This window comes from Bacteroidales bacterium (assembly GCA_016707785.1).
In the GTDB taxonomy this organism is placed as follows: domain Bacteria; phylum Bacteroidota; class Bacteroidia; order Bacteroidales; family UBA4417; genus UBA4417.
In genome coordinates this window covers 1-55,550 of sequence record JADJGZ010000030.1, presented here as the reverse complement: position 1 = coordinate 55,550, position 55,550 = coordinate 1, and the positions used below count along the sequence as shown (strand labels likewise).

General features: G+C 39.8%; 53 protein-coding genes, 1 tRNA gene and 4 pseudogenes. 43 read left to right on the top strand and 15 right to left on the bottom strand.

Annotated elements, in window-relative coordinates; all coding sequences use genetic code 11:
* The 7 genes and pseudogenes from IPH84_15375 to IPH84_15345 all read left to right on the top strand — a co-directional run.
* Positions 1-199: hypothetical protein (locus IPH84_15375; protein ID MBK7174569.1), on the top strand; the 199-nt coding region annotated here is incomplete at its 5' end.
* Between the two features lie 11 nt (positions 200-210).
* Positions 211-756: a hypothetical protein gene (locus IPH84_15370; protein ID MBK7174568.1), complete on the top strand. Its 546-nt coding sequence runs from the start codon at positions 211-213 to the stop codon at positions 754-756.
* A 192-nt stretch (positions 757-948) separates the two neighbouring features.
* Positions 949-1,404, top strand: coding sequence for an SRPBCC family protein (locus tag IPH84_15365; GenBank protein ID MBK7174567.1), 456 nt, complete (start codon positions 949-951; stop codon positions 1,402-1,404).
* Between the two features lie 102 nt (positions 1,405-1,506).
* A complete protein-coding gene (locus IPH84_15360) occupies positions 1,507-2,664 on the top strand; it encodes a homogentisate 1,2-dioxygenase (GenBank protein MBK7174566.1) in 1,158 nt (385 codons plus the stop codon).
* A 300-nt stretch (positions 2,665-2,964) separates the two neighbouring features.
* Positions 2,965-4,061, top strand: a pseudogene (hppD, locus tag IPH84_15355) (4-hydroxyphenylpyruvate dioxygenase).
* A 186-nt stretch (positions 4,062-4,247) separates the two neighbouring features.
* Positions 4,248-5,508: pseudogene (fahA, locus tag IPH84_15350) on the top strand (fumarylacetoacetase).
* A gap of 2 nt (positions 5,509-5,510) precedes the next feature.
* Complete coding sequence (locus IPH84_15345) at positions 5,511-6,335, top strand: flavin reductase family protein (protein ID MBK7174565.1); 825 nt, start codon at positions 5,511-5,513, stop codon at positions 6,333-6,335.
* A gap of 87 nt (positions 6,336-6,422) precedes the next feature.
* Here IPH84_15345 and IPH84_15340 read toward each other — a convergent pair whose 3' ends face one another.
* Positions 6,423-8,204, bottom strand: coding sequence for an aromatic amino acid hydroxylase (locus IPH84_15340; protein MBK7174564.1), 1,782 nt, complete (start codon positions 8,202-8,204; stop codon positions 6,423-6,425).
* A gap of 103 nt (positions 8,205-8,307) precedes the next feature.
* On the opposite strand from IPH84_15340, the gene IPH84_15335 reads away from it, so the two are divergent.
* From IPH84_15335 to IPH84_15315, 5 genes are all read left to right on the top strand, one after another.
* Positions 8,308-9,543 carry a hypothetical protein gene (locus IPH84_15335; protein MBK7174563.1) on the top strand — a complete coding sequence of 412 codons (1,236 nt, stop codon included), beginning with the start codon at positions 8,308-8,310 and terminating at the stop codon, positions 9,541-9,543.
* Positions 9,544-9,715: 172 nt separating this feature from the next.
* Entirely contained in the window at positions 9,716-10,654 is a 939-nt protein-coding gene (miaA, locus tag IPH84_15330; protein MBK7174562.1) for a tRNA (adenosine(37)-N6)-dimethylallyltransferase MiaA, read from the top strand.
* A 77-nt stretch (positions 10,655-10,731) separates the two neighbouring features.
* Positions 10,732-11,445: a hypothetical protein gene (locus IPH84_15325; protein ID MBK7174561.1), complete on the top strand. Its 714-nt coding sequence runs from the start codon at positions 10,732-10,734 to the stop codon at positions 11,443-11,445.
* 201 nt (positions 11,446-11,646) lie between these two features.
* Positions 11,647-14,046 (top strand): TonB-dependent receptor, encoded by a 2,400-nt coding sequence (locus IPH84_15320; GenBank protein MBK7174560.1) that lies wholly within the window; start codon positions 11,647-11,649, stop codon positions 14,044-14,046.
* Between the two features lie 26 nt (positions 14,047-14,072).
* Positions 14,073-14,852 carry a hypothetical protein gene (locus IPH84_15315; GenBank protein ID MBK7174559.1) on the top strand — a complete coding sequence of 260 codons (780 nt, stop codon included), beginning with the start codon at positions 14,073-14,075 and terminating at the stop codon, positions 14,850-14,852.
* Between the two features lie 63 nt (positions 14,853-14,915).
* Here the strand turns inward: IPH84_15315 and IPH84_15310 are convergent, their stop codons facing one another.
* Entirely contained in the window at positions 14,916-15,578 is a 663-nt protein-coding gene (locus IPH84_15310) for a protein-L-isoaspartate(D-aspartate) O-methyltransferase (GenBank protein ID MBK7174558.1), read from the bottom strand.
* Between the two features lie 510 nt (positions 15,579-16,088).
* Between IPH84_15310 and IPH84_15305 the strand changes: the two genes are divergently transcribed.
* Both IPH84_15305 and rho read left to right on the top strand, forming a co-directional pair.
* Complete coding sequence (locus IPH84_15305; GenBank protein ID MBK7174557.1) at positions 16,089-16,541, top strand: Rho termination factor N-terminal domain-containing protein; 453 nt, start codon at positions 16,089-16,091, stop codon at positions 16,539-16,541.
* Positions 16,541-18,115, top strand: a complete 1,575-nt coding sequence (gene rho, locus IPH84_15300) for a transcription termination factor Rho (GenBank protein MBK7174556.1) — start codon at positions 16,541-16,543, stop codon at positions 18,113-18,115. Before IPH84_15305 ends, rho begins: the two co-directional genes overlap by 1 nt.
* Positions 18,116-18,210: 95 nt before the next feature.
* Here rho and IPH84_15295 read toward each other — a convergent pair whose 3' ends face one another.
* The 4 genes from IPH84_15295 to IPH84_15280 form a co-directional block, all read right to left on the bottom strand.
* The gene (locus tag IPH84_15295; protein MBK7174555.1) at positions 18,211-18,807 is read right to left on the bottom strand and encodes a hypothetical protein; all 597 of its coding nucleotides are present in this window, start codon (positions 18,805-18,807) and stop codon (positions 18,211-18,213) included.
* A gap of 11 nt (positions 18,808-18,818) precedes the next feature.
* Positions 18,819-19,331, bottom strand: a complete 513-nt coding sequence (locus IPH84_15290; protein MBK7174554.1) for a hypothetical protein — start codon at positions 19,329-19,331, stop codon at positions 18,819-18,821.
* A 48-nt stretch (positions 19,332-19,379) separates the two neighbouring features.
* Positions 19,380-19,928, bottom strand: coding sequence for a sigma-70 family RNA polymerase sigma factor (locus IPH84_15285; protein MBK7174553.1), 549 nt, complete (start codon positions 19,926-19,928; stop codon positions 19,380-19,382).
* 117 nt (positions 19,929-20,045) lie between these two features.
* On the bottom strand, positions 20,046-21,452 hold the full coding sequence (locus IPH84_15280) for a VWA domain-containing protein (GenBank protein ID MBK7174552.1): 1,407 nt from the start codon (positions 21,450-21,452) through the stop codon (positions 20,046-20,048).
* 344 nt (positions 21,453-21,796) lie between these two features.
* On the opposite strand from IPH84_15280, the gene IPH84_15275 reads away from it, so the two are divergent.
* The 18 genes and pseudogenes from IPH84_15275 (at position 21,797) to IPH84_15190 (ending at position 36,244) form a co-directional block, all read left to right on the top strand.
* Complete coding sequence (locus tag IPH84_15275; GenBank protein ID MBK7174551.1) at positions 21,797-24,760, top strand: serine hydrolase; 2,964 nt, start codon at positions 21,797-21,799, stop codon at positions 24,758-24,760.
* Positions 24,761-24,777: 17 nt separating this feature from the next.
* Positions 24,778-25,278, top strand: a complete 501-nt coding sequence (tpx, locus tag IPH84_15270; protein ID MBK7174550.1) for a thiol peroxidase — start codon at positions 24,778-24,780, stop codon at positions 25,276-25,278.
* A gap of 94 nt (positions 25,279-25,372) precedes the next feature.
* Positions 25,373-25,454 (top strand) — tRNA-Leu (locus IPH84_15265).
* Between the two features lie 571 nt (positions 25,455-26,025).
* Complete coding sequence (locus IPH84_15260) at positions 26,026-27,219, top strand: hypothetical protein (protein ID MBK7174549.1); 1,194 nt, start codon at positions 26,026-26,028, stop codon at positions 27,217-27,219.
* Positions 27,220-27,326: 107 nt separating this feature from the next.
* The gene (locus IPH84_15255) at positions 27,327-27,854 is read left to right on the top strand and encodes a hypothetical protein (GenBank protein ID MBK7174548.1); all 528 of its coding nucleotides are present in this window, start codon (positions 27,327-27,329) and stop codon (positions 27,852-27,854) included.
* Between the two features lie 38 nt (positions 27,855-27,892).
* The gene (locus IPH84_15250) at positions 27,893-28,222 is read left to right on the top strand and encodes a winged helix-turn-helix transcriptional regulator (protein MBK7174547.1); all 330 of its coding nucleotides are present in this window, start codon (positions 27,893-27,895) and stop codon (positions 28,220-28,222) included.
* Positions 28,212-29,251 (top strand): annotated as a pseudogene (locus tag IPH84_15245) (permease). The gene IPH84_15250 and the pseudogene IPH84_15245 overlap by 11 nt, the downstream one beginning before the upstream one ends.
* Before the next feature lie 200 nt (positions 29,252-29,451).
* Positions 29,452-29,685, top strand: coding sequence for a TM0996/MTH895 family glutaredoxin-like protein (locus IPH84_15240; protein ID MBK7174546.1), 234 nt, complete (start codon positions 29,452-29,454; stop codon positions 29,683-29,685).
* An 86-nt stretch (positions 29,686-29,771) separates the two neighbouring features.
* On the top strand, positions 29,772-30,098 hold the full coding sequence (locus IPH84_15235; protein MBK7174545.1) for a hypothetical protein: 327 nt from the start codon (positions 29,772-29,774) through the stop codon (positions 30,096-30,098).
* A gap of 146 nt (positions 30,099-30,244) precedes the next feature.
* On the top strand, positions 30,245-30,598 hold the full coding sequence (locus IPH84_15230; protein MBK7174544.1) for a four helix bundle protein: 354 nt from the start codon (positions 30,245-30,247) through the stop codon (positions 30,596-30,598).
* A gap of 135 nt (positions 30,599-30,733) precedes the next feature.
* A pseudogene (locus tag IPH84_15225) lies at positions 30,734-31,431 on the top strand (sulfite exporter TauE/SafE family protein).
* Between the two features lie 2 nt (positions 31,432-31,433).
* A complete protein-coding gene (locus IPH84_15220; GenBank protein MBK7174543.1) occupies positions 31,434-31,844 on the top strand; it encodes a rhodanese-like domain-containing protein in 411 nt (136 codons plus the stop codon).
* A gap of 129 nt (positions 31,845-31,973) precedes the next feature.
* Positions 31,974-32,750 (top strand): NAD(P)-binding domain-containing protein, encoded by a 777-nt coding sequence (locus IPH84_15215; protein ID MBK7174542.1) that lies wholly within the window; start codon positions 31,974-31,976, stop codon positions 32,748-32,750.
* 148 nt (positions 32,751-32,898) lie between these two features.
* On the top strand, positions 32,899-33,339 hold the full coding sequence (locus IPH84_15210; protein MBK7174541.1) for an arsenate reductase ArsC: 441 nt from the start codon (positions 32,899-32,901) through the stop codon (positions 33,337-33,339).
* A 2-nt stretch (positions 33,340-33,341) separates the two neighbouring features.
* Positions 33,342-33,773 carry an arsenate reductase ArsC gene (locus tag IPH84_15205; GenBank protein ID MBK7174540.1) on the top strand — a complete coding sequence of 144 codons (432 nt, stop codon included), beginning with the start codon at positions 33,342-33,344 and terminating at the stop codon, positions 33,771-33,773.
* A gap of 127 nt (positions 33,774-33,900) precedes the next feature.
* A complete protein-coding gene (locus IPH84_15200) occupies positions 33,901-34,287 on the top strand; it encodes a four helix bundle protein (protein MBK7174539.1) in 387 nt (128 codons plus the stop codon).
* A gap of 230 nt (positions 34,288-34,517) precedes the next feature.
* Positions 34,518-35,534, top strand: coding sequence for an ACR3 family arsenite efflux transporter (arsB, locus tag IPH84_15195; GenBank protein MBK7174538.1), 1,017 nt, complete (start codon positions 34,518-34,520; stop codon positions 35,532-35,534).
* A 221-nt stretch (positions 35,535-35,755) separates the two neighbouring features.
* Positions 35,756-36,244 (top strand): DUF4440 domain-containing protein, encoded by a 489-nt coding sequence (locus IPH84_15190; GenBank protein MBK7174537.1) that lies wholly within the window; start codon positions 35,756-35,758, stop codon positions 36,242-36,244.
* A 514-nt stretch (positions 36,245-36,758) separates the two neighbouring features.
* Here IPH84_15190 and IPH84_15185 read toward each other — a convergent pair.
* From IPH84_15185 to IPH84_15170, 4 genes are all read right to left on the bottom strand, one after another.
* On the bottom strand, positions 36,759-37,598 hold the full coding sequence (locus tag IPH84_15185) for a hypothetical protein (GenBank protein MBK7174536.1): 840 nt from the start codon (positions 37,596-37,598) through the stop codon (positions 36,759-36,761).
* Positions 37,599-37,960: 362 nt separating this feature from the next.
* Entirely contained in the window at positions 37,961-38,269 is a 309-nt protein-coding gene (locus IPH84_15180; protein MBK7174535.1) for a hypothetical protein, read from the bottom strand.
* A gap of 55 nt (positions 38,270-38,324) precedes the next feature.
* The gene (locus IPH84_15175) at positions 38,325-39,458 is read right to left on the bottom strand and encodes a hypothetical protein (GenBank protein MBK7174534.1); all 1,134 of its coding nucleotides are present in this window, start codon (positions 39,456-39,458) and stop codon (positions 38,325-38,327) included.
* Positions 39,455-39,853 (bottom strand): hypothetical protein, encoded by a 399-nt coding sequence (locus tag IPH84_15170; GenBank protein ID MBK7174533.1) that lies wholly within the window; start codon positions 39,851-39,853, stop codon positions 39,455-39,457. The genes IPH84_15175 and IPH84_15170 overlap by 4 nt, the downstream gene beginning before the upstream one ends.
* Positions 39,854-40,021: 168 nt before the next feature.
* Here IPH84_15170 and IPH84_15165 point away from each other — a divergent pair, with 168 nt between their 5' ends.
* The 6 genes from IPH84_15165 to IPH84_15140 all read left to right on the top strand — a co-directional run bounded on the left by IPH84_15165 (position 40,022) and on the right by IPH84_15140 (position 46,668).
* A complete protein-coding gene (locus IPH84_15165) occupies positions 40,022-40,369 on the top strand; it encodes a hypothetical protein (GenBank protein ID MBK7174532.1) in 348 nt (115 codons plus the stop codon).
* An 83-nt stretch (positions 40,370-40,452) separates the two neighbouring features.
* Entirely contained in the window at positions 40,453-41,070 is a 618-nt protein-coding gene (locus IPH84_15160; GenBank protein ID MBK7174531.1) for a hypothetical protein, read from the top strand.
* A complete protein-coding gene (locus IPH84_15155; protein MBK7174530.1) occupies positions 41,067-41,963 on the top strand; it encodes a carboxypeptidase-like regulatory domain-containing protein in 897 nt (298 codons plus the stop codon). Before IPH84_15160 ends, IPH84_15155 begins: the two co-directional genes overlap by 4 nt.
* The gene (locus IPH84_15150; protein ID MBK7174529.1) at positions 41,917-43,839 is read left to right on the top strand and encodes a TonB-dependent receptor plug domain-containing protein; all 1,923 of its coding nucleotides are present in this window, start codon (positions 41,917-41,919) and stop codon (positions 43,837-43,839) included. Before IPH84_15155 ends, IPH84_15150 begins: the two co-directional genes overlap by 47 nt.
* On the top strand, positions 43,826-44,983 hold the full coding sequence (locus IPH84_15145) for a DUF4249 domain-containing protein (protein MBK7174528.1): 1,158 nt from the start codon (positions 43,826-43,828) through the stop codon (positions 44,981-44,983). The genes IPH84_15150 and IPH84_15145 overlap by 14 nt, the downstream gene beginning before the upstream one ends.
* A gap of 68 nt (positions 44,984-45,051) precedes the next feature.
* The gene (locus IPH84_15140; GenBank protein ID MBK7174527.1) at positions 45,052-46,668 is read left to right on the top strand and encodes a hypothetical protein; all 1,617 of its coding nucleotides are present in this window, start codon (positions 45,052-45,054) and stop codon (positions 46,666-46,668) included.
* Between the two features lie 84 nt (positions 46,669-46,752).
* On the opposite strand, the gene msrA is transcribed toward IPH84_15140, so the two are convergent.
* A complete protein-coding gene (gene msrA / locus IPH84_15135; protein MBK7174526.1) occupies positions 46,753-47,400 on the bottom strand; it encodes a peptide-methionine (S)-S-oxide reductase MsrA in 648 nt (215 codons plus the stop codon).
* A gap of 248 nt (positions 47,401-47,648) precedes the next feature.
* On the opposite strand from msrA, the gene tig reads away from it, so the two are divergent.
* The 5 genes from tig to IPH84_15110 all read left to right on the top strand — a co-directional run bounded on the left by tig (position 47,649) and on the right by IPH84_15110 (position 52,796).
* Entirely contained in the window at positions 47,649-49,010 is a 1,362-nt protein-coding gene (tig, locus tag IPH84_15130) for a trigger factor (protein ID MBK7174525.1), read from the top strand.
* 177 nt (positions 49,011-49,187) lie between these two features.
* A complete protein-coding gene (gene clpP / locus IPH84_15125; GenBank protein MBK7174524.1) occupies positions 49,188-49,856 on the top strand; it encodes an ATP-dependent Clp endopeptidase proteolytic subunit ClpP in 669 nt (222 codons plus the stop codon).
* A gap of 143 nt (positions 49,857-49,999) precedes the next feature.
* A complete protein-coding gene (gene clpX / locus IPH84_15120) occupies positions 50,000-51,235 on the top strand; it encodes an ATP-dependent Clp protease ATP-binding subunit ClpX (protein ID MBK7174523.1) in 1,236 nt (411 codons plus the stop codon).
* Between the two features lie 93 nt (positions 51,236-51,328).
* Positions 51,329-51,943 (top strand): DUF4294 domain-containing protein, encoded by a 615-nt coding sequence (locus tag IPH84_15115; GenBank protein ID MBK7174522.1) that lies wholly within the window; start codon positions 51,329-51,331, stop codon positions 51,941-51,943.
* Between the two features lie 157 nt (positions 51,944-52,100).
* Positions 52,101-52,796, top strand: a complete 696-nt coding sequence (locus IPH84_15110; protein ID MBK7174521.1) for an OmpA family protein — start codon at positions 52,101-52,103, stop codon at positions 52,794-52,796.
* Between the two features lie 37 nt (positions 52,797-52,833).
* On the opposite strand, the gene IPH84_15105 is transcribed toward IPH84_15110, so the two are convergent.
* The 4 genes from IPH84_15105 to IPH84_15090 form a co-directional block, all read right to left on the bottom strand.
* Positions 52,834-53,481: a hypothetical protein gene (locus tag IPH84_15105; GenBank protein ID MBK7174520.1), complete on the bottom strand. Its 648-nt coding sequence runs from the start codon at positions 53,479-53,481 to the stop codon at positions 52,834-52,836.
* Positions 53,482-53,650: 169 nt separating this feature from the next.
* Positions 53,651-54,046 (bottom strand): outer membrane beta-barrel protein, encoded by a 396-nt coding sequence (locus tag IPH84_15100; protein MBK7174519.1) that lies wholly within the window; start codon positions 54,044-54,046, stop codon positions 53,651-53,653.
* Between the two features lie 308 nt (positions 54,047-54,354).
* Positions 54,355-55,029 carry a T9SS type A sorting domain-containing protein gene (locus IPH84_15095; GenBank protein MBK7174518.1) on the bottom strand — a complete coding sequence of 225 codons (675 nt, stop codon included), beginning with the start codon at positions 55,027-55,029 and terminating at the stop codon, positions 54,355-54,357.
* Positions 54,935-55,504 (bottom strand): hypothetical protein, encoded by a 570-nt coding sequence (locus tag IPH84_15090; GenBank protein MBK7174517.1) that lies wholly within the window; start codon positions 55,502-55,504, stop codon positions 54,935-54,937. Before IPH84_15090 ends, IPH84_15095 begins: the two co-directional genes overlap by 95 nt.
* Positions 55,505-55,550: the final 46 nt, after the last annotated feature.

Sequence of the window (55,550 nt, the reverse complement as noted above, 5' to 3'; positions counted from 1 at the left end):
AATTGTAAAGAAATCAAGGGAGGATTCCATTCAATTGATCAATTCAGCAGCTGCCCAGGTTTCCCCTGAGTCATCAATTTCGGACCTTGCTCAGCAGATTCTTGTAAAAGACATGGAGTCATCATTAGCCAGCATCGACCAGGCTATCGAATTTTTAAAGAAAGAAGCCAGGGAATCATTTTTCCATTCAACCCACTAATTGATTTTAGTATGAAAACAACCATCAATATATTTCTTGTAATGCTCATTGCTTCAGTGTTGCTTTATGCAGGTTGCAGGGAGCAGGAAGTGATTACCAATAAATGTGAAGAAACGGTATTGTCCAACTCTGAAACAAAAAATATTTACTTAAAACTTAAACTCAATAATACCCAATTAGTAAACAACCAGACCTACCTGTATGATTCCGACAGCCTTAGCATAAATGGTTCAGCCATCCTCATAACATGCGAAGGCGGACATGGGAACACTTATTCATTTGTGCAGGATAATAACTTATCATCTTATACTGCTGATTCAATCAGCAAAGGGTTTTATCTGGAGGAATTCCATGAGTTTACATTCAATAATTCCAGTGATTATATCCTCACAACTATTAAAATGTATGCATCATTTGCAAATGGGAAAACATTTGAATCGGAAGATATTACCTTTAGAATCACCTATACTGAGCTTAAATATGACCCCATTACTACTATAACTTATGCTGAACTGGTGATGCCGCTTTCCACACATTGGTATCAAAGGTCTAAATAACTAAGCCTTTTCCCGCATTTGTAAACTCCCGGTTCAGCTTATTGATTGAACTTTTACCGCGTATTTTTTCTTTTCTTTTTCCGGTTATTTTACAATACTTGCGATAAACTATTTTGATCTTAATATTAGGCTTGAGGTGGTGAACTAAAGCCGATTAGTTTTGTTTAATATTTACTATCTTAACTTTAAACAATGAGGCGACTTGAGTTTATATCTGTGATTCCCGGAAACCTGCTATCGGTCTGGGATTTCTTTTCTTCACCATCAAATTTAAGTAGGATTACCCCGGCTGAAATGAATTTTAGGATTCAAACTCCTCTTCCTGATACCATGTATGAAGGAATGTTTATTGGATACAAGGTTAATCCATTTCCGGGGTTCAGGGTCTCCTGGTTGACAGAAATTACACATATTGAGCAAGGGAAATTTTTTATTGATGAGCAGCGAAGCGGTCCCTACCAGATATGGCACCATGAGCATCATTTCAGGTTAGTTGAAGGCGGGGTTGAAATGAGGGATATCCTGATTTACAAGGTTCCTTTAGGTTTTCTTGGTAACATTCTGGATAAAATGTTCATTTTTGGAAGGGTAAAGGCAATCTTCTCCTACAGGGAACAGATTGTGAAACATATTTTCCCAGGGGCTTAGATTGTTTTTTGTGGTTATTACACTGAACAATTGTTGATTTCATTGCGTTTTTCTTATTTTTAAGGATTCTTTTAAGCTAATGAATGAATAACACACCTCACTATGCCACATTATTATAAGTTAGGCCAGGTTCCCCCTAAAAGACATATTCAATTCCGTAAACCTGACGGAGGTCTTTATTCAGAACAATTACTTTCAACTGAAGGCTTTTCTGATGCCTATTCCCTTACTTATCATGTTCACCCTCCAACACTGGTGCTTTCAGTTGAGGATCCTATAAAATCGGAACCGGAAGTTGTACTGGATAAAAATATGCAACACAGGAGTTTCCAGGGGTTCTCAGTACCACCAAAGGATGATTACCTGGAGAGCAGGGTTCCTTTAATGGTAAATAATGATATCTACATTTCGGTAGCAGCTCCCCGTAAATCGATGGATTCCTATTTTTACCGCAATTCTTCGGCTGATGAACTGATATTTATCCATGAAGGCAGTGGCCTCTTGAAAACCATGTATGGAAGCTTGCGATTTTCATATGGGGATCATCTTGTTATTCCCCGAGGTACCACCTATTCCATTGAATTTGATAATGAATCCAACAGGTTACTGATTCTTGAATCATTCAGTCCTCTCAGGTTCCCAAAGCGATATGAGAACAAGTACGGGCAGCTATTGGAGCATGCCCCATTCTGTGAGAGGGACCTAAGGAAGCCGGAAAACCTTGAAACCCATGATCAGCTTGGAGATTACAAAGTCCTGATCAGGAAAGAAGGACTAATTTATCCCTATCATTTTGCTTCTCATCCTTTTGATGTTATAGGATGGGATGGATTTCACTATCCCTATGCATTTTCAATTCACGACTTTGAACCTATTACCGGCAGAATTCATCAACCACCCCCAGTACATCAGACTTTTGAAGGACATAATTTTGTGCTTTGTGCATTTGTCCCGAGATTATATGATTATCATCCCGGTTCAATTCCTGTGCCTTATAATCATTCCAACGTCGATTCTGACGAGGTACTTTACTACGTGGATGGTGAATTTATGAGCAGGAAACATGTAAAACGCGGACAATTTACCCTTCATCCTATCGGCATAGTTCATGGTCCTCATCCGGGTACCGTTGAGCGTAGCCTTGGGGCAAAAGAGACCAGGGAGCTGGCAGTAATGATCGATACCTTCAAACCTTTGAAAATTACAAAACAGGCTCTTGAAATTGAAGACCGGGAGTATTATAAATCATGGTTGGAATAGATTGGAGAATGGTGAATTAGTGATAGAATTTATCTCTTCTTATTACTGTGAAAGCGAATCATCAACCTATAAAATATCAGGACAAACATCCTATTACAACAACGAACAAAGTTTATGACTTTTAAATCACATTAATTATCTTTACAAGACTGAATTGTAAAGAAGTACTAAGAAGTCAACGATTTATTTGTAGCCCATATCAATAGAAACTGATTCTTTCCGTCATCTGAATAAAACTGTGTATCTATATAAACCACATCAGAATTGATACCATTAACCTAGAAACAAATAATTTACAATATGTCAGAACAGGATTTTCTCCCTATCAACGGAACCGATTATGTTGAGTTCTATGTTGGAAATGCGAAACAGGCCGCTCATTATTATCAAACAGCATTTGGCTTTCAACCCCTTGCTTATTCAGGACTTGAAACCGGGCAGTCGGACCGTACTTCTTATGTTTTACAACAAGGTAAGATTCGCTTTATCCTTACAACAGGATTGAATTCAGAATCCTCTGTAGCAGAACATGTGAAAAAACACGGGGACGGTGTTAAGGTAGTAGCACTCTGGGTAGATGATGCAAGGTCAGCTTTTGAAGAAACAGTGAATAGAGGTGCCAAACCATATATGAATCCGACAGTCCACACCGACCAGCATGGTGAGGTTGTATTATCAGGAATCCATATTTATGGTGATACTGTGCATGTATTTGTAGAAAGGAAAAACTATAGTGGTGTTTTTCTTCCCGGATTTGTGAAATGGGAACCGGAATATCGACCCTCTGAAGTAGGCCTGAAATATGTTGATCATATGGTAGGGAATGTGGATTGGGGACAGATGAATACATGGGTGGATTTTATTCCAATGTAATGGGATTTAAGCAGTTGGTTTCATTTGACGATAAAGATATTTCAACAGAGTACACTGCTCTCATGAGTAAAGTGATGTCGAATAATAATGGCTTCATCAAGTTCCCAATTAATGAACCCGCTTTGGGAAAGAAAAAATCTCAGATAGAGGAATATATCCAGTTCTACCAGGGTTCAGGAGTGCAGCATGTGGCCATGGCTACCGACAATATTATTGAGACTGTAGGTGCTTTGAAAGCAAGAGGTGTCGAATTTCTTACCGTTCCTGATTCCTATTATGATACTGTATTGGAGAGGGTTGGAGGAATAGAAGAAGATCTTAATGAATTGAAAGCAAGAGGTGTTCTGATTGACAGGGATGATGAAGGATATCTTCTGCAACTTTTCTCCAAACCTGTTGAAGACCGACCTACCGTATTCTACGAGATTATTCAGCGGAAAGGTGCAAAATCTTTTGGTAAAGGCAATTTTAAAGCACTGTTTGAAAGTATAGAAAGGGAGCAAGCCAGGAGGAATACCCTCTGATCTGCAGGCGGACAGAATTCAAGAATTCAGAATTCAGAAGTCTTACGCCTGAAGTGGACAAAATATGAATAGTGGGCTGATTGAATGATTAGAAGAAGTGAGTAAATTGTTGGAATCTTATAGTCAATCCAAACTGAGTTCCCAAAAAAGCAAATAACATTAACTTTAAATAGTCTCTAACTTTTTATGATTGATTCCTGGCTTGAAATAAAAAAAGATAGCGATTTCCCGGTTGAAAATATCCCTTTTGGAATAGGAAGGACCCATGGTTTGGGGCCCAGGGTATTTACCCGGATAGGAGACACCCTGATCGATGTTTCAGCACTGTCAAGGCTTGGCTACTTTGACCACCTTGGCAAGAATGAAGCCATCTTTGAAGCCGATTCACTGAATCCTTTTATCGGAATGGGACGCCCTTTTACCTGTAAGGTGAGAAACTGTATTCAGGAAAGCTTTATGAAGGAAAGTCCTTCCCGACATGATGCACCAGTGCTCAAAGAAAAAGCATTTTATTCTGCTGAGCAGGTTGAAATGCTTATGCCGCTGAAAATTGGAGATTACACGGATTTTTATTCGAGTATGGAACACGCCAGGAATGTGGGTATGATGTTCAGGGATCCGGAAAATGCATTATTGCCTAATTGGAAGCATATACCGGTAGGATACCATGGCCGGGCCTCTTCTATTGTTGTGTCAGGTGCCGAAATTCATCGCCCTAACGGGCAAACGAAACCTGCCGATAGCAGCATTCCGCTATTTGGTCCGACAAAACAACTTGATTTTGAGCTTGAAACCGCTTTTGTTATCGGGAAGGAGACATCGTTGGGAGATAGCATCCCCATTGAAAAGGCAGAAGATTACATCTTTGGGTTGTTATTATTTAACGATTTATCCGCAAGGGATATTCAAGCCTGGGAATATGTACCTCTTGGACCATTCCTTTCAAAGAATTATGCTTCCGTTATTTCTCCATGGATTGTAACATTGGATGCTTTGGAGCCCTTCAGGGTGGCAGGTCCTGTGCAGGATCCTTCCGTACTTCCATACCTTCAGGTTGGAGGAGATCATAATTTTGATATTAACCTGAAAGTAATTATTCAACCCGAAGGGAAAGAAGAAAACCTGGTGTGCAGTTCCAATTTCAGACATATGTATTGGAATATGAGTCAGCAATTAGCACACCATACGGTGAATGGATGCAATGTGCGGGTAGGAGACTTATGTGCCAGTGGTACAATTAGCGGACCTGAGCCCGGGAGCTATGGGAGTATGCTTGAATTAACCTGGAAGGGGACAAAGCCCTATCAGGTTAAAAGATGGATCAGAAAGAAAATTCATTGATGATCATGATACAATCATCATTCGCGGATATTGCCAGAATAAGAACCTTCGACTGGGTTTTGGAGAGGTCTGCGTTCGGATATTACCAGCCAGGCCAATTTCATAACCATGAAAACCATAGATCCGTCAGAGATTCTTCACAGTCAGCTGCACAGACTCCTGCTCACAGCAATAGCTCCCCGTCCCATTGCTTTTGCCAGCACTATTGATGCCGAAGGAAATCCCAACCTTTCTCCTTTTAGCTGTTTCAATGCATTTGGGGTGAATCCCAGTACCCTGGTTTTTTCACCATCCCGTTCCGGCAGAACCAATAAAGTTAAAGATACCTTATTAAATATCAGGGAGATCCCTGAAGTGGTGATCAATGTGGTTACTTATTCAATGGTTGAACAGGCCAACCTGGCCAGTACTGAATATGCCAGGGGGGTAGATGAATTTCTTAAATCAGGTTTTACGCCTGTACCTTCAATTCAGGTTAAACCTTTCAGGGTAAAGGAATCACCAGTCCAACTGGAATGTAAAGTAAGGCAGGTCATCGAAACCAGTGATCGGCCGGGTGCTGCAAACCTGGTGATCTGTGAAGTACTACTCATGCATTTTGATGAGAAACTTTTTGATATAAAAGGCCAGTTAGATCCAAGGAAACTGGATCTTGTGGGAAGGATGGGACTCGATTATTATGTCAGGGCTTCAGGGAAAGCTTTATTCACAGTTGAAAAACCCCTGGAAAAGACAGGGATTGGTGTAGATGCTCTGCCTGAGGATGTGAGGATGAGCACAATCCTAACAGGTAATGATCTTGGGAGGCTTGGGAATGTCGAGATGTTGCCTTCGGCACCGGATGTGCTGAAAATTCAGAAAACAGCCACTTTTCGGAAACTGGCCTCTGAGAAACATGAAAATCCTTCAAAATATCTCAAAGGCAGTGCATGAAATGGCCCATGAACTGATTGCGCGAAATGAAATTCAGGAAGCTTTGAAACTTCTATTAGCAGCCAGCAGGCTGGGTTGACCATCCTATCAAATCTGAGCCATCACCTCATTCTGATTCCGGTCGAGTTCTTTCTGTGAACTCATATTCACTGCCAGTCCATCCTGGATTAGTTTTAACAGAGATTTATCTTCAATGGCATTCCGCTTGAGGTGTCTGAGTATTTCTTCACAAAGTTGCTTTTTATCCTCTACATTCTCAATAAGTTCATGGATTTCCAGGGGGAGCAACCAATCCTTTGGGTATTGATCCACCAGCTCTTCAAAAATGCTTTGAACCTGGTTTATATCCCCACCCTGTTCCCTTAGCTGTTGTATGGTATGATAATGCTGATGAAGGCTTTTTGCTTCCTGTGTATGGATCAGTTTGTGCGTTTTCTCAACAGGCACTGGGAACTCAAAATCATAGGATCCGGGATCGGCAACACCTGGATAACAATTTGCAATTCCGGCGCCAACGGTCATGTCATACGGTCCCCAGCCGGGTTCGAATAGTACCTGATCCTCATATCTGACAGTACACTCAACGAATGTAAGCAATATGGTTTTGCCCTTTTGGACTAATTTCGAACGCAAAGTGCCTTCTACGCTAACCCCGCTCTCAAAATCTAAACGGCCTCGCTTTCCTTCACTAATACCCATTCTTTCGAATTCAGTATCCCCGATGAACTCCAGTGGAGTAGCAACTCCTTTAAGAAAACCAACTGGTGAGCCAAATCCATGGGCATGATATTCCTTTCCCTGTCCGGAAATCATCTTGTCAGCATATGACAGCATTGTCGGACCCAAAAACGAAAGGTAAGCTGGCTGATTATCAAATTCAATCACTTTTTCCAGGATGCCTGAAATCTGAATTCCAGAGGTATAATTCACAGTACTGAGATTCCCTGAATTGATGGCTTTCCTTACTCCCGCAAGCCCACCTTTCCTGGCGGACATGGTAGAAGCATAGGTCTCAAGCACCTTATTCAATTCATCGAAATCCGGGGTTACAAAAAGTTGCGGCTGACGGGTGGTGATATCAAAATTTACATCTTTGGCTTCGATACTGTATGGGATTTTTTTAACATTATCCTGCAAGCAACTATAACTTTCACCAATAGAGGATAACAGGCCGGCTCCATATATTTTGGGATTGTTCATCTCCCCAATGAGCCCATATTCCACAGTCCACCAGTGGAGATTTCTCAACAAAGCCATTTCAGAAGGGCCTGAAGATGCCTGACTTAGTATTTCCAATTCTTTCTCTGCCTGCTCAATATTGTCAGAACTTGAATATGGGTCAGCTTTTAGAATGGATAAATGTCGGATAGCCTCATAAATCTGGTCATCATACCTGGATGCAAAAGCTTTGGCACCGGTTTTACCAAATTCCCTGAGGTAAGAAGCATATTGAGAATCAGCAATGATGGGTGCATGACCTGCTGCTTCATGAATGATATCAGGAGCAGGAGTATAGGAAACCTGGTCCACAGGCCTGATATCAGCTGCGATAACAAGTACATTATAGGCCTGGAATTCCATGAATGCTGCCGGAGGGATAAAGCCATCCACTGCAACAGCAGCCCAGCCAATCTCTTTAAGTATGCGATTCATCCCATACATGTGTGGAATGTAATCAATGCTGATGCCTGTCTTTCTCAGTCCATCCAGATAGGATGAATGGGCAACATGAGGCAAATACCTGACATTCTGCCTCATAACATAACGCCATACTGCATGGTCCTGGGCAGTGTAATCATTGTAAGGCTGCTCAATCACCAGGCTCAGCAGATGGCGGGGCAAGCTGTCAAGTACTTCGTTTGATTCCATCCAGAGGGCTTTTCTATATAAACAAATGATTTACTTTTGAAGTTCAATTCACGGACCTAAATCCAAAGATATTTAATTTTTTGCATGTATTTGAAAGTTGTAAATGAAAAAATCCAGACTACATATAGCTTTACCTGTTCTGGATGAGTGGAATACATTGCCTTTATTGATGGATGCCCTTCATAAACAGACTTTTACAGACTACAATCTTTATATATGTGTAAATCAACCGGATGAATGGTGGGACGATTCCGCGCATAGGCGAGTTTGCGAAAGTAACCGGGATACTCTTAATTACTTGTCATCGTTAAATGATCCACGTATTATTTTATTGGATTATTCTTCACCCGGATCTGGTTGGAAAGGCAAAAAACATGGAATAGGCTGGGCGCGGAAGACATTGATGGACCTGATTTCTGGTGAATCAGAACCAGAGGATATCATTCTCAGTATGGATGCAGATACTGTATTTGGATGCAGGTACTTAGAAACTATTCTGACGAATTTTACATTGAATCCAGGCATTAATGCGCTTTCCATTCCCTATTATCACCCCTTAACCGGTGATTCGAAACTGGACAGGGCAATGTTACGATATGAGATTTATATGCGGTCCTATGCCGTGAACCTATGGAGAATAAACAATCCTTATTGCTTTACGGCCCTGGGTTCTGCCATCGCTTTACCGGTATGGGCATACCGAAAAATCGGTGGAATGACACCAAAAATGAGTGGAGAGGATTTTTATTTTCTTCAAAAACTAGTGAAAGCCGGAGCTATTCTGCATTGGAATGAAGAAAAGGTACTACCTGCTGCCAGGTTATCGGAAAGGGTTTATTTTGGAACAGGGCCTGCACTAATCAAAGGGATGAGTGGGGATTGGAGCAGCTATCCAATCTACAATATGAAGTTATTTATGGCGATTGATGAAACATGTAAGCTATTTGCAAGGTTATACGAGAGTGATGTTGAAACCCCTCTTGATGACTTTCTGCTTTTACGTCAAGGTGAATTGCCATGGGATGCCCTTCGGAGAAACTCCAGGACCAGGGAACAGTTTACCAGGGCCTGCCATGAAAAACTGGATGGGCTTCGTATATTGCAGTATCTAAAAGAGCAGGACTCCCATGAACCATTGAACGGAGAGAAATCATTAATTGAATTACTGGAACGCTTAAAGGTTGATACGAAAACGGATGCAGAATTTGAAATCCCATCAGAATTTTCATTTATTGAGTCATCAATCCCAGAAATCAACAGGATCAGGAATTACCTTGCCGATGCTGAAACCTATTACAGAAAGAAACATTGGGATGCATACCCGAAGCTGAAAAAATAGAAACCTGAATTTTGCGTTAGTGAAATATGGCTTTTTGATGTTGAATGAATACTAGAATAGTTGTATAATCGAATTCTTTAAAGCTGGTTTTGCTTTCTTTTTTTCATACAAACTAAAATAACTTACAGCTGTTTTGATTCTTGTGAACGTCTTCTAATAAATGTATTCAACCATGCTTAAACCTAAGAAACCGTTGATCATTCTATTGGGTCCAACTGCGGTAGGTAAAACCCTTCTTGCTGCCAGGCTTGCACATAACCTGGACGGGGAAGTGATCAGTGCCGATTCACGCCAGGTCTTCAGAGGAATGGATATAGGAACAGGAAAAGATTGGTCAGACTATATAGTTAAAGGAAAAAAAATAAAAGCTCACCTGATTGATGTGGCGGATCCGGGAACTGAGTACAGCGTATTCACATTTCTCAGGGAATTTGATTCGGCTTATGAAACCATAGTCCAAAAAAACAAAATTCCTATCGTGTGTGGTGGTACAGGTTTGTACCTGGAAGCACTTATCAAAGGCTATACTTTCTCGGAAGTGCCTATGAATCAAGAATTTCGCAATCGTATGGATGAGCTGTCAGATGCTGAAATCATTGGTTTGCTTTCACAGAAAAGGAAATTGCATAACACAACAGATGTATTGGACCGGGCAAGGATGATCAGGGCCCTTGAAATTGAAACCTATGGCAAATCCGGGCCTGCGGTGAAAAAGTTTGATTTTTCCGATTCCCTGGTATTCGGGCTACGTTTCGACCGAAAGATTATTCGTGAGAGGATTAGTTTGCGGTTGAAAAGCAGGCTTGAAAATGGTATGATTGAAGAAGTCAAAGGACTTCTGGAAAAAGGTGTGGACCCAATGATGCTCAAAAACTACGGTTTGGAGTATAACTATATTACAAGGTTTATCCAGGGTGAACTGGATTTTGAGCAGATGTCAGGCCTGCTTCGTACAGCCATCCACCAGTTTGCCAAACGCCAGATGACATGGTTTCGCAGGATGGAAAAGAATGGTATACAGATCGAATGGCTGGAAGGGGAAGATGGTCAGGATAAAAATCTTATTTATATGTTGAGCGCAATTTCATCAAGGGCAACCATTAAAGATTAATAACAATAAAATTTATCAGATTTAACTCTGCCCTTAGCACTATTTTTAATTACTTTGCATTGCTAATCAGGATACTTATGAAACACTTCCTTAATACTACAATAATAGCCATCGCCAGTCTGGTTTTAATTTCAGTTTTTTCATTTTCTGGTTGTAAAGAGGAGGTGGAAACCATCCCTGTAATTGATTGGGTAAAAGTAACCCCGGATACCATCACTTCAGGAGGTATTGCCCTTGTTGTTACCAATGCTTATGATGAAGATGGTGACGAGTTGGTTTACTCTTTCACAACTACCGGAGGTGTGATAACAGGTTATGGGGATTCAGTTTATTGGCTGGCACCTTTAAATGGTGGAAAATACAACGCTATTGTCAGGGTTACCGATCCTTCAGGAAATCAAACCATTGACAGTGTCAGTATTTTTGTCCTTCCTTCCGGTAAGACAGAAATAACAGGAACTGCCAGTTTCCCTGCAGGGATCAACCAGGACCTCTCAGAAGCCAGGGTTAGGCTGTTTACTTCTCTGGCTAACAGGGCAGCCGGTATATCGTCAGATAGCGTCAATGTTTTTGGTTTCGGATCCATTGTAAGTTTCCGTTTCCCTGCGGTTACCCCCGGTGTATATTACCTTGATGTATGGAAAGATATGGATAACAGTATTACCATCAGTTCCGGTGACTTCTTAGGGTGGTATGGATCCGGTACTTTTGCTGCACCTGATCTTAAACCTGTTGTGGTGCAGGATAGTATTGCTACGCAGGTGCAGGTGCAGATGAATGTTAAACAATAGGTATTCGCTGGCTTTTCTTAAGCTTTTTACTTCCTTATAAGAATAATTCAACAGAATGTACGATCCGGAATTCTCCTGGATGCAATTTGTCTGCTTTTGTTTTTTATTTTGCTTTTTTTTCAAATTTGTAAAACCATTTCTAATTTTTGCTGTTTAACTATTGTATAAGTATTTGACAAAAACATTAAACAAAATTTATTCATGAGAATTACATTTCTTTTGTCGTTTCTACTCATCTTAAGCCTGGTGCAGGGAGTTGCGCAGAATGGGACACTCAAAGGCCGGGTGTTCAATGTCAAGAATAATGAACCTTTACCCTTCACCAATATCATCATTGCCGGTACAACCATTGGTTCGGTGAGTGATATGGATGGTAATTTCCTTTTCACCGGGTTAAATCCAGGGTATATAAAATTGACATCAACAGCAGTTGGATTTGAGAATGTTACTACTGAGGAGATTCTTATCACCAATGCCAAAACGGTCTTCATTGATATTCCGATGCTTGAGAAACCAATACAATTGAGTAAAGTTGAGATCAAGGCATCTGTATTCAAAAGGGTAGAAGAAAGCCCGGTTTCTCTGAAATCGTTGGGAATATCTGAGATTGAAAAGAGCCCGGGAGCTAACCGTGACATTTCTAAAGTAATTCAATCCTTACCTGGTGTTGCATCTTCAGTGTCTTTCCGAAATGATATCATTGTCAGGGGTGGCGGGCCTTCTGAGAATAAATTCCTACTGGATGGGATAGAAATTCCTAATTTGAACCATTTTGCCACACAAGGCGCATCGGGTGGCCCTGTTGGAATCATTAATACAGATTTTCTCAGGGAAGTGGATCTTTATACCGGTGCTTTCCCGGCAAGCAGGGGGAATGCGCTCAGTTCGGTGTTGGATATGAAACTCATCGACGGTAATCCTGATAAGGTTGTTTACCGGGCAACATTAGGTGCCAGTGAGGCTGCCCTGAGTGCCAATGGCCCGCTCACTGAAAAAACAAGCTTTCTTTTATCTGTCAGACGTTCATATCTTCAATTTCTGTTCAGCGCCATAGGATTGCCTTTCCTTCCTACTTTCAATGATTACCAGGTGAAAGTTAAAACAAAGTTCAACCAGAAAAATGAACTGACTATCATCAGTATTGGAGCCCTGGATAAGCTTAAATTGAATATGGGGATCAAGGAACCAACAGAAGATCAGCAATTTATTTTAGATTACCTGCCAGTAAACAATCAGTGGAATTATGCCATTGGAGCGGTGTATCGCCATTACAGGAAAAATTCATATGGCACTTTTGTATTAAGTCGAAATATGCTGAATAATGAAGCTTTCAAATATGAATCCAACGAAGATGACAATCCTGATAAGTTGAATCTTCAATATACTTCCCAGGAAATAGAAAATAAAGCCAGGTATGAGGATATTATTCGGAAGAATGGCTACAAAGTCACAATCGGTGGTGGAATAGAGCAGGCAAAATATAATAATAATACGTTTCAGAGGGTCTTCATTCCAATGGCCTCTGATACCATCACTTCTATCCGTTACAATTCAGAACTGGACTTCTTAAAGTGGAATCTCTTTTCACAAGTTAGCAGGGGTTATTTCGGTGAGCGGCTCAATCTTTCATTAGGTGTGAGATTGGATGCTTCTACCTATTCTGATCAGATGATGAACCCGCTTGATCAGTTTTCACCGCGGTTCTCAGCTTCTTACTCTATTACAGAGAAGTTCAGGATGAATTTCAATGCTGGCCGGTATTTCCAGCTTCCTTCTTATACAATGCTGGGATTTAGGGCATCCGATGGTAAACTTCTGAATAAAGCCAATGGCATCACTTACATTCAGGCTGATCACCTGGTTGCTGGGATTGAATATCAGAGGAATCCTGTTTCAAAACTCACCTTTGAAGGGTTTTATAAATGGTATTCAAACTATCCTTTCTCTGTGAAGGATTCGGTTTCAATAGCAAGTAAACCTGCTGATTTTGGGGTTTATGGAAATGAGGAGGTTACTTCTTCAGTAAAAGGTAAAGCCTATGGACTCGAGGTTTATTATAAAGATAAGATCATGAAAAATGTAGATCTTACCGTTTCATATACCCTGGTGCGCTCTTCCTCAGAAAATAGTAAAGGAGAGTACATTCCGAGTGCCTGGGATAATCGTCACATTATTAACGTTACAGGATTTGCCAATCTTGGTAAAAACTGGGAAATAGGAATGAAGTGGAGGTTCGTTGGCGGAGCCCCTTATACACCATATGATCTCGATCGTTCCTCACTTATTAGTGCCTGGAATGTCCAGGGCCAGGGATACTTTGATTATCAGCAATATAATACTCAAAGGCTTTCAGGATTTCATCAATTGGACCTTCGGGTAGATAAGGAGTTTTTCTTTAAAAAGTGGTCACTTAACATATACCTGGATATTCAGAATCTTTATAACTTTAAATCAGAAGGTGCTCCAAACCTTGTGCAGGTGCGTGATGCCAGTGGAATCCCCCTGACAGATCCTGAAGACCCATCCAGGTATCAGTTGAAATACCTTCAGAATGAATCAGGTACTGTTTTACCTGCAATAGGAATAATTGTTGAAATATAACAATCAGAAATCCAAAGCATAAGGAAATGATAACATCCACTTATAAATCCATAAGTTTAGCATTATTGCTGATTTCACTTATCCCTGCATTTAATGCCTGTACTTCATCAGGTGAAGGAAAAAATAGTCGGAAATCAGCCACTGATGTTCCTGAAAAAATTACCAGCAACATTGCTGGTACAGGGCAGAAAATTGAGATTGAAGTTTTCAGGGGGAAATCCCATAACCATCCGACTTTTGCTATCTGGCTTGAAGATACTGATGGAAAATATGTTCAAACCCTTTTTGTCACCCGGGCAATAGGCCAGGGTGTTTTTACCTATGGAGATAAATCAGAGGGTACCTGGAAACCGGGAGAGGTCAGGCGCCCGGCTGCATTACCCTATTGGTCTCATAAAAGAGGGGTAAAAGCCACAGATGGTTTATTTACCCCATCGCCGGAAAATCCTGTTCCTGATGCATACTCTGGTGCAACACCTAAAGGAAGTTTTAACTTACAGTCACGTTCGGATCAATTGCTACCGGGGGAAGTGATTCTCTTGCTTGAAGTCAATCAAACCTGGGATTGGAATGAGTATTGGACAAATGGGTTATATCCTGATGATAAGGATTATAAAACCTCCTGCCAGCCCTCATTGGTGTATTCCGCGAAGCTGAACCCATCAACTTCCGGTGAATGGGTAGAACTAACCCCTGTTGGGCATGGGCATTATGCAGGGAAAGATGGTTCATTAACAAAGGATATTTCTACCCTGACAACAGCTAAACAAATTATGAAGAGTATTAAAGTCCGCTGGATTCAATAATTATTGCTGGCTGGTTAAATTTTTATGGCAAACTTCTTAGGCAGTTACAGACTTTGAATCTTATCAGATATCGTTTGCCCTATCGTTTAACATCGGAACAAACCTGAAATTTCCATGCTGTTCAGAGATCACCTCTTTCTCACTAATCCTGATAAGTCGGTGCATAATCTGGGTATCATCACCTACCGGGACTACCATAATGCCTCCAACCTTAAGCTGAGCAATGAGTGCTTCCGGAATTGAAGGAGCTGCAGCAGTAATCAGTATCCTGTCGAATGGAGCATGGGCCGGTAAACCCTTATATCCATCCCCGAAAAAGGGCCTGATCCGAAAATGCATCTTAGGTAACAGCAATTTCGTTTTATCGTAAAGCAGTTTTTGTCGTTCAATAGTGTAAACCTTGGCCCCCATCTCTGCAAGAATACATGACTGATAACCCGATCCGGTGCCTATCTCCAGTATCCTCATTGTTGGCTTGACCTGCAATAACTCACTCTGAAATGCAACAGTGTAAGGCTGAGAAATTGTCTGGCCTGATCCAATGGGAAATGCCTTATCCTCATAGGCATATTCAAGAAAAGAAGAATCAAAAAAATAATGTCTGGGGATAGTGTTAATGGCTTTAAGTACGTTTTCGTCCTTAATCCCTTTTTGTCGAAGCAATGCAGTGAGTTTTTGCCTTAAGCCCTGGTGCCTGTAAGTGTCAATCAGCTGAGTAGCCGCCATAATTCCATTTTCATTTCCTGACGCGAAAATACAGAAGTAGAAGTTCTGTTCAAATTAAAAGTTCATAAAGTGAGCTAAAGTGCCTAGAGTAAAGTGAGCTAAAGTGAGCTAAAGTGAGCTAAAGTGAGCTAGAGTGAGCTAGAGTTGGATTGACTACAATGGGCTACAGTTGGTGGCAAGTCGTTTACACTCCAATCACTCTAGGCACTCCATGCAATATAGATCACTCCAGGCAATTTGGTCACACCAGGCACTCTAGATCACTTTAGGCACTTTAGGCACTCTAGGCACTCTAGCTCACTCTAGGCACTCTAGTTCACTTTTTATTTCACCAACTAATGTACAACATGAATAATTTATAGTATATTTGTCGCGTTATTACAATTATTCTAAACAATCTCCCCGTTTTTTCTGGTTCAGCCCGTCCAGTATGCCTGCCTGAGGCTCTACTTTTTTCAAAAGACAAATCCAAAATCATAACTTTCAAAAAGTTCATTAATAATTTTTCGCATGTACGATAAGAGTCAGCTCGAAGAGATGCTGCTAACTGATTTACGTGATGTAGCTAAGAACCTAAACATCCGTAAAAGTGATTCCCTAAAAAAACAAGACCTGATTTACCAGATTCTGGACCACCAGGCTGCAAATCCTCCGCAGGATCTCCTGGAGGCTGAAAAAAAGATTCAACTCTCCGAACGGGAGAAACATCGCAAACGTATCCCACGGGAGGAGATTAATCGTCCGGGTAAAGGCGAATTTGAGAAACAACCCAGAGGCAGAAAACCAGGTATCGGTGTCAGAGATGACAAAACTATTTCTAAAGAGCCTCGTCCGGTTCCTCCCCAGGTTCCATTTAACCGGCCTGACCCCATTAAAACTCAGGTTCCTGAATTATTCAACACTCCTGTTGAATCACAACCTGAACAGTTACCTGATCTTTCCACCTGTTGTTACACCTCCTGATGTTTCAACATCTTCTGTTGTTACAACCCCTCCTGTTAAAACCCCTCCTGTTGGAAACACCACCCTCAAGGCCTTCCGGGAATAATAATCCTTCTGAGAGGAAGAATCAGCCTAACAAACGCTGGGAACGCAGAGATAAAATATCCAGGCATATCCGTGATGATGAGGCTATCCTCGAAATGAACCATCCAATCATGGAGCAGGATGATTTCCTTCCTTCTTTTGAATTCAAGGAACCTGCCAGCAATAGGATTGTACCCCAGGAAGCAGAAATGAGCATTCCGGAAATGGGCTTAAACCAGGAAATTGGAATGTCGTCCGAAACGAATATGGTCCAGGATAATAACGTTCCAGCCGAAATGCAACGCTCAATGGAAGCGGGCCGTAACGATAATCAACAGCAAAGGTTCAATAAATTGGACCGTAACAAACCCAAAGAAGATTATCTATGGGAATTTGAAGGTATTGTTGCTTGTGAAGGAGTATTGGAAATCATGCCTGATGGTTATGGCTTCCTTAGATCAGCGGATTATAATTACCTGAACTCCCCGGATGATGTCTACGTATCTCAATCACAAATCAAATTATTTGGATTGAAAACAGGCGACACCATTAAAGGTACGATCAGGCCTCCCAAAGATGGAGAAAAATATTTCCCTCTTGTGAAGGTTGAGTCCATTAATGGCCGAACTCCGGAGGAAATCAGGGACAGGATTCCATTTGATTATCTCACCCCACTTTTCCCTGAGAAAAAATTCAAATTAACCGGTCACCCCGGTGCTTCTTTCAGTACCAGGATCATTGACCTGTTTAGTCCTATTGGTAAAGGCCAGCGCGGACTTATTGTTTCCCAGCCCAAAACAGGGAAAACAGTACTGTTAAAAGAAATTGCCAATGCAATTGCATATAACCATCCTGAAGCTTATCTCATTGTCCTGCTGATTGATGAACGCCCTGAAGAAGTTACTGATATGCAGCGTTCGGTTAGGGCAGAAGTTATCGCTTCTACCTTCGATGAACCCGCCGACAGGCACGTGAAGATTGCTAACCTGGTGCTTGAAAAAGCAAAGCGCCTCACGGAATGTGGCCATGATGTGGTTATTCTGTTGGATTCTATCACCCGTCTGGCCAGGGCTTATAATACAGTTGCCCCTGCATCCGGAAAGGTGCTCTCTGGTGGCGTAGAAGCAAATGCTCTTCAAAAACCTAAACGTTTCTTCGGAGCTGCCCGCCAGATTGAAAATGGGGGTTCACTTACCATCATCGCCACAGCCTTGATCGAAACTGGTTCCAGGATGGATGAAGTAATTTTTGAAGAATTCAAGGGTACCGGTAATATGGAATTGCAACTCGACAGGAAATTATCCAATAAGAGGATGTTCCCTGCCGTTGATATAGTTGCTTCGAGCACACGTCGCGATGATCTCCTTCTTGAAAAGGATGTACTTCAACGCTTATGGATTCTGCGTAATCACCTTGCTGATATGAACCCAATTGAAGCTATGGAATTCCTCAAAGAAAGGATGAAATACACTGATACTAACGAAGAATTCCTCATTTCAATGAACAGTTAAGCCTCAAAAAGGCTATTGATTAAAATAAAAAAAAGGCTTTTGCAGTTTTCCATGGAATTCTGCAAAAGCCTTTCTCTTTTTCCCCGGATTGCTTCTTAATTTCTTGTTTGATTCCTGTTGCCAGGTTTATTGGGTTTTTCTTTGCCCTGTTGTTTCCCATCCCTGATACGGTCAATCAGATGTTTTTGAAACTCACGTTCTGAATCATACAGTTTTAAGAGTTTTTTGGGTGGAAGCACTGATTTAAACCGGCTATGGTATTCCTTGCGGAGATCCAGCATCTTTTGAGCTTCAGTAAGTTGCTGATCCGCCATTTCAAGGGCTTCCTTATCGGTGAGCTCTTCTATTGCTTTATCATCATTGTGTCCTTTTCTGAATGCTTTGTTCAGTTCATGGCGCTTCTTGTCGTATTCATTATAAACCGGCCAAAATACCTGCGCTTCTGTTGGAGTCAGTTCGAGTTTATCGGTGATAAATGCGACACGTTGGGCTTCAATTCGCTCTTTCTGCTTTTCTTTTTCTACTTTTTGCTGGGAAACTTTTTGATTTTGTTTCTCAACTTCAAGCTTTTGCTGAGCGATTTTCTGGTTTTGCTGATCTTTTTCAGAAGTTTGGGCCATTACGTTACTCCCTATAATCCCGGTGATCAGTATCAGGAAACTTGCAATGTAATAAATGACTGTCTTTTTCATCTTAATTTATTTTACGGTGTAATTGAAAGTTCTGCTAATAAACCTGGGTCAATTTCCTGGCTGTTCAGGTATTCTATGATAACTTCATCAGAAATTGCATTAGACGAATCATCCAAATTAATGAATGAGATGTTGTCTTCAGATGAAAGCTCTTCCAATAGCTCATTAGTCAGCTGGATTTCATTGCTAGCAACATCCCCGGCATATGAGGCATCATAAGCATTTTTTAGGTTTTGTGTGTCGATTGCTGTTGCTGTTGGCAGTGCTTCCTGGCCTGGTTTTGTGTAGTAGATGAAGACAAAAATAAGGATGGTTGCTGCTGCTAAAAGTGGTATAAGGGTCTTACTGCTAAATAGGTTCCTTTGAGGAGTACTTTTTTGAAAACGGGTCCCGGGTAATTCTTCCATAATTCTCTCCGGTAAACTCTCAAAGTACCCTTGTGGAGCTTTATAACCATCAAGCCCCAAAGACTTAGCTTTCAGCTCATTCAGCAGTTTGCTTATATCTTGTTCCGGCTTTTTCATTGATTAATGGGCTTATTCTTAAGTAAGACTCTCATACTTGCGTTTCGTTTAATTCAGGGTAACATATTCTGTAATTTTTTTTGCAGCAATATGGTAGGATGCCTTTAGTGCACCCTCCGAAATACTTAATATTGCTGACATTTCTTCATAACTGATTTCATCAAAATATCTCATATTAAAAACCATTCTCTGCCTTGCAGGTAAACGGATGATGGCCTCCTGAAGTTTTCGCTGTATTTCGTCACCATCAAAGAAATGATCATCCGTTAGAGAGTTTAACATCCTGTCCTCTTGATGCTTAAGGATCAGGAGGGATCGAATCTTTTGTTGATTGAGGAAACTGATGGTTTCATTCAATGCGATCCTGTATATCCATGTGAATAACTTTGAATCTTCCCTGAACTGGTGAAGGTTTTTCCAGACCTTTATAAAGACATTTTGTACGATATCATCTGCATCTTCATGGATAACGACCATCCTTCTGACAGAATGATAGATTTTTTCCTGGTACTGCTCAACCAATATCCTGAAAGCAGATTCACGGGTTGAATCCTCTTTTAACAACTTCAATAAATCAACCTCTGAATAATCGGCCATGGAAATGTTAGTTCAGCAATAATTATTGGACTGAAAACTTTCAGGCAAGTTTAAAAAGAAAAAAAATATTGCTCAATCGCCGTTAAAATGCTTAGCAGGGTGATCAGAAGAATAACCTTACTTGTAGAGTGATACATCCGTGGTTTTACCGGAATCTATTGTAAACTTATTTTCTATGGTGTAAAAGGCGTTCCTTGAGGTTTTCGGACGAAATTCCACTCTGTAGTTCCCGGGTTGCAGGTAAAGGGTTTCCTGGGTTTGGTTATCATCAAGGTTGTAGATCCAGGTCAGTTCGTTTTTATCTTCCAGGTAGAGGCTTCCAAACCCTGTAAAGTATTTCCTGATCACTGCAATTCCTGGTTCAGGGATCTCTATAGTGGTGGTATGGCTCTGTTTAATGTCAACATTCGGGATGAATAGCCTGGGAAGTGTTAATACCTGCAGATCATAAGTGCCTATAATGTATTTATCCGTCTGGCCAAAGTACTGAAGATTCAATATCTCTTTTTCACCTTTTGGATGAATGAGGCATTGCAGTCCTTTGGAAGCCATTCCTGATCCGGCCATCTTTAGTTGCATATAGCCCTGGGGTGCATCTACCGCAATTACCGTATGCTTTCCGGGAACAAGAACAAGGCTGTCGATGCTCACAGGGGGAATCGTGTGGACCACCAGGTTGTAGTTAATAAGAGGGTCAAGCACAAGAGTATCAGGCATTCCACGGCTGTTCATCGTATGAATAAAATTGTACATTATCCTACCCGAAATATTGTCGTAAAAAGTCATATTTACGTCTGTTTCAGTGGGTTTCCCCGCCTGATCCAACAGGTTGACCTGCATAGTGGTGGAATTCAGCGCCTGTGAGATGACTACATTCAGCGCCTTCCTGAAATCCTGTTCATTGGTGGCATCGAAATAAGTTCCGACACAATGAAATGCTTTGTTGAAATCATTACCAATGCCGATTATAAAGGGCTTCAAAACAATACCTTGCTTCTGGAGAATTTTTGATACAGCACATGGATCACCATTACATTCCTCAATACCATCAGTGATAAGGATAACAATATTCCTGCAATTGGCGCAGGGAGGAAAATCTTTGGCCGACTGTTCAAGGGAATAGGCGAGGGGTGTAGTTCCCCTGGGTGTGATGGTCCTGAGTTTGGATTTGATTTTGCTTGCGTTTCCGGGTCCGAATGGAACTTCCAGTTTTGTATCACTGCATTCCTGGGGTGGGAACTGGTATTGATGGCCGTAAAGCCGTAAAGCAAGTTCAACATTCTTGAGCGTGGACAGGCTATCCATTAAATCATTCATGATGTGCTTGGCGTAATTGAACTTTGTGTCACTTTGCCAGCGGCCCAGCATGCTTTGTGATGCATCGAAAATGAAAAGAATTCGGTTAAGAGGGGGTGGTTTTTGTTTGAGATCTGTTTCTCTCTGGGCAAATGCATTGCTGCCTTGTACCAGGAGAAAGAAAATAACAAATAAAAATAGAGGGTTTCTTAGAAGTGAATTCTTCACAAATCCTGTTTTAATGGTAACGTTCAAATTCTCTGAATGGTATGATACAAGGAAATATTTTGATAATGCGAATGTAAGAAATACTCATTTAGTTTCATCATCAAACCCGATTTTACAGATGCACCTATTGGAGTAAGGTTTTCATATTTAAATAATTGGTTTTGAATGTAAATGCCTGAATTTATTTGGGTGGGAGAATTCACAAGTCTTTAATTTAGCGCGTTTTGGCATAGAGTCTAATACAAATGGCCTGAAAGTTATCCTTGCAAAATCTGTTTCTAATTTCTCCAATCCACCAAAATAGCTGACCTTTGCAGAATACCAGAATTAGTCAAGAATACCGGATGCGCTTCATTCTATCGAGATTTTTTATTGTTTCTTTCACCATTTTTTTACTCTTTCCAACTAAGGGAATATCCCAGGTACTTTCAGGTACTTCAGGGGAGGGAGAAAAATGTAATCAATGGGTGGATTCTGTTTATCAGCATATGACTGATGAACAGCGAATCGCACAATTACTGATGATTCGCGTAAATTCTACCATCGATTCCATTGAAATCCGGCAGGTAGCAAACTGGATCAGAAGTTATAATCTTGGAGGTATCTGCTTCTTTAAAGGCGGGCCCGTTCGACAGGCAATACTTACCAATTACTATCAATCATTGGCTATTACACCTCTCCTGGTCTCCATGGATGCAGAATGGGGATTAGGTATGAGGCTCGATAGTACCATGTCGTTTGCAAGACAGATGACACTTGGTGCAATGCCTGACGATGCCGTAATGGAACAGTATGGAGTTGAAATTGCTGCACAACTTCACAGAATGGGTGTGCATATTAGCTTTTCACCGGTTGCGGATATCAATAACAATCCCAATAACCCTGTTATAAATGTCCGTTCTTTCGGAGAGGATAAAAACCTGGTTGCCAGAAGAGCCATAAGTTATATGAAAGGACTCCAGAAGGGTGGAGTACAGAGCGTCGCAAAGCATTTCCCCGGCCATGGAGATACAGATACTGATTCTCATCTGGCTTTACCTTTTATTGATCATACTGCGATTACTATTGATACCCTGGACCTATTCCCTTTTAAAAAGCTCATCCAGGCAGGAGTCGATGGCATTATGGTAGCTCACCTTTTCATTCCGGCTCTTGATACGTCAGTGAATCTGCCATCCAGTTTATCACCGGTTATAGTGAAGGATTTGCTGAGAGATAAACTGGGTTTTAAAGGCCTGATATACACTGACGCTCTTGATATGAAAGGCGCTGCCCAGTTTGCCCCACCTGGCAAACTAGAAGTTAGAGCAATCCTGGCAGGAAATGATGTACTCCTCTTGCCGGAACAAATAGACAGTGTCATAGCCAATATCAAAATGGCTTTGGATAGTGGAATCATTGCACCTTCAATACTGGCGGACCGATGTAAGCGAATCCTTGAACAAAAATACAGGCTCGGGCTTATTTCACCACAGCGGGTAAAAGTTGATAATCTTGTTCAGGACCTGAATTCTCCTGCTTCTGTTTATTTCAATAGTTCCCTGTATGCTGAGGCTCTGACACTTCTGAAAAATGAAGGTGGATTATTACCGCTATCAATGCCCGATACATTAAAAATAGCTTCTGTTACCATTGGTTACAGGTCTGAGACCCTTTTTGACAAACGTTTATCTTCTTATGGGCCTGTAGATCATTTCAATATTTCAAAAGATTTAACTAAAGAACAAGCTTTTAAAATTCTACCAGAGCTTGAAAAATATAACCTGCTGATCGTATCAGTTAATAATACGCATCCTTCACCCGCCCGACAATTTGGCTTCACAGCTACAACAATTGCACTGGTAGATACCTTAATAAAGAAGTATCCTTCAATACTGAACCTCTTTTCTTTGCCTTACTCATTGCAGGCATTTAATAATGCAGAAATGGCAAAAGCAATTATCATTTCCTACCAGGATAATGTATATTCCTATGATATGGCCGCACAAATGATCTTTGGCGGAATTGCTTCTAAAGGGAGAAGCCCTGTGACCATCTCTGATGAATATCCACTGGGTTCTGGCATAGCATCAACTCCGGCCAACAGGCTGAAATTTACTATGCCGGAAGAGTTGGGGATAACTACAGCTTCGATGGCTGCTGTTGATAGTATTGTAATGGAAGGCATCAGGAAAAAAGCATACCCTGGTTGTCAGGTTTTGGTAGCTAAAGAAGGGAAAATTATATATTCAAAGTCATTTGGTTATCACGACTACTCGGAAAAGCAGGAAGTTGTAGATTCTGACCTGTACGACCTGGCCAGTATCACCAAAGTGGCTTCTACCACTCTTGCTGTCATGAAACTCCATGACGATGGACTGATTGACCCCAGGAAACCTCTTTCCAGGTACCTGCCTTTTATCGAAAGATCCAATAAAAACAAAATAACAATAAAAGAAGTGATGACCCACCAGGCAGGACTCCAGGCCTGGATTCCTTTTTATAAACAAACCCTGGTCAATGGCGGACCTGATACACTGCTATATTCAAAAACTATGGATGATACTCATCCGGTAAGGGTTGCAGAGAATTTATATATTCAAGGAAATTACCCTTCGAAGATGGTCGACTCAATTGTGCACTCACCACTGCTGGCGAAGAAAGTATATGTATATAGCGATCTCGGTTTTATTCTGCTTCAGAAAACGGTTGAGCGATTAGCTGGAAGTACCCTGGACCAGTTTATGGATTCCAGGTTCTATAAACCCATGGGTCTTCCAACGATGGGTTATCTGCCAAGGACTCATCATTCACTGAATTCAATAATCCCCACCGAGAATGATACCCTGTTCCGAAAACAGTTGATTCATGGTGACGTTCATGATCCTGCGGCTGCCATGATGGGAGGAGTAGCTGGTCATGCAGGCTTATTTGGGAATGCTACGGATCTTGCAGCCATCTTCCAGATGTTACTTCAAAATGGGAAATATGGTGGCCGGACCTATCTAGATAGTGCTACAATAGCTGAATTTACCGGAAAACAGTTTGCTAATAATCGTCGCGGACTAGGTTTTGATAAGCCACAACCTCCCGGTGAAGAGGGTCCCGCCTGCCGCGATGCTTCACCCCGAAGTTTCGGCCATACCGGGTTTACCGGCACTTATGTCTGGGCTGATCCTGATGAACAACTTATCATTGTATTCCTGTCGAACCGAGTGAACCCGGATGCAGAAGACAACAAACTTGTAAAACTTGGTATCCGGACAAGGATACAACAAGCAGTGTATAATTCAATTAAGCAATCTTATAAATCTCAAATTAATAATTAGCAATAAATAGTTTTAAAATGGCAACAGTAACCTTTAAGGGTAATCCCATCAGTACATTTGGTGAATTACCGGTAGTGGGAAGCCAGGCCCCTGATTTTGACCTGGTAAAGAATGATCTTAGTGATATTAAACTTGGAGATTTTATTGGCAAGAGAGTGGTTTTGAACATCTTTCCAAGTCTTGATACAGGCGTTTGTGCAGCATCAGTCCGTCGTTTTAATGTAGAAGCCTCAAAATTGGAAAACACTGTCGTAGTATGTGTATCCAAAGACCTTCCTTTCGCTCATACCCGTTTTTGTACAACCGAGGGTATAGCAAATGTTGTTTCTGCTTCTGAATTCAGGAGTAATAATTTTGGAAAAGCATTTGGTGTGATGATGACAGAAGGACCCCTTCGTGGTTTGATGGCAAGATCGGTAGTTGTATTGGATGAAAAAGGTAAAGTAATTTATAATGAATTGGTTCCCGAAATAGTACAGGAGCCTGATTATGAATCAGCTATCAATGCATTGAAATAGAATGGCTATCCCCTTAAAGCCTGAAACGGTTTCGGGAGTAGGATTCAGTTTGCAGGATTAAAAAAGTACTGTATCTTTGCAGTGCTTTTAGCTCGCGGATGTGGCGTAATTGGTAGCCGCGCCAGACTTAGGATCTGGTGCCGAGAGGCGTGGGGGTTCGAGTCCCTTCATCCGCACTTTATTTTTTCCCCGTCTCGTCATTCTTGACTAGACGGGGTTTTTTTTCCCGGATGAAGGGACGAGAAGTTTATCCGCCTCAGGCGGAAGTCCCTTCATCCGCACGTTTTTTTTCCCGTCTCGTCATTTTGATTTTTCTGGATGAAGGGATCCCGAATTTATTTCGGGAAGTCACTTCATCCGCACTCCCGTAATTACGGGATTTTTCCCCGCCTATGCTGGTTTTTTTTATGCCCTGATGAAGGGACGAGAAGTTTATCCACCTCAGGTAAATGATAACTTATTATGTATCTGGCAGGTTAACACTACTTTATATATGATTATAATATTAATGGCTGATGCCGGCTGCAGCCTGTATTTCTATTAGTTTTAGTGTATCTTTAATTCTGATTTTTAACTATCATTCCCTACAGCTTAACAGTTTCCTTTAGAATTTTTTTTAAAATGGAATTTATGAAAATCCAATTTCGAAAATCTTTTTTACTGCTTCTCCTCCTATTTTTTTTTGGACTAGTTAGTGTCGCCGGGAAAAATTCTCACAATCCTCTCTTCCCAAGTTACAAGACTGTATTGAAAGAGTTTTTTAGCAACTATTCCAGACCTGAATTTGATTCATATGAAGGCTTGAACTTCGCAAAAAAGAAGGATGGCTGGCATGTGTATACTTATTATTATCTTGCTGATTCAGTATTAAAAGATGAACTCTTTTGGTCGTTGAAGAAGAAAAAATACCTCGAAATAGATTATCCCGAAGCGGTTGTATCAACATCAGAATCGGATGTACGGCAATATCTTCAGATTAAATCAAATGTATATTGTTTCAATGTCTCGCCTTATTACGGATATGCTGGTTGGAATATCGATCTTATAAATGATTTTAGTTCTTGTGATTCTCCTGATGATACACTGCTGGAGTCATTAGCCCGTGCCTATAGTACATATGCTTCTGAATTGATAGGTGATAATGTTGGATTTGCCAACCGGAAAGTAAAATTGAGACCAGCCCCTGGACAGACATCACTAAGCTTGGATCAGCTTTCCATTTATAGAAGTTACGTGCAAAAAGCAGAAGAGTTGTATTACACACTTTGGGAAAGAAATCCTGATTATATCACCTTGGTAGGGGATGTTTACAACAAGTATTCAACTGAATTTATGGCTGCGTATATGGCCTTATTTATGCATCATAGTTATGAAGAAGCAAAGAAGGAATTAAAAGAAGGGCTTTTCGATAGTTTTACGCTGGATATGTACAGGAAACACCTTGCTAGTTGCGACTCAAATGCCATACTATTTACTGCAGGTGACCTGGATACATACACAACGTTGTATTTACAGGAAATGGAGAATTTCAGGCGCGATGTACTGGTTATTAATTATGGAATGTTATTTATTGGGAAGTATGTTTCCTGCCTTTTCCAACCGCTGCAAGGTCGCCAGCCATTAGCAACAACTTTGCCTGCCAATGATTATATAAATGAAGTAAAACCTGTAATTTATGTAAATGAAATATATCCGTTGACAGAATTACAGTATGCTTTGCAATGTATAGCATCAGAAAATGTCATGGATAAGATGATAGTTGACATGGATACACTTGATTGCATCCCTTCGAAAAGTATTGAAATTACAACTGCTAAAGAGGAAATACCAGCTTCATACTTTAATTATAAAAACCTGGAAATTTCTGACCCCAGTAAATTAAAGATTGAACTCTCTTCCGTTTCCTCTATCAAAATGATGTACTTCTCCTGGATATTCTGAATACCTGTCATTTCGATCGACCCATTTACTTCACTTCGCATACTTACTGCAGTTTTTTTGAATCACTTGCTGAATTTATGCAAATGGAAGGGCCAAACTATAAACTTATGCCATTCAGGTCTGATGACAGTAATCAGTCAGTTTTAAAGTTTGATCCAGATATTCAATATCAAAAACTTATTCTTGATTCACCTCCGTATGTGCATTCACCTAATCAGAAATTTTATTTCCATCAGTCGGCATACCTTGAGTTCTACGGAACACTTTACTACACATGTGCAAATGAGTTGATAAGTGAAGGGAAGGACGATAGTGCAAGAGTACTTATCAACCACTATATTAAGAATTATCTATATGATAGCACTGCGTATAATCCGGGTTTACTTGGAGTTGTCTGGGTTTTTTATGAACTGAAGGATATTGAATCTGCCAGATATTATTCACAAATCACTTTCGATTATCTGTTAAAACAGTACAATTTCTTCCTGAAAAATCCCTCCTATTATGCAGATGATATTGCATTGTCAGTCGATTTTGGTTTGTATTTATCTGCCCTAACCCAACAATATGACCCTGGGTCGGAGGTTGATAATTTGATATCAGAGTTTAATAAAAATATTAGTAAAAATGATTAGGAATTGAATATTTCGTATTTTTGCGAAATATAAAATGCATAATGAAGATTCCTTATTCCGATGATCAGGTAAAGTTGGCCCGTTTCGCTAAAGCCATGGGTCATCCTGCCCGTATTAAAATTCTTGAAATTCTTTCCGATCGCGGTTGCTGCTATAGTGGCAACATTGCCGACGAATTTCCGATCGCGCTCTCAACCCTTTCCCAACACCTGAAGGAATTAAAAGCAGCCGGACTTATCCAGGGAGAAATAAACCCTCCATTTATAAAGTATTGTATCAATAAAGAAAACTGGAAACAGGCGAAATTCTTGTTTGACATTTTCCTTGCTGATAAAACCCCTATAGCCACTACCTGCAATGTCGGATAATAGACATACTACCCGCTATCAGGGCATCAGTAAGTTTTTACCTTTACTCCTGATACCTGTTTGGTTTCTGCTTTATCGTAATCTACAGTGGTTAACGGATATGCTGGTAGACGATGTTATGGGTTTAACCGCTGGAACGCATTTTACTGAAGCATTACGTTTCTTCATTTTTGAAGTTCCCAAAGTGTTAATGCTACTTGCTCTAATTATTTTCTTTGTTGGCATAATCCGTACATATTTCTCTCCCGAACGAACACGCAAAGCCCTGGAGGGCAAATCGCTTTTTAATGGAAATGTAATGGCAGCCTCACTTGGAATCGTGACCCCTTTCTGCTCTTGTTCTGCTATACCTCTATTTCTTGGATTTATTGAATCGGGCATTCCATTAGGGGTAACTTTCTCTTTTCTCATTGCAGCACCCATGATAAACGAGGTGGCCATTGTTCTGCTTTTTGGATTATTTGGATGGAAAACAGCACTTATTTATGTGGTTACCGGTCTATTTATTGCCATTACTGCCGGATGGGTTATTGGCAGGTTGCGCCTAGAAAAATGGGTTGAACCCTGGGTATTCGAGATCAAGGCCGGTGCTCATATGGAAGATGAAAAAATTTCCTTTTCAACTCGTGTAAAGATGGGTTTTGAAGCAGTAAAGGAAATTGTTGGAAAAGTCTGGATTTATGTGATGATAGGTATTGCCGTTGGTGCAGGTGTTCACGGCTATGTCCCCAGGATTTCATGGCCTCATTTATGGGCAAATCGGCCTGGTATTCAGTCCCACTTTCAGTTTTGATAGGTGTACCTCTCTATTCCAATGCAGCAGGAATTATCCCCATTGTTGCTGCATTAATTGAAAAAGGTGCCGCTCTCGGAACAGCTCTTGCATTTATGATGTCAGTAATTGGGCTTTCATTACCCGAAATGATCATCCTCCGGAAAGTACTAAAGCTTCCGCTTATCTTCACCTTTATTGGTGTTGTGGGGACAGGTATTATAATTGTTGGTTTCTTGTTTAATTACATTTTCTAATTTGAAAATGAGGTAATTTGAAACCTGTTTATCATTCTAAATCAAACAATTGAAAAATAAGATGACAGAAAAAAACATAAGGAGTAATAAAATAAAAATCATTAACCATTTTGAGAATGAGACTGTTTGAAATAATGTTTTGTATTTGAGCAATAAACATTTTCAAATTTTCAAATTTTCAAATTTTCAAATCAAAAAAAATGGAAATCAAAATCTTAGGAACCGGATGTGCAAATTGTAAAAACCTGGAAAGAGCAACCAGGGAAGCCGTAGCTGAACTTAATCTTGATGCTACGGTAGTTAAAGAAGAAGACATCGTGAAAATCATGAGTTATGGTGTCATGCGCACCCCTGCTCTTGTTGTAGACGAAAAAGTGCTGATGTATGGACGTGTCCCTTCAGTCAAGGAAATTAAGGAAATGCTGACTAAATAATTTAAAAATTAAAAAATGAAAAGATTCTCATTGCATCCATCTTTTTGTTGTCAATAGTTTCGGTTTTTGCTCAAAAGCCCGCAAAGTTGAAGATTGTGTATTTTCATTCTGAACGGCGTTGCCCTACCTGTATTTCTATTGAAGAAAATACTTTAAAGACTTTGAATACTTATTTTTCAAGTCAATTAAAGGACGGGACCATCAGCTTTCAATGCCTGAATGTGGAAGAGGAGAAAAATCAAAAACTTGTTGAAAAATATGAAGCAGAAGGTTCATCCCTATACCTTACTAAAGTGAGAGGTTCAAAAGAGACTACAACTGACTTTACCAACTTTGCTTTCAGTTATTCTCGCAATCAGTCTGAAAAGTTCATAGCAGGACTTAAAGCGGAGATTGAGAAGAATTTAAAATAATTTGAAAATTAGAAGATGTGGGAATTAGAAGATGTGGGAATTAGAAGATTTGGAAATTATAAGATTTTGAATTACAAGATATGGAGAATAGAAGGATTTGAAGATAAGGAGATCAGAAGCTCAGGGAATTAGAAGAAACTAAAAAAATGAAAAAGGAAACTGATAATTTGATTGTTAAGCTCTCAATAGAGTTTTCATTGGACATAATTGCCTATTCTGAGAAATTGGAAGAAGCAAGAAAGTATGTTCTAAGCAAGCAACTTCTTAAATCAGGGACTTCTATTGGTGCGAATGTACATGAAGCACAACATGCTGAAAGTAAGGCTGACTTTATTCATAAGCTCAAAATAGCAACCAAAGAAGCTGAGGAAACTGACTATTGGCTTTTGCTCTGTGAATTATCTGCTAATTATCCGCAACCTACAAACCTTAGAGAAAAACTAAAATCTTTAATAAACATTCTTTCAAAAATCATAATTACTTCAAAATCATCTAGTTAATAGCTTCTCTCTTATTAAGCCACATCTCCACATCTCCTCATCCCACATCCCCACATCTCCACATCTCCACATCTCCACATCTCCACATCTCCTCATCCCCAAATCTCCACATCCTCAAATTGTCAAATTGAAAAAATGGATTTCCTTCAAAACCTCATCGACCAAAGCACATTTCCTTTCCTGACAGCCTTCCTGTTAGGATTAATGACTGCGATCAGTCCATGTCCTTTGGCTACGAATATAACAGCCCTTGCATATATCAGCAAAGATGTTGAAAATCGCCGGACAGTATTTCTGAATGGTTTATATTATACCCTGGGACGTGCTCTCACATACACAATTCTTGGAGCAATTATCTTCTTTGGGGCAAGTAAGTTCCAGGTAAGCCGAGCAGTCCAGGCCAATGGCGAAAAATGGATTGGTCCTTGCTTATCATTATCGGAGTGTTTATGCTTGGGATTATCAGGTTGCCTGGTTCTTCAGGGTCCTATATGCAACGTTTGGCTGATAGGGTGAAAATTGGCAGCAGTTCGGGTGCTTTATTACTTGGAATGATTTTCGCCCTGGCTTTTTGTCCCTACAGCGGAGTTCTGTACTTCGGTATGCTGATGCCCATGGTGCTATCGCAGGCTTCGGGTTTATTACTTCTTCCGGATTTTGCCATTGCTACCGGATTGCCTGTAATTCTCCTGTCTTATATACTCGCATACAGTTTAGGTGGAATCGGTAAATTCTACAATAAACTAAAAACATTTGAAGTATGGTTCAGGCGAATAGTTGCCGTACTTTTTATTCTTACAGGATTTTATTTTGTGTGGATTTATTTTGCTTAATGATGAAAGAAAACTTTGAAAACCTTGGATTTGAAATTGATGGTATCCTGCATCTGACAGGAAATCAGGCGCTTATTTGCCTTGTAAAAGACGCTGTAATCCTCGATGTACGCGAAGACTTTGAAATTGCCATCAAGGATTTCGGTGTAAGTGGTACATTGTGGTGCCCTTTCAGTAATTTCGATAAACTATTGTCAACATTGCCCCGGGACAAAGCAATGATTGTTGCCGATTGCGTAGGAATTCATAGTAAGGATGCTACCCGGAAGCTGCTGAATGCCGGCTTCACAAAGGTAGCCAACCTGGCCGGGGGAATTGCTGAATGGGAAAAGGATGGCCTGCCAATGAAGAAGGAAATTGAATCCATGAATGGTCAATGCCCGTGTATGATTAAATCCAGGCCTACCTCATAATGAAATCACTGATCAATTTGATCTTATAATGATAAAAACAGAATTGATTTGCTAAAAACACAAATCTTTTTGAAACGTTGAAAGTTGTAGTGACATCTTATAAATGCGATCTTTAATAATTGAAATATTATGAAAACACAATCCTTAGGCTTTTTGGGAGGTGGCAGAATCACCAAAATCTTCCTCCAGGTGATTAAAAACAACAAATCAGAGTATAAATCCATCATTGTGTACGATATTCAAGCGGATGTCATATCAAAACTAAAAGCACAATTTCCTGATATTATACTTGCCAAATCAGCTATTGAGGCTGCAAGCCAGGATATTGTTTTCATTGCACTGCATCCACCTGTTATTATGGAAATGCTTGAAGAGGTAAAGCACACATTTAAACCGGGGGCAATGGTCATATCATTGGCTCCAAAAGTCAGCCTGGCAAAAATGGCTTCCATTCTCCCCCAAATTCCAAATCTTGCCCGCCTGATTCCCAATGCAACTTCTATTGTTAATGAAGGTTATAACCCGGTAACTTTTGCAGAGACATTTACTGATTTCAAAAAGCAGGCTCTGCTCAGGATTTTACGAAGGATGGGACATACTTTCGAAGTTGCAGAGGATAAACTTGAGGGATATGCTATCCTTTCTGCAATGCTACCTACCTATTTCTGGTTTCAATGGAAGGAACTCATTGACCTGGGCTGCAAAATCGGACTTACTGAGGAGGAAAGCCTTAATTCGGTCAGGGATACGATGCTTGCCGCTATCCGGACCTATTTCTATTCAGGAATGACAGCATTGGAAGTAATGGACCTGATTCCTGTAAAACCTATTGGGGACCATGAAGAAGAGATTAAATCGATTTATAAGGAGAAACTCTTATCTCTTTTTGAGAAAATCCAACCCTAAGAAACACTAAGTAGCTTGCTTAATAATTTCTTAAAATACAATTAATCTGAAATTAATGTTTACCAGACATAGTTTCGTAATTTTACGAAATGATTTATCTATTAAGTTGGATAGGATCTTTTGGTTCAAAATTCAATCCTGGTAAAGTATGAATAAGATTAAGGTGCTTTTTGTTTGTGTTCATAATTCAGCCCGGAGCCAGATGGCTGAGGCATTTTTAAATTTGATGGGGGGCGAGCAATTTCTTGCTGAAAGCGCAGGACTGGAACCGGGGAAGTTGAACCCTCTTGTAGTAGAAGTGATGAAAGAGGTTGGAATTGACATTTCAAAGAATTCTACAAAGGGTGTTTTCGACTTTTTTAAGCAAGGCAAATACTATCAATATGTTATTGCTGTCTGTGATGAAGCCAGTGCAGAACGATGTCCAATATTTCCCGGCATGGCGAAGCGATTCAACTGGTCATTCAAGGATCCATCTTCATTTACAGGAACCGAAGAAGCAAAACTGCAACAAACCAGGATTGTCAGGGATCAAATAAAGGACGAAATTGAAAAGTTCATTCGTAATCATCATTCAATAAGTTTTTAATAATGCAACAAAAGAAAATACTTATCCTTTGCACAGGCAATAGTTGCCGCAGCCAGATGGCTCATGGTTTCCTGCAGTCCTTTGATAAAAATCTGGTCGTCCGTTCAGCAGGTACTGAAGCTTCCGGGAAATTGAATCCCAAAGCAGTTGAAGTAATGAAGGAAACAGGAATTGATATCAGTCATCATACTTCCGATTCAGTCGACTTATACCTCAACGAAGAATGGGATTATGTAATTACCGTGTGTGGAGGTGCCAACGAAACCTGTCCGGCCTTCTTTGGTAAAGTTAAAAACCGTCTCCATATTGGCTTTGATGATCCTTCCCATGTTACAGGCACTGAAGAGTTTATCCATTCAGAGTTTATTAGGGTGAGGGATGAGATAAAAACATCATTTTGGAAGTTTTATCAAATGAATTTGAAAATTGAGTAATTTACAAATTTAAAAATGCAATAAGTTTCAATACTGTAAGCGATAGATGAAATTTCTGGAGCCTAATAGGTATAGCAATATTTAGTGATTATATTTTTATTATTTCTTTTTTAATAAAGTTGTTAAAATGAAGCCGGACAAAGAAAATATTATCGTCAGCAAATCTTTGATGTTTGCTGTTGAAGTTCTTCGATTTGCTGAAAAACTTGAAACTGAGCATAAATACATAATAGCTCGCCAGATTATTAAATCGGGTACCGCAATTGGAGCAAATGTGCGCGAAGCACAAAATGCTGAAAGTAAGCAAGATTTTATTCACAAGATGAAAATTGCTGCTAAGGAAGCCGAAGAAACTGATTACTGGATGCAATTATGTAAACTTGCTCATAACTACCCTTATGATGAATCGGTCCATAATTTATTGCTGGAATTGTTAAGGATACTTTCGAAAATTCTGAGTACGTCCAAACAACAATTAAGAGATGGTCAGATTAACAATAGTATAAAGAAGTGAAAATTTCAAATGCTATATTTGTAATCATCAGAAGATACTAATTGTATGAGAGATTTTTTGAGCATTTCACTCCTAAGTCTCAATAAAAGCACTGCAAATGATCTTTTGTATCAACTTACAGACTAATTTCTAAATTACCGAATTTTTAAATTTTTAAATTATTCCCATGCCTTCACAACCCTCGTCTCAAATTCCTCGATAGATATTTGACATTATGGATCTTCCTCGCCATGTTTATTGGCGTGATGTCAGGATACTTTTTTCCAGCAATTGCTGATTTCTGGGAATCGTTGAAGTCGTCACCCGAAAGTACAACCAATATTCCTATTGCTATTGGATTGATACTTATGATGTACCCTCCATTGGCAAAAGTGAAATACGAAGAACTTGGAGATGTTTTTCGTAATTACAAGGTATTGACTCTCTCACTGATTCAGAACTGGGTTATCGGTCCGGTATTGATGTTTGCCCTGGCAGTTGTGTTTTTCAAATTGTTCCCGGGCGAAAATAATGCCAACCTGCCATATATGTATGGAATCATCATGATTGGACTGGCAAGGTGCATTGCAATGGTGATAGTCTGGAACGACCTTGCCAAAGGTGATACACAATATGCTGCCGGACTGGTTGCTTTTAATAGTATTTTCCAGGTACTATTTTTCTCAGTATATGCATATTTTTTCATTGCAGTTCTGCCTGGTTGGTTCGGAATACCTACTAATGAGGCAGTTGCTAATATCACCATTGCCCAAATTGCCGAGAGTGTCTTTATATACCTGGGAATTCCTTTTATTGCAGGTTTCCTGACACGCTATATACTTGTAAGAATAAAGGGTAAACAATGGTATCATACCCGCTTTATCCCAAAGATCAGTCCGATTACACTGATAGCACTTCTGTTTACAATCATCGTAATGTTCTCTCTCAAAGGTGAGTATATTGTAAAAATACCCTTGGATGTTGTCCTGATCGCTATCCCACTCCTTATTTACTTCCTTATAATGTTTATTGTTTCATTCTATATGAGCAGGAAAGTTAATGCAACATATGGGCAATCCGTTACCTTGTCGTTTACCGCTGCCAGCAATAACTTCGAACTTGCTATTGCTGTTGCCATTGCTATATTCGGAATGAATTCTGGAGAGGCTTTTGCGGCTGTAATTGGCCCATTGGTTGAAGTACCTGTAATGATTGCACTGGTGAACCTGGCTTTCTATTATCAGAAGAAATATTTTCTAAATAAGTAGCTATTAGTACAATTCCTGTTTGCATATCACAAACGGATTCCAGCGATGTGCCTGATTCCGGATTCAATCTTTTTAGTGGTTAAGGATTGCTTGTTTCCAGTGAGTTTTTTTTGAATAACTTAAGTTTTAGTGGGTGATAACTTTCTCAAGATGATCAAAATTGAGACTTAATTGTTAATTGTAGAAAACCAAACCCAATTATTCACTTTAACCTAAAAAACATGAAAACAACATTTCTACGATTGATGTTCACAACCCTGGTGGTTACCATTTTCAGCGCTGCAGCCGTGGCTCAATCTGAGGCTGAGTATAAGGATAAAATCTTAAAGATGAATCTTGCAATGAAGGAAGCCATGCTTTCGGGCAATGGAGATGCCAACCTTGCATTGTATGCAAAAGATGCTATCTCAATGCCTTCCTATGAGCCAATGATCGAGGGAATTGATGCCCTTCGTAAATCGAATGAAGCTATGAAAAAATCAGGAATGAAAGTGACTTCATTTGAACCAACTACCTATAAAGTTTATGTAAGTGGCAATTTCGTTACAGAAGTGGGATTCTACAAAATCAGTTTCACCTACCCTGGGATGGACAAGCCCATCGAAGATGCAGGTAAGTACCTGACCGTTTATGAAATTCAGCCGGATAAATCATTGAAAATCAAAATCGAAACCTGGAATACCGATAAAAATCCCATGGAGGAAAAATGATTCTTTGATGTTACGGTACGTATGCATTGATATAAAACATTTCCAATCTTTACAGGGTTCGCCGGCATTTTGGATTTGAGATTTGATGCATTATTGCATCGATTGATGAATCCGTTGTTTGATCCGTTTTGCCACCCATTATTTTATTCGATGTTTGTTTTCCCCTCCGTAGAGACGCCCAATTTGGGCGTCTCTACGGCAATTGGGCAAATCACCACCAAATCATACCGGAACGGGTCATTCCCCACCGAAATATATCCGAACGGGTCATTCCCCACCGAATTATATCCGAACGGGTCATTCCCCGCCGAAATATGTTCGTTTGAGACGCCCAATTTGGGCGTCTCTACGGCAATTGGGCAAATCACCCCTCAATCACCCCCATTCCCCCGAATTATACCCGAACGGGTCATTCCCCACCGAAATATGTTCGTTTGAGACGCCCAAATTGGGCGTCTCTACATTTCCAATTATGCATGATCGTTATTCATTGACGAAATAAATCATGTATCCATCAGGTTTTGTTAAATTCATCTTCATTCCAATTTTTAGGATTATTGATAATGTAATTTTTGATTCGCCAATAATCGGCATCATTTCGGATAATGTGGTCATAATATCGTGATTGCCATCCGAAACCGGTATTTATTTTCCTGGCATCGATGGTAACGGCACGTTTGAATTGGTTTAATACAACCCCAATCGTCCCGGATTTCCATTTTTGTGATGCATTAATGGTTTGTCGGCGTTTTGGATTAATTGTTGGGTTCGATGATGGATTTTCATCCGTAGAGACGCCCAATTTGGGCGTCTCTACAAATGGGCCATTTACCGCCGAATTATATTCAAATGGGTCATATTCCGCCGAATCATGCCCCAATGGGTCATATTCCGCCGAATCATTTTCAAATGGATCATTCCCCACCAAATTAAATCCGAATGAATCATTCCCAAATTGATCATTTTCGGTCATTTCATTCCATATCGATTTATGCCCCAATGGATTGTTTCCTGTTATTTCGTCCCCGGCAAAATCGTTCCCAACCAAGGTTCCATCAATCTTATCACAATTTGAGATATTATTATTTTCAATGATAAAAATACCATGAATATGATTTGGCATAATGACCATTTCATCTAATATTATATATGGAAAATGGATTGGAATGTCGTGCAAAAATTGTTGACAAATTTTTCCAATTTCTGATAAATTCATAACAGCACCTTCAATTCTGCCAAAATGGTGTTTCCTTTTACGTGTGCATATGGTAATATAATACATCGCATTGGAACCATAATCCCAATTCTGCAGACGGGTAGATTGTATACGGTATTTGTTCCGGAATTTATCCATGATACATTGTTTTTAAAATTGCTGGCCAGGCGGCCAACATAGTTTATAATTAAATATTCTATATCTAAACTGTTCTTACTTTTTTCAATTCAAGGGTTGTTTTTTAACCCTTCTGTTTCTTTTAAATTGATCCTCTTCTATTCGAGCAATTGCAGGACTATACCCGAAGCTTAAATTTATAATTGTTGAGCAAGTTTCCTATCTGATGAAATCTGCCTGTGTAGTCTTCAAGTCAATTATTATGTGCTGGACTTTCTAATCTTTTATGGAATTAGGTCCTCCTCTTTTGGGGTGAATAGAAATAATGCCTTTGTTGCTTCGCTGGTTGCAGCGAGGTTATTCAATAGCAAGAAATATTACAATTAACTTTTCTTTTTACTGGCACCTTTTCCTCCAAGAAATCCCCAGCCACCACTGCCTAATACAAAACCAAAGGCATACCAGACTCCATTATTATTTGGGGCATATACAGAAATATCATCCCTGAATAACATCATAATCAGGTCTACAGGAGCAATGATTCCATGTAATAAACCTCCCCAGAATCCATAAGTTTGGCCATGCAGACAGGCGCTTACATTTTCGGTATTGGAACAGGAAGGCAATAAAAACAAAATAACAGCAAGAAGTATGATTCCTGAATAAGAAAATAAGGCTGATTGCTTTTTCATGAAAGGTTATGGTTTAGTGATTCAGAAAAACAAAAAGTAATTTCAACTGATAAAGTTATTGAAGATTTACCTTTTCTGAACCAAAACCCCAATTTATTCCAAAAATGGCAATCAGTTTATTTGGAAGCTCAAAATTCTTTCCAAAAGATGCATTCAGGAACATTGTTTGGCCAATTTGATAGCTTATCAATCCGACGGTTCTGAACTGTGCTGACTGTGTCTCACCTTTGAAACGTCTTACAGACTCAAATCCTAACGAGAATTTATCTGTTTCAAATAGAATTTTCCCTCCTGCATCCAAAGATTGCTGCCGCGCAAGACTTCCATCTTCAGCCCGGCTATAATGGTCATCAAGATACCTCAGGGAGGCATGAAGGCTAAGGTGGCTTACTCCCTTAGCATTACCAAGCTGATTTAGAGCGATATAAGACGATAGACTGCTCCAAACACCGATTCTTCCGGTCATCCAGGTGGTATCTCCTATTCCGAAACTGGCATAGGCAGCAGAAAAATCCCATGATAAAAGTGGCTTCTGGTTGATTAAGTCGCTGATCTTCTGTGTTGTTTCCGCTGTTTTTGTTGGAACAAACTGTTGCTGTAGCTCATCAGTACGCTCCGGATGTCTCGATATCTCTGTAAATAAATCAATGTTTTCATCCATCTCACTTTGCGCCAATCGATGCCATTGTTTTAACAGTAACTGCATGCTATCGGCATAATTTCCTCTTTGGATTTTTAGAATATTTGTCCGGACGCCAAGAGAGAATATCTTGGTCTGAAAATCTAGTTCATCTGCAATCAGATCTTTATTGAAAAAACCCGTTGAGAGGGTGGTAAATTGTAATCCTGAGAATACTTTCTGAGGATGTATGTTGCCGGCTTCCGCATTCTGACGGATTCCAGCCAGTTTATAGATGCTCTTGCCACCTGGATTTATCATCCAGTATGGGGCAAATTCTGCAGAATATTCTTGTGGAAATGCTCCATTCGACTGTTGAAATGATTGGGCAATTCCTAGTACAAAAGCCTTTGGTGTTGAAGGAGTTTGTATCATGGAGGGCGCTGCATCCAAAAGGATAAAGGCCGGTGAAGATGGAACTGCCAGGTCCTGAAGGGTGATCGTGCTATTCTGGCATATGCCTGAAAAGGAGAACAGCAATAAAATGTATGTGAAAGCCTGTGGTTTCATGCAATTAAGTCTATGTGCATATATAAGTAACCTGTCTGGAATTCTGCATCTGATTTCTTTTCGGGATTTGTAAATCTCGCTTCTGCTCCTAAACCAGACTTAAGGTCATACTTTGCCGTCATCTGTTCAAATTCCTTTTTACGGGTTTCATAGTCCTTACCGATAAGATCGACTTTCGTAACTATGGTAAGCCTACGATTCCTGATATCTGCCGCTTTACCGATCAAAACCGATGGTATATCTCCGGACGCATCATGTGAAGAAGCTACTGATGTTCCCGGAGCTGAAGAAGCTACATCAACAAGAATTGCCCTTGAGGCTGCCAAACCCAGTGTTGAGATATCAACAGCTAGGGATATTGCTTCATTCCCTGTACCTACATTATATTGTTCCATTGTTGTATGAATTTAGAAAATACTATTTCATGAAGTAGTAACAACCGCTTACTAAAGATAAGCATAATTTAGAAATTGGAGTTTTTGCCAATCCAGCCCATCTCAAAGGATTTCTCAAACTTAGTCCTTGACTTATAGAGTAACAAGTTATTATAGAAATTGTGCGATTTGAAAAATTGCCCAATTCACCGGGTTGCCAATAATGTGGTGAATGTAAATGGACTTCCACATTTTGAATTCACTGTGATACATTTACCATCCATTGTTGGGATTGACGATAACATTCAAAGTAAGATGGTATTATATCCAAATCCCTGTTCTGGAATTGTAACAATTTTGAGTACCAACCATACCAAATTCGATATCGATATAACAATTGTTGATGCAAATGGAAAAACTATTATAAATCTCAGTTGTGGAGGTTCAGGATTCTATACCTTTGATCTCAGTAATAAATCAGCCAGACAATATTTGTTAAGGCAGCTACTAATGCAGGAACGAAAAATTGGAAGCTGATGCTTAAGTATTTGCGCATGAAGCGTTGTTGTTTTTTCATTCTTTTTATTTTGTTTTCTGCAGAAGTCTTTTCTCAGGATACAATGAGTTTTTCAGATCATAAATATGGATTGGACCCGGTTGTATTTAATGGAGAGAAGTATTCCTTCTACCCGGGTGCCGGAATTAAGGGGCACCAATTCATAGAGCAACCTGATTTTGTGCCAGGTGAGATCGTAATAAAAGGAAAGGTTTATGGAAATGTCCTTCTGAATTTTGACGTGTACAACCAGCTTTTGTTAATGAAATATTACGATGAATTCAATGCTGTTTGTGTCATTGAAGTTTCAAACGCCTGGCTTGATGGATTCACAATCGGAAACAGGAGATTTATTCCCTTATCAAACTCAAACACTACTTCTTTTTATGAGATCATGGGCGAAGACTGGCTTCATGTTCTTTATGCATGGACGAAACAAATTAAGATTGAGCCTGCTACTTCCAACCAGGCATTCTCTGTAATCTCAAGGACTTCTTTTCTTAAGATCAATGGGGAAATAATAGAATATAGCTCTAAAAAGCAATTTCTTTCTTCCTTTGACCCAATAACAAAGGCATTCATTCAGGATTTTCTTCATTCAAAGCATATCCGGTTTAAACATATTAGTAAACAACAAATGGAAGAATTGATCATGGGAATTGTTAAAAGTAAGAAATTGTGAAAATAGTATTGTTCATTCAACTTCTGATACTAGGTCCTTTTGTCGTTTATTCAGGACCGGACACCCTTGTTTCAATTCATTGTAAAGACGCATCATTTGCAGAATTCAGCCTTTCTATTGAACGACAGTCAGGTCTGCATATATATTATAAGGAAGATTGGGTCAAAGACCTTCGTATCACTATGAATGAAGATTTAATACTCCCATCAGTTGCTCTCAGCAAAGCATTGGCAGGTACTGAACTCAAAATTTCCAGGTGGAATGATGGATATGTGGTGTTACAAGGATCGTATTTGCCGGAGAGTCTGCCGGAATATGCATTCAATGAATTCAGGAAGAGTAAAAAGGAAGCCGGAGCCGAAAAGGTAACTCAGTCAGAAGAACGTTATCTCATCGGAAGAAATGCTGATTTTACCAGCACATTGCAAATAGGAAAGAAAAGTCAGGCTGTACCTGGGAAATTAGTTACCATTAAGGCAAGGATAACTGATGGCTCTTCTGGTGAACCAGTAATAGGAGCCACAATGTATATAGAAGAGCTTAAGAATGGATCTGTTTCTGATTTGAATGGAAGTCTTGTTATGATTATTAAACCAGGAACTTATCATGCCTCATTTTCATTTATGGGTATGCAATCAAAGAAACATTTGCTGGAAGTACATTCTTCAGGTGAATTTTCAGTTGAACTTGAAAGATCTGTTATTCAAATGAAGGAGGTAGTAGTTTTCGGGGATCAACAAATGAGCATGCAAAGGAAAGACCCCGGACTCGAAAAACTGGCCGCTAAATCCATCAGGGAAATCCCGATGTTATTAGGGAGAAAGAGATATTCTGAAAGTCTCGGAAATGTTACCAGGGATTGTTACAGTGGGGGAGGGATCCTCCGGACTTAATGTAAGAGGTGGAAACTATGATCAGAATGCCTTCTATCTGAATGGAGTTACCATTTACAACCCTTCTCATATGTTTGGCTTCTTTTCTTCGTTCAATTCTGATATCATCAAGGACTTTTCAATATATAAGGGCCATGTTCCTGTAAAATATGGAGGCCGATTAAGTTCAGTCTTCAATATTATCGCCAGACAAGGAAACAGGAAACGTTTCACTGCCCATGGTGGTGTGAGCCCTGTTGCAGCCAATCTTTCCGTTGAGGGTCCACTTAAAAAAGACACAAGTTCCTTCCTTTTCAGCATCCGTAGCCTATACTCCGACTGGTTACTGAAGAGGATTAAAGACCCTACCATCAATCAAAGCAAGGCAGGATTCAATGACATCTCTTTCTCATGGAATTATGACCTTGCAAAGAATCATTGGGCTGTTTTTGGATATCATAGCCAGGACAAGTTTCAACTGGCCGATCTAAATGTATATGAATATGCTAACAACGGGTTCTCACTTAACCTGGTCAGTAATTTTACAGCAAACCATTATGGTTCTTTTACCTTAAGTGCATCAGGTTATTCCTTCTCAACTACCGAAAAACAATGGGAAACCGAAGCCTTCAGCCATGCCTATAGCCTAATGGATTACAAGTTCAGTGCCGATTTTTCTTGGGTGCTGGGTTCAAAAAATACGGTTGAATATGGCGTTGTTGGTAATTTTCTTGCCCTGGACAAAGGAAAGCTATCACCCTATGGAAGTGAATCAATTCGAGAACCAATTGAATTTGGTAAAGAACAAGGCCTTGAAATGGCTTTATACCTTTCTGATAAGTTTGATATCTTTCCCTGGTTGAATATTGTAGCTGGAGTCAGGTTAGCAGAGTATTCAAACCTGGGCCCGGGAAATGTGTATACTTATGCTCCGGGCAGCCCTATGGATATTAGGTATATTCAGGATACTCTGGTTTTTGGCAAAAGGGAAATTATCAGTTCACAATTCCAGCCCGATATCCGGACTGCACTCAATTTTGTGACTGACAAAAACGGAAGTATCAAATTATCCTTTAACCAATTGCACCAAAATATTTTTGTTCTGAATAATACGATAGCCTTATCTCCAAATGCTCAATGGAAACTTGCGGATTACCATATTCGTCCAGCCAGGTCCAACCAATATTCAGCTGGAATATTCAGGGTATTCCCGGAAATAGGTATCGAAACAGCCTTCGAAACATATTATAAAAAGATCATTGATAATCCTGAATTTATTGATGGTGCTGATTTCATGGATAATCCTCACTCAGAAACCTTGCTGCTCCCCGGAAAACAAGATGCTTATGGCTTTGAATGCCTGGTAAAGAGAAATGGACGACGGATAGAAGGTTGGCTCTCTTATACTTATTCAAGGTCTGTTGTGCAGATAAATGGAGAAAAAGTCTGGCAAAAAATTAATAATGGTCTATCCTATCCTGCGAATTATGATATTCCACATGTAGTTAATGCCGTGATCAACTATCATATTAATCGTCGCGTAACTGCATCAACTGTTGTCAGTTATCAAACCGGGAAACCTGTTACATATCCTATCTCTGTTTATTACCAGAATGGTATCCCATATGTTGAGTATTCAGAAAGAAATGCCTACCGAATCCCTGATTATTTCAGAATGGACGTGGCATTGACAATAGAAGGAAACCTTCGGAGGCATAAGCCTTTACATAATTCATTAATACTTGGTGTTTACAACCTTACTGGCAGGCAAAATCCATATTCTGTCTACTTTGTTTCTGAAAATGGTAAAATAAGAAGTTACCAGTATTCAGTAATTGGAATCCCCATTTTTACAATAACCTGGTCGTTTAAACTCGGTAATTATGCAGCTAGTTAAAGGATTCTTACTTTGCCTGCTGATAGCAGTGGCATCATCCTGTATAAAGCAGTATTATCCTGAGCTTGATAGTCAGGCATTAAACAAGTATGTCGTTTCCGGTCGTATCACTAATCAGCCTGGCTGGCAAGAAATTACCATTTCACGCTCCTCTCCGGTTGAATTATCTGAGTTTATCCCGGTTTCAGGCTGTAAAGTGAATATCATTGATGATGAAGGTGGCAGTTTTTCACTGAATGAGACTTCTGATGGGGCCTATAAGATTTGGTTGGAACAGGGGCAGGTCGTAACTGGCCGTTCTTATCGCCTGGATTTATATACTCCTGATAGCATGCATATTGTCTCTGAGTTCGACAAAATGCTGAACGGCCCCCCCATGGATACAGCCTATTATATTGTTGAAGAAATTCCTGGTGATGAATCCCTTGCTCAAAAATATGGCGCACAGTTTTATCTGGATTTGTCAGGTGAAGGCTATGACAGCAGATTTTATAAATGGGAGATTACTGAGACCTGGGAATACAAATCTGCCCGCCCTGCCGAAAATTATTATGACGGACAGTGGCATAAGATCTATCCCCCGGATTATTCGCGAAATATCTGCTGGGCAACTATACCTCTGAAGGATATCTATACACTTTCTACCACAAATCTCGTCAGAAATGAATATAAGCAATTACCCCTTCACATGGTGAATGGCTATTCAACTACAAGACTCGGTATTCTGTATAGCATGATGGTGAAACAATTCACCCTGACTGAATCAGCTTACAACTACTGGGATAAGCTCAAATCCAATAGCTCCGGACAAGGGGGATTGTACGATAAACAACCGGTATTGCTCAAAGGGAATATTCACAATGTTACAGATCCGGATATGGAAGTATTAGGGTTTTTCTATTCAGCCGCTGAATCAGGAAAACGATTCTTTTTTAAGGATATTCCGGGAATTAATCTTGAATTCAGTAATAAGTGCATTGAATCCTCTCTGCCGATAAGAGGCTGGACAGAATTATTGATTTTCGGAGAGCCGGTTTATTATTATTACAATGAAGAAGGAGCACTTCGCATACTGAGTTTTGAGTGTGTTGATTGCAGACGCATGGGAGGCAGACTGGAGAAACCTGAATTTTGGCCCTATTGACGATGGAAAATAAAACAATAAGGAATTTCATCCTATTCATATTTACATTATTCCCGGCTTTTTCGCTGATGTCACAATCGATTGAAGAAGGGGAGCAGGATTGGGCTGTTTGGACCGACCGGACTTTTTATATATCCGGAGAGAAAATTCAATTCACGGCAATCTCAAAGCAACCAGTCAAGAGCTCAGATAATGAATCAGATAAAGTGTTGTATTGTGAACTGTTAAGTGCTGAAGGTGCTCAAATGGTGGGAGGAAAGTTCCCGGTTAAACAAGGAAGAGTTACTGGAAGCCTTACAATTCCCGAAAAAACATTTTCAGGCTACTATCTGCTTAGTTTCTATACCAAGAGAATGAGAATCGGGACATCTGCTGTGTTTCCGGGAATTCGATTAAAGATCCTTCATCCTGAGATTGTTGATGTTTTGACAGTTGAAGCAAATATCCCTCAGACTGATAGCTTGTCGAAGTTGAAGTTACCTCAGGAACAGTCCCAATATGTTTCAGTCAGCACAGAACACGCTGTTTATCAACCTGACGACTCAATCAGAATTAAGGTTTCATTCACTGGCAAGGTTAAACCTGACTTCCTTAATCTCTCCATTGTGCCTGAATTCTCCTATCAGCCACAGCATAAAGTAATTCAAAAACTCTATTTTACAGATTCTGTGCGTAACCTCCTACCTGATACAAGAGGTGTATCCATCTCCGGGGTAATCATTGATAAGCTTACTAAGCAACCCATACAGGGGATCAGGGTAAGTGCTACCATCATTGGAGAGAAGGATGTAATGGCAAGAAAAACAGATGAATCGGGGTTTTTCTGCTTTGCCTTACCGGATCGTTATGGCTTAAAAGATTTATTCCTTTGTACCGAAAAGAGGGAGGGTAAACAGCCGGAAATCTTTATTGACAATGATTTTAGCCCTGGAAAAAGAAGGTTGCCTGTTGGAGAACTTCGCCTTGATAGCGCCGAATCAGTCCTGGCATTAAACCTGATCCGAAATTATAAAATTTCTAATCAGTATTATCCTGATACTGCAATGAACCCTGTTACAAATAGTTTTGCAGGTATTCCTTTCTATGGCTCTAAATCTGAAAAGCTGATCATGGAATCCTATATAGAACTGCCCACTGTGGAGGATTATTTCAGGGAAATCCCGGTGATGATGAATGTGAGAAAGTCTGAGGGTAAAAAAGTTTTCAGGTTCATTAACACGAAGCCGGAGATGTCCATTTATGAACCTATGGTGCTCATCGACTGGGTCATGGTAGATGATATTGAAAGCCTGCTCGCAATTTCCCCTTCAGTGATTGATAGGGTGGAACTGGTAAACGATATCTATATAAAGGGAGATATTATTTATGGAGGAATTATCTCATTTATATCAAAAAAGAATGACTTCGCAGGTATCAAATTACCACCCAATGGAAAATTTATCAACTACCAATTTTTCACAGAATTGGGTAAAAAGGAATTGGATCTTTCTCGAAATATGCATCTGCCTGACTCTAGAAATACGCTGCTATGGATACCTCAGATATCTTATAATGAGGGTATTGAAACCATTCTCCGAACAAAAGCACCCGCTTCATCCGGCAAATACCTGATCCTGGTCAGAGGGATTGGAGCTGACATGAAAGAATTTGAAATTTCTTCAAGCCTCGAGATTATTGCAAAATAGAAAACCTTCATGCCAGGGTCTCCTCAATTCTAGTTTGAGCCAGGAAAAAACAAAGAAGCATCTTGTTTTGAAAATTTTGTGCCTCTACCGGGTCTTCTCTTTAAACACTTTTCTGATTTTTTCCACCTTTGGTTCAATCACAAATTTGCAATAGGGAGCACTTCCATTGGTATTGTAATAATCCATGTGGTAATCTTCTGCTTTGTAAAATATTGTCAACGGACTAATCTCTGTAACCACCGGGTTAGGATAAGCCTTTTCCTCATTCAACTTCTTTTTATAGGTTTCAGCCAGTTGTTTCTGCGATTCATTGTGATAAAAAACAGCCGATCTGTACTGAGTGCCCTGGTCTGCACCCTGCCTGTTCAAAGTGGTGGGGTCATGAGCCGTCCAGAATACTTCCAATAGCTCTGAGAAACTAATGATGTTGGTATCATATACAATCTGGGATACCTCCGCATGACCAGTGAGGCCTGTGCAGACTTCCCTGTATGCAGGATTTTTGACATTCCCGCCTGTGTAGCCTGACGTTACAGAAACAACTCCCTTTAACTGTTGGAAGACAGCTTCTGTACACCAGAAACATCCCATCCCAAAAGTAGCTGTGTCATTTCCTGCTTCTGCAGTTATACTTTGTTCATTTGTCATAATCTTCTTATCTACTTGGTTGCATCCGGCTAATAAAGGGATAAAAAATAGCAGGGTAATGATAATTCTTTGTGTCGCGAACATCCTTGAGTCTTTTATATAAAACAAAGTTAAACTGATCTGGTTCATCACCGGAAGAGTGTTTCAATGCACATAGTCGTTCCCTCTGCGATTTTAAAACTGAGAATAACAAGCCTTCTGTTTTCCAGCCTTTTCCCTTGTTCATTGCTTAATTAATTATATCTTTGCACCCTTCATTCTGCAAGATGAATTTGTAAGTTATCTTGTTGAAAATTAATAGTTTCTTTAAGGAAAATCAAACTTAAGCATTAATGGAAATAACAAAAGAAAGTACCGGAGAATTGACTAGTACGGTTAAGATTGCTGTTAGCCCGGCAGAGTATAACGAAAGTGTGAATAAAGTATTGAAGGAATACCAACGAAAAGCCAATGTTCCTGGGTTCAGGCCTGGTCATGTTCCTTTTGGAATGATTAAAAAGATGTACGGTAGCGCTGTATTTGCTGATGAAGTGAATAAACTGGTATCCGATGCACTGTCAAAATACATTGCTGACGAAAAACTGGATGTTTTGGGTCAGCCTTTGCCTAATATGGAACTTACCCAGACTTTCGACTGGCAGGATGGGAAAGAGATATCTTTCTACTTCGACCTGGCATTTGCTCCTGAATTTAATTTGGTATTGGACGAAACAGTCAGTATCGACTATCACAAGATTATTGTAAATGACGATTTACTCGATAAATATATCACCGATTTGCGGCAGCGCTATGGTTCCATGGGTACTGCTGAGGTAGCCGGTGAAAAAGATGTACTTAGTGGCGAGTTTGTTCAATTGGACGAGGCCGGAAATATACTGGAGAATGGTATCTTCCACACATCAAAGATGATGATTGATACCATAAGGGATGAAGAAACGAAAAAAGCATTTATCGGCGCAAAAACCGGAGACATATTAGTATTCAATCCACTAAAAGCTCTTGAAAATACCACCGAAATTGCAACCATGCTTGCTATCCAGAAAGAAGAAGCAGAAAATCTTCATTCTGATTTCAGGTTTACAGTCGGAGAAATCAGTACCATGATACCTGCCGAACTCACTGATGCATTTTATGCACAGGTATTCCCTGATGCCGGAATCACTTCTGAAGAAGATTTCAGGAATAAACTTCGTGCTGAATCAGAGAACTCATTTGTGGGTGATAGTGACCATTATTTCATGCATATCGTTCAGGATAAGCTGATGGAGATGGCTCCAATGAGTCTGCCGGATGATTTTCTCAAACGTTGGTTGCTTGAAAGTAACGAAGGTAAAATTACCCAGGAAGATATTGATAAAGACTACGATAAGTATTCTAAATCAATGAAATGGCAGCTTATTGAAAACAGGATTATCAAAGAGAATAATATAGAAGTGGAAGATGAGCAGATCAAAGGTTTTGTGAAAGATCGCTATCTCCCGGGTTGGAGGACGATGCCTCTCACTGAGGATCTTGAAAAACGACTTGATACTCTTGCCGATTCATTCCTTGAAACCAGGCATGATGAAGTGAGAAGGATAATTGATAGTCTTTTCGAAGTAAAAATTGCAGCTTTGATCAAATCGAAGGTCAAACTCGTCGAAAAGGAAATCAGCTACGATGATTTTGTTAAGCTGGATGCTGAACGGCATTAAGAACCTTTTGCATCCTGAATTGTTTCAACTCTAAAAATTGGTTCATACAATTCTGAATAATCGGTGTTACCTTTTGTAACTTTTAGCTATTAATTGTTGCATCAATAGGATATAACACCGATTAACAGTTTTGATTATAGAACCTGGTAAAGGTTATAAATCAAATATTTTAAGCTAATGGACGAATTCCGGAAATATGCTGTACGCCATAGAGGTATCAGCAGTATGACACTAAACAGGTATACATCCGCTCAGAATAACTATATCTCTCCAACTATTATTGAAGAGAGGCAACTGAATATTGCCACAATGGATGTATTCTCACGACTGATGATGGACCGTATCATTTTCCTTGGTGTACCCATCGATGACTACGTTGCCAATATTATACAAGCCCAGTTACTTTTCCTTGAATCTGTAGATTCAAAACGTGATATACAGATTTATCTCAATACCCCAGGTGGTTCGGTTTATGCCGGGCTGGGGATTTATGATACTATGCAGTATATCGCACCGGATGTAGCTACAATTTGTACAGGTATGGCTGCCAGCATGGGAGCTGTGCTATTATGTGCAGGCCAGAAAGGAAAACGTACCGCTCTGAAACATTCAAGGATTCTGATACACCAACCTATGGGGGGTGCTGAAGGACAAGCCTCAGATATTGAAATAACAACCCGTGAAATCCTTAAACTGAAGAAGGAACTTTATGAAATCATTGCCCTTCATTCCGGTCAATCCATTAAACGTATTGAAAAGGACGGAGATCGCGACTACTGGATGACTTCAGAAGAAGCTAAGGAATACGGAATGATAGATGAAGTGCTTTTCAGGGAAGTACAATAATCCTGTTATTGACAAGTAATGCAATTCAGGATTGATTTGAATTGAAATTTTATGTAAATTTAGCATACCCTGGAGTTCTCATACATGACAAATCTGCTGGTGAGCTTATTATTAATGAACCTACAGATGAAAATTACTGACCTATGACCAAGAAAGAAGAACGTTGTTCATTTTGTGGTAGACTGAAACATGATACCAATATCCTCATCGCCGGACTTGAAGCCCATATCTGCGACTATTGCGTGGACCAGGCCAGGGAGATCATGAAGGAGGAATTGACTCATACAGTTCAGCGTGACCAAAAACACTTCGAAACTCCTAAACCCCAGGAAATTAAAAATTACCTGGATGGTTACGTTATAGGCCAGGACGATGCCAAGAGAATCCTGTCCGTTGCGGTTTATAACCATTATAAACGTATCAATCAGGCTACAGTGAAGAGCAAGGATGAAGTGGAGATAGAAAAATCCAACATCATCCTCGTAGGCGAAACAGGAACAGGTAAAACACTCCTTGCCCGCACAATTGCACGTATGCTGCATGTTCCTTTCTGCATTGCTGATGCTACGGTACTTACTGAAGCCGGTTATGTTGGCGAAGATGTTGAAAGCATTCTTACCAGGTTGTTGCAGGCGGCAGACTATAATGTTGCAGCAGCAGAAAAAGGCATTGTATTCATAGATGAAATTGATAAAATTTCCAGGAAAAGCGATAATCCTTCCATAACACGCGATGTGTCCGGGGAAGGTGTCCAGCAGGCATTACTCAAACTCCTTGAAGGCGCCGAAGTGAATGTCCCTCCACAAGGAGGCAGGAAACACCCGGAACAGAAAATGATACAGGTGAATACCAAGAATATCCTGTTTATTACCGGTGGTGCTTTTGATGGTATCGACAAGAAAATTGCAGCCCGTATGCAAACCTCCGTCATTGGCTACTCCCTCGATCGGGAAAAAGACCTGGTGGACAAAAATAACCTGCTTCAGTATGTCGCCCCGCAGGATCTCAAGAGTTATGGTCTCATCCCTGAGCTGGTTGGACGTTTTCCAGTGGTTACCTACCTGAACCCGTTAAGCCGTGAAGTGCTGATCAGGATCCTGACAGAACCTAAGAATGCGCTCATCAAACAGTTCACCCGCTTATTTGAAATGGATGATGTAAAGCTTATTTTCAGTGATGAAGCCTATGAATTCATCGTCGACAAGGCTATTGAATTCAGAACCGGCGCCCGTGGGCTTCGTTCTATCCTGGAAGCAATCCTTACAGATGCCATGTTCGAAATTCCATCGGCTACAAAACATGCTGACCTGGTGATTACCCGGAGCTATGCTGTTGAAAAACTTGGTAAAACCAATGTTGCCAGGCTGAAAGTTGCCTGATCATTCTACTGTTACTCATTTTCAAACTTTTTTTCACTCTACCCAATAAAACATCCCGTTTTGTTGTTATTATATTGGCACAATATTTGACCAATGAGCAGAAAAAGTTTTGCTTTGAGATCCCTGGTTATTTCTTTACTGATCTTTATCCCTGGTCTGCTGTTTTCCCAGATCATTAACCCACACGATGAGCAGGGGTATCATTGCTCCGCTATTATTGTCGATGGAGATACACTTCCCATCATGTACCTCGATCAGGTCTATGTCTGGGGTACTAAATCCTTTAAAAACTCCGCTGAAGCCCGCAAATGGGATCGCCTTGTTAGAAATGTCAAGGTAGCTTATCCTTATGCCAGGTTAGCAGGAATCAAATTCGACGAATACAATAAAAAAATTGAGTCGGTAAATCAGAGAAGGAGCGTAAAAAAAATGATGAAACAAGCTGAAGATGAATTACAGGCTCAGTTTGGTGCTGAACTCAAAGAACTGACTTTCACCCAGGGAAAAATTCTACTGAAACTTATCGACCGTCAAACCACCAACAGCTCTTATGATATCGTCAAAGAGTTCAGGGGGCGATTTATGGCCTTCTTCTGGCAGGGCATTGGGAAAGTCTTCGGTTACAATCTCAAGACTAAGTATGACCCTTTGCATGAAGATGCTGATATTGAACGTATCGTCCTTATGATTGAAAATGGTACTATCTAGATTTTATTAATGAAAACTGTTTTTATTATTTTTGGCTTTCAGCCCTTGGACTTTAACCATATTAACCTTTATGCCCAAAAAGAAATTAAATATCTTTTAGTGTAATTCAGATTTCCAGAAAGTAAAACTGGATTTCGATTAACGATTTTCATCGATAATGCTAAAAATCGACAGCCTGCTGCAAACATCGGCATTCAAAGCATTCAGAATCATTTCGCATTGCGATTCGGTTGGCGATCATAGCTATAATGATAAGCTTTCCATGCAGCGCGCACAAAGTGTAAAAGATTACCTGGTAGCTGGAAAGATAACTGATTCGCTTATCAGCTTTAAGGCTATGGGCAAAAGATCCCCTTTAAATACGAATGCCACTGATGAGTCACGTGCTTTGAACAGATGTGTTGAACTTTATGCAACTCCTGTCAAAAAACTTTCAGCAACAAAACCTGCAAATGACAGTGTTTATAAAATCGATAAAGCAGATATTGGATCGGCTTTACGGCTGGAAAACATAAATTTTGTGGGTGGGAAACATAAACTTTTACCTGGATCTATTCCAACACTTCAGAAGTTGCTTAAGACAATGAAACAGTATCCCACTCTGGTCATCGAAATCCAGGGTTATATCTGCTGTGAAGAACCAGGACTCGACGGTATTGATTCTGATACCCAAACCCGTGACCTGTCAGTGAATCGGGCCAAAGTAGTATATGATTATCTGATAGAGTATGGCATCTCTCCTGCAAGGATGACTTATAAAGGATTTGGTGCTAATAACAAATTAGTTGCAGAGTTTACCGAAGCCGACAGATCAATAAACAGGAGAGTCGAGATTAAGATAATCAGTAAATAATATGAGGTAGATAAACCTGCAAAAGTGTAAAGGGTTCTTATCGGTTGTTCAAATAATATTTTAGATTCAAAGCTATCATTGGAAAAATTTTAGCCCCTCCACAGGTTTCCATATAGCCCATACCGGGTATATAATGGCTATATCCGTACAAATCGTTGTATTTCTTTGATGGAAAAGAAATCCGGGCCGCAATCTCTGTTTGTAGTAGTTTACATATATTGAAATTATAGCCAAGTTCACCTGAGAAGCCAATAATATAAATCAAATGCTCGAAACTTGCTATCGGGGGATCAAATGCTTCCGGATCATCATATTCTGTCTTTTCGTGAACAAGTGATTGAGAGAGGTACCCGCCTAAAAAGAAATAGTTGTAATCATTGAGAACTTTTCTGAGATTATACCTAATCCCGGTTTGTAAAAATGTACCAGATTGATTCGTCAATGAATAACCATTGTTTCCGCACTTAAAGTGAGGTGACAGCAAGAATCCGGTTAAATCAAAGGATTTTACATAGTTTAGAGTATAACCAGCATTTACTATTACTGAATACCTGGGTTTAATATCCCAATGATAATTTAATTCGAGGGTAGTTGCAGGAATCTGTAATAAATTGATTCCGATCTCCTGAACTGTTTTGTTTTGGCTTTGTCCACTGAGGTTATAGCTTAGAAGAGTGATTACCAACAATAAAAAATGGAAGGTCTTACCATATTTGTCTCTTTATTTGAGCATTTTTCAGACATAATATGTTTTTATCTTTGAATTACAAGGAATCTGCACATCACGGGCTTAGACATATTATAATCTGATCTTGATATTTATTATGATATTAATTAATAATTGCCCTATTCATTTATTTCTTTCCTAATCTGTAACCCAATGAAATAGAAAATCCCCTGTTATTTACATTCCTGCCTCCCCCGGTATACGATGAGATATTAGCAAGGCCATAGCTATAATAAACTCCAATTTGAAATGTTTTCATTTCCATTCCCAAACCTGCACTTAATCCAAAATCGAACCTTTTATAATCATCATTTGCAGCATCTGATCCCCAGTTAATCTCACGGGTGTCAGATCTTGGTGTTCCTCTGAAATCGTATTCTGATTTTTCTTTGCCAAATAAACCGAACCCCATATAAGGACCTAGAGTGCCATATATACCTGTTGACCCCAGATCAATCAGCGTTTTAAAATTAAGAGGCAGATCCAGGTAGTACGAGTTCACATTTCGTTTATAATCACTCATATCCAATGCAGGGCCTTGTTCTAAAATTGTTTGTAACCCTTGGTTGAAATGGCAAACCCTGTTTCAACGGAAAGATCCTCGGTTATCGGAATATCAGTAGTTACTTCCAAATTAAATCCTGGTTTCCACTTAATGCCATCAATATAAGACTGGTAGATACCTTGAAGTGCTGGCTTGATAGATTCAATCCTGTTTTAACAGTATACGCTGGGGAAAGGATTCCACATTCATTAATATGGCAATGATTGCAATCCATAGGTGAGAATAATTTTTCTTCATAAGAGAATTGCCTTTAAATCATCAGTTTATTATTCTTTCTGAAGCACAAGTTTTCCTGTTGTAATCAGTTTGTCATTAATTGTCAGCCTGTAATTGTATATCCCTTCAGTAAAACCCGACAAACTAATCGTTGAATTGTTTTCTATTATCTTACTGAAAAGGCCTTGTCCTTTCATATCGAAAATTTCAAGAGTAGCATTTGCTTGAGCACTTGGATTAGGGAATGCCATACCTGGCATCTTTTCAGGTTCTGCAAAGCCTGAAAGAATGATTTCGGAATAGTAGAGTTTCATGTTTCCAATATATTCCCAGGTCAATTCATAATAGGCATGGGCTGATAGTTGAGTGAGCATATGGTTGAAGTATGCATCATTATGTTCGAACAACTCAGGTACCACTAATTCAGCAAACCCATATTGTGAATTATAAGTGTTGTCTTCTTTCCATGTTTGAGCCCATTCTTCAGTAAAATAGTCCCAATCGAAGTAGGAATGAAGGATTAAATCACCATTTACACTGTATGAAAACAATTCTTTATTACTCTCGTACCATTCTTCCAGGTCAGCATCCCAAAACCGACTGATAATTGTTTCAGGCCTCTGATCATCATTATAGGTATGATCGTATCTGGTTAAGGTTGACCCATACTTCGGAAATGGGTTCCCAATAATATGATGTACTTTCAACCAGGTTCTGATCCTCATTAAACATATATTTCATTTTAAAGATCATTTCCCAGTCTGAAATAGTACTATTCCAGTTGTAACGGATAGAGACCTGTTCTGATGACAGATAGGTGTATTCATCCTTATAATCCAGTTTCCATGAATTTGTAAACTCTTCCCATTGATAGGACATCAGTAAAATAACCTGGTTGGATGGTGAATAGGAATAAACCTCCCTGGAACTTAATTGCCATATTTCCGATTCTTCATTCCAATATGAATAAATCTCCTGGATACAGTTTTCTGATTCATCATATGCATATTCATCTTTATAGCTTTCTACCCACCGACTTTCAGTGATGTCCCATTCATATTCAATATAGGTGCTCAATAAGCCTGTGCCTGAATAATAGAATTCATCCTTAAAGGTTTTTTCAATTTGTCCGGTCTCTTCACTTTCTTCTTCAACCACAAGGCTATCCAATTTCTGGAATGAAGTGTAGGCTCCTTTCAATTTCTTGTTATTTGTTAAATGAGAAGCTAAATATGGTTTGATCTCT

What these genes read in the sequence shown, in the direction of transcription:
- IPH84_15370 (MBK7174568.1), top strand. Translation starts at nt 211, where the DNA reads ATGAAAACAACCATCAATATATTTCTTGTAATGCTCATTGCTTCAGTG.
- IPH84_15365 (MBK7174567.1), top strand. Translation starts at nt 949, where the DNA reads ATGAGGCGACTTGAGTTTATATCTGTGATTCCCGGAAACCTGCTATCG.
- IPH84_15360 (MBK7174566.1), top strand. Translation starts at nt 1,507, where the DNA reads ATGCCACATTATTATAAGTTAGGCCAGGTTCCCCCTAAAAGACATATT.
- IPH84_15345 (MBK7174565.1), top strand. Translation starts at nt 5,511, where the DNA reads ATGAAAACCATAGATCCGTCAGAGATTCTTCACAGTCAGCTGCACAGA.
- IPH84_15340 (MBK7174564.1), bottom strand. Translation starts at nt 8,204, where the DNA reads ATGGAATCAAACGAAGTACTTGACAGCTTGCCCCGCCATCTGCTGAGC.
- IPH84_15335 (MBK7174563.1), top strand. Translation starts at nt 8,308, where the DNA reads ATGAAAAAATCCAGACTACATATAGCTTTACCTGTTCTGGATGAGTGG.
- miaA (MBK7174562.1), top strand. Translation starts at nt 9,716, where the DNA reads ATGCTTAAACCTAAGAAACCGTTGATCATTCTATTGGGTCCAACTGCG.
- IPH84_15325 (MBK7174561.1), top strand. Translation starts at nt 10,732, where the DNA reads ATGAAACACTTCCTTAATACTACAATAATAGCCATCGCCAGTCTGGTT.
- IPH84_15320 (MBK7174560.1), top strand. Translation starts at nt 11,647, where the DNA reads ATGAGAATTACATTTCTTTTGTCGTTTCTACTCATCTTAAGCCTGGTG.
- IPH84_15315 (MBK7174559.1), top strand. Translation starts at nt 14,073, where the DNA reads ATGATAACATCCACTTATAAATCCATAAGTTTAGCATTATTGCTGATT.
- IPH84_15310 (MBK7174558.1), bottom strand. Translation starts at nt 15,578, where the DNA reads ATGGCGGCTACTCAGCTGATTGACACTTACAGGCACCAGGGCTTAAGG.
- IPH84_15305 (MBK7174557.1), top strand. Translation starts at nt 16,089, where the DNA reads ATGTACGATAAGAGTCAGCTCGAAGAGATGCTGCTAACTGATTTACGT.
- rho (MBK7174556.1), top strand. Translation starts at nt 16,541, where the DNA reads ATGTTTCAACATCTTCTGTTGTTACAACCCCTCCTGTTAAAACCCCTC.
- IPH84_15295 (MBK7174555.1), bottom strand. Translation starts at nt 18,807, where the DNA reads ATGAAAAAGACAGTCATTTATTACATTGCAAGTTTCCTGATACTGATC.
- IPH84_15290 (MBK7174554.1), bottom strand. Translation starts at nt 19,331, where the DNA reads ATGAAAAAGCCGGAACAAGATATAAGCAAACTGCTGAATGAGCTGAAA.
- IPH84_15285 (MBK7174553.1), bottom strand. Translation starts at nt 19,928, where the DNA reads ATGGCCGATTATTCAGAGGTTGATTTATTGAAGTTGTTAAAAGAGGAT.
- IPH84_15275 (MBK7174551.1), top strand. Translation starts at nt 21,797, where the DNA reads ATGCGCTTCATTCTATCGAGATTTTTTATTGTTTCTTTCACCATTTTT.
- tpx (MBK7174550.1), top strand. Translation starts at nt 24,778, where the DNA reads ATGGCAACAGTAACCTTTAAGGGTAATCCCATCAGTACATTTGGTGAA.
- IPH84_15255 (MBK7174548.1), top strand. Translation starts at nt 27,327, where the DNA reads ATGCCATTCAGGTCTGATGACAGTAATCAGTCAGTTTTAAAGTTTGAT.
- IPH84_15240 (MBK7174546.1), top strand. Translation starts at nt 29,452, where the DNA reads ATGGAAATCAAAATCTTAGGAACCGGATGTGCAAATTGTAAAAACCTG.
- IPH84_15230 (MBK7174544.1), top strand. Translation starts at nt 30,245, where the DNA reads ATGAAAAAGGAAACTGATAATTTGATTGTTAAGCTCTCAATAGAGTTT.
- IPH84_15220 (MBK7174543.1), top strand. Translation starts at nt 31,434, where the DNA reads ATGAAAGAAAACTTTGAAAACCTTGGATTTGAAATTGATGGTATCCTG.
- IPH84_15215 (MBK7174542.1), top strand. Translation starts at nt 31,974, where the DNA reads ATGAAAACACAATCCTTAGGCTTTTTGGGAGGTGGCAGAATCACCAAA.
- IPH84_15210 (MBK7174541.1), top strand. Translation starts at nt 32,899, where the DNA reads ATGAATAAGATTAAGGTGCTTTTTGTTTGTGTTCATAATTCAGCCCGG.
- IPH84_15205 (MBK7174540.1), top strand. Translation starts at nt 33,342, where the DNA reads ATGCAACAAAAGAAAATACTTATCCTTTGCACAGGCAATAGTTGCCGC.
- IPH84_15200 (MBK7174539.1), top strand. Translation starts at nt 33,901, where the DNA reads ATGAAGCCGGACAAAGAAAATATTATCGTCAGCAAATCTTTGATGTTT.
- arsB (MBK7174538.1), top strand. Translation starts at nt 34,518, where the DNA reads ATGTTTATTGGCGTGATGTCAGGATACTTTTTTCCAGCAATTGCTGAT.
- IPH84_15190 (MBK7174537.1), top strand. Translation starts at nt 35,756, where the DNA reads ATGAAAACAACATTTCTACGATTGATGTTCACAACCCTGGTGGTTACC.
- IPH84_15185 (MBK7174536.1), bottom strand. Translation starts at nt 37,598, where the DNA reads ATGGATAAATTCCGGAACAAATACCGTATACAATCTACCCGTCTGCAG.
- IPH84_15180 (MBK7174535.1), bottom strand. Translation starts at nt 38,269, where the DNA reads ATGAAAAAGCAATCAGCCTTATTTTCTTATTCAGGAATCATACTTCTT.
- IPH84_15175 (MBK7174534.1), bottom strand. Translation starts at nt 39,458, where the DNA reads ATGAAACCACAGGCTTTCACATACATTTTATTGCTGTTCTCCTTTTCA.
- IPH84_15170 (MBK7174533.1), bottom strand. Translation starts at nt 39,853, where the DNA reads ATGGAACAATATAATGTAGGTACAGGGAATGAAGCAATATCCCTAGCT.
- IPH84_15160 (MBK7174531.1), top strand. Translation starts at nt 40,453, where the DNA reads ATGAGTTTTTCAGATCATAAATATGGATTGGACCCGGTTGTATTTAAT.
- IPH84_15150 (MBK7174529.1), top strand. Translation starts at nt 41,917, where the DNA reads ATGTTACCAGGGATTGTTACAGTGGGGGAGGGATCCTCCGGACTTAAT.
- IPH84_15145 (MBK7174528.1), top strand. Translation starts at nt 43,826, where the DNA reads ATGCAGCTAGTTAAAGGATTCTTACTTTGCCTGCTGATAGCAGTGGCA.
- IPH84_15140 (MBK7174527.1), top strand. Translation starts at nt 45,052, where the DNA reads ATGTCACAATCGATTGAAGAAGGGGAGCAGGATTGGGCTGTTTGGACC.
- msrA (MBK7174526.1), bottom strand. Translation starts at nt 47,400, where the DNA reads ATGTTCGCGACACAAAGAATTATCATTACCCTGCTATTTTTTATCCCT.
- tig (MBK7174525.1), top strand. Translation starts at nt 47,649, where the DNA reads ATGGAAATAACAAAAGAAAGTACCGGAGAATTGACTAGTACGGTTAAG.
- clpP (MBK7174524.1), top strand. Translation starts at nt 49,188, where the DNA reads ATGGACGAATTCCGGAAATATGCTGTACGCCATAGAGGTATCAGCAGT.
- clpX (MBK7174523.1), top strand. Translation starts at nt 50,000, where the DNA reads ATGACCAAGAAAGAAGAACGTTGTTCATTTTGTGGTAGACTGAAACAT.
- IPH84_15115 (MBK7174522.1), top strand. Translation starts at nt 51,329, where the DNA reads ATGAGCAGAAAAAGTTTTGCTTTGAGATCCCTGGTTATTTCTTTACTG.
- IPH84_15110 (MBK7174521.1), top strand. Translation starts at nt 52,101, where the DNA reads ATGCTAAAAATCGACAGCCTGCTGCAAACATCGGCATTCAAAGCATTC.
- IPH84_15100 (MBK7174519.1), bottom strand. Translation starts at nt 54,046, where the DNA reads ATGAGTGATTATAAACGAAATGTGAACTCGTACTACCTGGATCTGCCT.
- IPH84_15095 (MBK7174518.1), bottom strand. Translation starts at nt 55,029, where the DNA reads ATGAGGATCAGAACCTGGTTGAAAGTACATCATATTATTGGGAACCCA.